We start from the raw sequence: 57399 nt of genomic DNA on the forward strand, positions 1-57399 counted from the left end.
GGTCTATAAGGAAAGGTGCTACCGCTGTGCCGGTCCATGCGCCCTCACCTGGCAAACGAAGGTCGGGTATTTCGAGACCTTGCGCGATGCCGAAAAGAACATCAAGAAAATCGTTCGTCGAAAACGCGATGACGTCTATGGATTTGTCATCAAGGAAATGCCGCGGGAATGCGTTGTTAACGTGTATGCGCCCCTTTCGATTCGGCGCTACCTAAAAGACGGTTCGCTATGGTGCACGGGCAGCGACAAGACTGCTAAATTCAAGGAAGGCGACTTCGTTGAGATAGCCTATGACGACTATGCTGAGCTTGGGATTGTTCAAGATTTTGACGACGCCGACTGCTCCTATACCGTGGTTGCATGCAACATCGACGAAAAAGGTCACGCTGAATTTTGCACTCGTCTTTGCGATGCGACTTGCGTGCTCCCACCCTCGTTTTCTGTCCAGAAAAAGTACGCCGCAGCACTCCGCCGTGGGCTCAAGCAGGCGGAGAAGGAATCTATAGACGATCTCCCGTTCTAGGGAAAAATATATATCGTAACCATAAAAGTACAGTAAAGGAATCTCTATGGAAATAGACAAGAACTTTCCCACAATCTGCCTGCAAGACGTGGATGTCACATGTTCCGAATGCGGTGAAGCCTGCGTAGTTGATGGGCGTTTCAGTGAAGTTGCTGGCGATGAACGCTTGAACTTCTATAAGGTGAAGTCAAGTTTTGCTTGCGAGGGAACTTGCCCGCATTGCGGAAACGAGATGGAACTGGACGTTGCGTATTGGAAGCGTGAGTTCATGGGCGTGCGTCCTGACGGCAGGGAGGTTTGCCGAGTCTTTACCATGTGGGAGCGCGATGAGAGCCCGGGTTGTTCGGCAGAATCTCTTTTTGGGTATTTTGAGACGTGCGGTCCCGAAATCCATTCCGACGACCTCGCGCTCGATGTCTCCAGCGCTCGGGAACTTGTCGACTTGCTCTATAAAACGACCCGCGACGAGGCCTTGATCGCTGTTGGCGAATCGCTGAAGAACGGGAATTCCGTGGAATCCGTGATTCCCGAACTCAAGCGGATTATCGACTCGCACGATGACGTGCTGAAAGATAAATACCTTGGCGATTTTTTGCCGTAAATGGCCATATAAAAGGCGAAAATCCCCTAAAAATTACCTGAAATCGACAAAATCGAGACAGTATTTGTCGCCTGGGGTTTGTATATTACGTTTAGACTTATGCGTATATTTACATTTATGCATAAATAAGCGATAATATAATGCAGAGGGCAAGGCGGCCTTGCTGCGCAAACTCAGTGCCATCGACAGGAGGTCACTTATGGCGACAATACATTCGGACAACAATTGCGAAAGTTTCGTTGATTTTTGCAAGCGAGAGGCGGACGGTCTCAAGCTCACGAGCGACGAGATGCATCAGGAAAACAGGGAACAGGAGGAATTGAACGCCCTCCTGAAAAAACGTTCCGAACGCAAGTGCGCGTTGCTTTACAATAATCTGGATCTTATCCTACGGCACAGGGACGAAATTGTCGCTACCCCGCGGTATGCGAATATCGATGTGCATTACGCAATCAGGGGCGGCGGGCTTTATGTGGGACACCTGTCCGCTGTAAGGCATTTTAACTTCGCTGGCACCCTCGTCAGTATCGGCCTCAAGCTTTCCTCGCTCCTCGAAATCTGGGACAACGAACAATTCAAAGTGGAATGCAAGTGCGGCGACACGGCGGTCATCCGCTCGTTTTCGGGTTCGCCCCTTTCGGGAGGATCGATGGCGACTGCGGTTTGCCCCAAGTGCAAGAAGGAAATTCACGTCAAGAACCGTAGCTTTGGCGGTTACTGTGGCCTGATGAGCATAGGGCACGAGAGAGATATCGAAAAGGTCGTAAAAAGCATTATCGCCAAGTGGACCCTTGCCGAGGTCGCATACGAAAAGAATGCTGCCGAAGGAAAAGATGCGAAATGGAGAAAAGCGGGGCTCAAATTGCGTGACGACGGCGAGCCCTGTAACCTTGAAACTATGATCAACGAACTGAAGCTGAAGGAATTCCAGCTTGCTTCCCGATGATGAAATATAAGGAGGATGAAATGGAACAATGCAAAATCAAACCGTGGAATATCCGCAAGCTGCACTTCGCAATCGACCAGTTGCAGGGTGCCGGGAAACGCAGGGACCGGAGGGAGATGCACCGTGAACTGGATGTCATGACGCGCCTGCTCTGCGAATCGCACAAGATGACCTTGCCCGACTATGGCCAGGCGGGTGGATCGCCTGTTTCAAGCAATGGGTTGAACATGGCGGTGTTTGCCGTCAAGAAGGGAATGTTCCCGCAAGAGATTGAAATGCAGGAGAATTTCTTCCCGTGTAGGCTTGTCGAGGGCGAACATGGCGATTGCCTGGTTTGCGTTGTCGCGTCGGCGGAAATCGCCAAGTCGTTGGCAGCGAGATTGGAGGTGGACAGCTACATCTTCATGGAACGCGCGGGCGCCCGTGTACCTGAATTCTCGCAGTATTCCAAGACGACGGATGACACCGGATATTACTATCTGGTCCAGGTGAATTCGAGCCTTCCACTTCAGGAACCGTCGGCGGTATTCGATGCCATCGCTCAGATTGATGCGCTTGTGGATGGGCTGGACGAAAAAACGCGGAAGATGCTTTCTGAAGAGAACGTGGATGAATTTTTGGAATTCCGGAAGCGTGCGTACTATATGCATAATGGCCTCGGAAAAAACGAAACCTACGAGGCGGCTCTTGAGTGGCTCAGGGTACAGCAGTTCGCGTTGGTGGAGTTGCCTGAATCGGAAAAGAAGCTTACCCCCATGTTCAACCTTACCCGTTTTGAACTCTGCATGAACCACCTGGGGTACGCCGTAAAGAAGATTGCGGGGGATTGCCGTTACGTTGTATTCAATACGCCTAATTCGGCGACCTTCGAGCACAACATGCAAACGGTCGCGGAGCGCATGCACGCCGTAAAATTCCAGATGTCGCCAGTGGAATGCCAAGCTTCGATTGCGGAAAGCCTCCGCGACGAGGTCCTCTGCTACGACAAGGATAAATACTACAGCGTAGAAGCCCTGAACGAGAAGGGATATTTTCCCATAAACGCGAGCGCTCCGAAGCGCCTGGGGAGCTTTATGCGTGCCGTGTACTATTGGGGCGCTGCCCTCAGCCCGGTCCTGGACTTGAAATGATTTTTTGCGGCAGTATTTGTCGCGTTCTCAATCTATATTAAAAATGTTGAAAAAAAGGTCGCGGGTCGCTTTACATTTTTGACTTTCGCGACGATATATAGGTGAGGATTGTATGAAGAAGAATTATTTTAAGGGTGTACTGGGCTCGCTCAAGGCCGGCCGCTATGACAAGAAGATTACACACGACTTCGTGACGCTCAAGAGTTACGAGTACTGGATCCGCATGATGCGCGCCTCCAAGAGCATGCCGGATGCGGATGACTGCATCGCGATTTTCACGAAGGAGGCCGCCTCGCGCGTGCTGAAGGACCTCTCGGAGCATTTCGAGAAGCTCAATGCCGAAGAGGACTGCATTACCGGTGCCGCCAAGAAGCGGTTCGTGAAGGAAGTGAACGGGAGTTACGCCGGAAAGAGGCTCCGCTGCGACGAAAGCAGCGAGGAGACGAGCGTTGCTTACCAGAGGCGCCAAATGGCGGTGGTGCGCTTTAACGATGTAATCGACAGGTCGTGTTCCGTCAAGGAGATTGCCGATTTCGTGCGCAACTACCTGTGCGGCGAGGGCATTTTCGACACCTCCTCGCAGAAGGTGTTTTACGAGAGCGTTGCCCGCGAGCTCGAGAAGGTTCTCGAGGAGAATTGCAGCGTGGACGACGGATATTTCCGCCGCCTGAACATTGTGCAGAACGCGTTCAACCTGAGCGACGCCGAGATGGAAATCGTGCTGTTCTCGTGGATTTTCTTCAACAAGGAGCAGTGCAGTTCGCTCCTGGACATGATTGGTTCCCGCAGGTTCCGCGGGGCGGCGCTCCCGGATGTTTTCCCGCAGCTTTATCCGGATGTGGATTTCGAGAACCTGGTCTCGAACAAGGGCACCCTCAAGCAGATGGGTATCCTGGACGAGGACCTCGATATTTCCAAGCGAATCGGGATGTTCCTGGACGGGCATTCGGGCAATGACCTGGACAGCCTCTACTTCAGGGTTTACGAGGGCGGCTGCGTGCCGTACAAGAAACTCTGCCGCAAGGACCCGAAGGTGGAAATGGCTTTCGACATGATCAAGCACGCGAAGGTGGGCGAGGGTCTGAACATTTTCTTCTACGGGGTCGAGGGTACCGGCAAGACTGAACTCGCGAAGGCGATTGCGAAGGAACTCAAGCGCCCGCTGGTGCTCACCAACATCAGCACCGAGGGCGTGCATCGCGACAGCAAGGAAAACTCGGTGGTGCGTAGCCGCATGGGGAGTATCCTGTATGCCGCCACCAAGTACCAGAAGAAGAAGGCGATTCTCCTGGTGGATGAATCCGACGTGATTCTCAACTGCTGCGAGAAGGGTGCGCTGAACTTCTTCCTGGAACAGATCAAGATTCCGGTCATCTGGATTTCGAACAACATTGGCTATATTGAGAACAGCACGCTGCGCAGGTTCGACTACTCCGTGCGTTTCGAACGCCCCGATGTCGAAAAGCGCGAACAGGTGTGGCAGTCCGTGGTAAGTGAACAGGGCGCAGGCGCTATTATCTCGGAAGAGGAACTGAAGCGCTTTGCTTCGGAGTTCCAGATTACGGCGGGCGGCATTACGCAGGCGATTGCGGGCACCAAGAAGTTGCTGGAGTCGGGCTGCAAGGTGGACCCGCTGGAGAGCATCCGCACCATCGCGGAGGCGCAGGCGAACCTGCTGAACCTGGATATGGAATACGCGAGTCGCGACAAGGAAAGCCGAGCGCCGCGCTACCTGCTCGATGCCATCAACACCGATGCGGACATGCCGAAAATCCTGAAGGTGATGAGCGCGTTCGACGCGAAGTGGAAGGACATGCAGAAGGGCGACCGCGCCGATAGCCTGAACATGCTCTTGTACGGGGCGCCCGGTACCGGCAAGACGGAATTCGCGAAGCATATCGCCCGCATTCTCGACCGCAAGCTAATAATCAAGAAGGCGAGCGACCTGCTGAACTGCTACGTGGGCGAGACCGAGAAGGCAATCCGCAAGATGTTCAAGGAAGCGGAAGAGAAGAAGGCGATTCTCTTCCTGGACGAGGCGGACAGCATGATTCGCGACCGCAGCGGTGCCGCCCGTAACTGGGAGGTGACGCAGGTGAACGAGATGCTCACCCAGATGGAGAACTTCAAGGGGATCTTCATCGCGGCGACGAACTTCGAGGGGGAACTCGATACGGCGTCCCGCAGGCGCTTTGCGCTGAAGGTGAAGTTCGGCTACCTGAAGCCCGAAGGCATTGAGGCTTTGTGGAAGGGATTCTTCCCGAAGGTCGAAATGCCCGAGGCGGCGCGCAGCCTGCGCATGCTCACTCCGGGCGACTTCAACGCTGCATACGCATCGCTCCGTTTTTACGACGAGAGCGAACTCACCGCGGAAGCAGTCCTCAACGCGCTCAAGTCGGAGCTTGCCTACAAGGATAGCCGCGAGGGCCGCACAATGGGCCTGTAAACGCTCATTTTACGACCATATTTGTCGCATAAGGGAACTATTTTGTTATGAAATGGTTCCTTTTGTATATATTTATGGTATATACAACCAGGAGATATTATGGCAGACATGACCCGCGGAGAAAGGACAGTACAGCTCTTTGCGAAGGTGATTTCGAACCCGAGCAAGAAATTCACCGTGAGTGACCTGATGAACGCATTCAACATTCCCGACGAGGAGCGCCGTAACGTTCAGCGTGATATGCGGTTCCTTTCTGAAATGGATGGCGGCCGGTATATCGCCTGCGAGAACGATGGCCGCACGGCGGTCTACCGTTCCGCGCTCCACAACGCGGAACGCCTGCTGTTCCCGAACTTCGAGAACACCATGCTGCATTTCGTGTTTTTGAAGCGCATCGCGAATATATACCCTGCGACAAGCGAAATCATCACGCAGCTCCTGGAACGTATCGAGAAAAGCCTGCCTACCCGCGAGCAGAAATCGCTCCGGCAGCTCGGTGACGACCTGAACACGAAAATCCTGTTTATGGGAACGCCGCCCGATATCGAGGAGGACGCCAGCGAAAAGATCCGCACCATCTTGCAGGCGATTCACGACCACCGCAAAATCGACGTGGTCTACCGCGATGGCGGCGATTCCGAGAAGCTGTCGACGCGCACCCCGCTGATGGTCATTATTTACAAGGACGAACTCTATGTGGGTTGCCAGTCCGAAAGGCATGCGGGCGATACCTACACGCTCAAGTTCAGGCGCATGAAGAGCGTGAAGCTTTCGAAGCAGACGTTTGTCGAAGACCCGAAGGTTGTGGACAAGCTGCGCAGGCAGGTGACATCGGGCGCGGCGTTTTTGAGCGGGCAGGAACCGAAACTCCAGGATATCGAAATCGAGTTCAAGAGCCGTGCGCGCCTGTACCTAGAAGAAAACCCGTTCAACCGCTCCATGAAAATCGGCAAGACGAAGGACGGGAAAATCAACGTGAAGCTCAAGGCCGAGGTAAACCAGCTCCTGTTCAACTGGGTCGTGTCTTTCTCGAACGTGGCGCACGTAAAAAAGCCTGCCGCATTGCGCAGCAGGCTCAAGGAATTTGCGGAATATTTGAGCGAAACCTACGGGTAGGTCGTCGCAGTCCATTTTAGGCCGGGCGCGTGACCTACGCCGGTTGCGTGACCTACGCCACCCGAGTGACGCCGGGGCCGGTTATCGTGCTGTGGCCCTTCTGGCTGGTACTGCGTTCCAGCATGATTTTCTGGCTGATGCTGTTCACCACCGATTCCACGTGGGTGATGATTCCGAGCATCTTTCCTTCGCGCTGCTGGCAGCGGAGGCAGTACATCACGTCTTCCAGGGTGTCGTCGTCCAGCGTGCCGAAGCCCTCGTCCATGAAGAGCGATTCCACGCGCACGTTGCGGCTCGCGAAGTCGGCAATCCCGAGGGCGAGCGAGAGGCTCACCAGGAACTTTTCGCCACCGGAGAGGTTCGAGATACGGCGGTCGTTGCCGAATTCAGAATCGGCCACCTTGAAACCGAGGTTCCCTTCGGCGACAAGCCTGAAGCGGTCCTTGACAATCGCCAGGTGCTTGTTGGCAAGCTTCAGGAGCGACTTGAAGGTAAGTCCCTGCACGAAGGTGGCGAAGTCGCTGCCGTCCATTACGCCGAACCATTCGCCCATCGCCTCCCAGCGGGAAAGTTCCGCCTTCTTCGCGTCGAGATCCTTCTGCAGAATCTGCAACTGGGCGACGTTTTCTGTATAGGCTTTCACGCGGGCGCGTGCGGCACCCGATGAGCCTTGCAGTTCGCCGAGTTCCTTTTCGACGGCAGCTTTCCCCTCGGTAAGGGCCTGCAGGGGCGTCTCGTCGGAGCGTTCCGCCTTCAGTTTTTCGAGGGCCTCGGTTGCCGCCTGCTTCTTGCCGGTTGCGGTAGCGATGGCGCCGTCGATACGCTTCTTTTCGTTCTGCAACTTCGTGAATTCGGTTTCCTGCAGCAATGCGGCCTGGAACGCGCTCTCGTCGGCGAAACCCTTCGCGGCGATTGCGTTCACGAATTTTTCGCTTGCGGTCTTGATATCGCCCGCGGTCTTTTCGAGGGAACCCTTGAGCGCCGCGATTTGCGTATTGAGTTCGTTGTGCCTGATTTCGATATTGCGGAACGCCTTGTCGGCAGCGTCGTACTTGTTGGCGGCTGCGGTCTTGCTGGCAGTCGCTTCCTTCGCAACGGCTTCCACGTCCTTGTCGCCGAACTTCTCGCTGCGGGAACTGCGGAGTTCATCCAGCTTGCGGGAGACATCATCGAGGTTTGCGGTTTCCTTTTCGAGATGGTCCTGTTCATGCTGGACCTTCTTGCCGTACAGTTCCACGTTGTTGCGGGCGATGGCAAGATCATTCGAAAGTTTATCAAACTTGGTCTTGTTTGCGGTGAACTGCTGCAGGCGCAATTTCAGGTCGGCAAGGGTGCTGTCTGCGTTTGTAAGGTCAAATTCAGCCCAGGGCTTCCAGAGTTCCGCCACCTTTTCGCTCGCCTCGTTTTTCTGGCTGTTCAGCGATTCGATGTTTTCGCTTGCCGCATTCCCGGCGGTCAACGCGCGGCTCTTGGCATTTTCGTACTGCCCGAGTTTCGCATCTGCGTCCTGCAACTTCGTGTTCAGTTCGCGAATTTTTTCGGCGGTGCTTGTCACGCTGGATTCATCGGCGACCGTTTCGTTCGAGTGTCCGCAGGCGGGGTGTTCCGTAGAGCCGCAGACCGGGCACGCCTTGCCCTCTTCCAGGTGGTTCTGGATGACGTTGGCGAGCGCGAGCACGTCGTTCCGGAAAAGTTCGTTCTGCTGCTCGAGAAGTTCCTGCCTGAGCGCGTTTGCGTCATTGAGACCTTCTTCTGCCTTTTTCAAGTCATCTGCGAACGCCTTTTTCGCCTTCTCTTCGTCGGCGATTTTCTTGTCGAACCCGCGGATGCTTGCGACAAGCGTTTCGCTCTGCGGGATAATTCCTGCAAGTTCCGCGTCCTTCGCGTTCGCTTCCTGGGTCTGTGCGAGGGATTCGACCTGCGGTTCGAGCGACTTGATGGCATCCTGCGCCTTTTTCAGTTCCGCTTCTGCTTCGGAGAGAGACTGTGCGGCGGTGGCCTTGCGGTTTTCGGCTTCGGCCTTCACGCTTGTCGCGTTTTTCACGTTCTGGTCGAGCTTGCGGATTTCGTTCCAGAGCGCTTCGTTTTCGGCGATAAACTGCTCGGTGGCCGTCTTCTCCTTTTCGGCGATGGCCTTGTTATCGCCCGCGGTTTTCAGGTCGCTTGCCACCTGCGGGAGCTGCTTCTGGAAATTTTCGAGTTTCGCCTTGTCGTCTGCCTCGTGCTTGCGGAATCCCCGCAGTTCCGTATGCAGCGTTGCGCATTCGCGGGCCTTCTCGGCATCTGCAAGCCGCTTCTCGTTGCCGGCGAATTCGCTCTTGTCCTTGTTCGCTTTTGCAAGTTCGGTTTCTGCGCTTTCCAGGCTGCGGGTGCTTTCGTTCATCGAGTTGCGCCAGGCGATACGGGCTTCGAGATCCTTCTTCTTGTCCGTGAGGGCCTTTTCCTTGTCCGCGACTTCTGTGAGCAGGGCTTTGTCCTTCTCGATGTCCTCGGCCTTGGGCATGGTGTTGTTCAACGCATCGAATGCCGCCTGCGAAGTGTCCTTTGCCGCTTTCGTCTCGCGCCTGTGGTCACCCACCTTCTTTCCGATGCGGCGGTACTTTTCGGTGCCGTTCAGTTTTTCGAGGATGTCGGCGCGTTCCTTCTCTTCGCTGGTGAGAAACTTGCTGAATTCGCCCTGCGCGAGCATGATGGAACGGCAAAACTGCGAGTAGTCCAGCTGGATGATTTCGGCATTCGCCCTGGCCAGTTCGCTGTTCCTGCCGGTATTGCCCGCAAAGATCGGGTCTTGCGGATTCTCGATGCGCCAGATTTTGCCCTGCGCGTTTTGCAGGTTGCCATCGGCCCTGTCGCGGGCGCGGCGCTGGTTCCATTCCGATACGTAGGTGCCCTTGCGGCAGCGGTACGTGACGCGGGCGAAACAGGTGCCCTTGTCCGATGTCATGACGGCGTTACCGTCGTTGCCGTTGTAGATTACACCCTGGCGCGGGGTGGCGCCGTAGAGGGCGAGCGTGATGGCGTCGAGAATGCTCGTCTTGCCCATGCCCGTCTTTCCGCTGATGACGAAAAGGCTGTGGTCCAGTTCGCTGTAGGAGGGGTCGGTAAAGTCGATGCACCACTTGCCGGCGAGACTGTTGATATTTTCGAATTCGACTTTCAGAATCTTCATGTATTAGGCCTCCTCGCTGCCGGTTTCGTTGTTGACTTCTTCGACTACCTGCTTGAAAAGCGGGAGGTAATCATCGAGGGTCTTCTGGATGCATTCGTCCATTTCGGGCGCACCCATCCTGCTCATCACGAGACGCTTGAAAACTTCCTCGTCGGTAAGGACGTCGACCGATTCGAGCGTATCGTCCGAGAAGGCGTCCGCCGCAAGGGTGTCGGCGCGTTTCACCTTCTTGCTCACGACCTCGAACGGGGCGCCTTCCAGCACGGATTCGAGCGCCTCGTTGATGCTCACGCCCGGAGCGTAGTCGTACACGACTTCCACCTTCAGGGGCTTTTCTGCGGGCGCATTTTTCAGCTGGTTCAGCTGCATGACGATATCCGCGACAGAGCCCGATACGCGCAGGAACTTGAAGTACTGCGGGGTCTCGATTTTCTGCACGGCGGGTTCTGCGCCCTTCTGCAGGTCGATTGCCAGGATATGGTGCGGGATGCTTGCCTCGTCAAACCCGAGCACGAACGGCGAGCCCGAGTACCGCACCTTCGGGTTGCGCGCCACCATGGTGGTGTAGTGAATATGCCCGAGGGCCACGTAGTCGAGGCCTTCCGGGAAAACGGAGACGGGGATAGTCCCGAGGTTCCCGACGATGTCGCGCATGCCGTGTTCCTTCGCGTCCCTGCCCTCGTCGTTTTCGGGGCGGCCTTCCAGCCTGGAGGCGTACAGGTGGCCCGTTGCCACGATGGGGATGTCGCGGCCGGCGCGCAATTTTTCGGCGGCCTCGTAAACGGCGCTGTAGAGCCCGCTATATGTACTCTGGGCGAAATCCACCGCGTCTTCGGGCTTGAAACGGCGCAGTTCCGTTTCGCGTACATACGGGACTGCGGCGCTGATGCCCACGACGTTCCCGCTGGCATCCGTCAGTTCCTTCACGAGTTCTTCTACGGGGCGCTCCCCGAGGGAGCCCACCATCTGGATATTGAGGGCTTCGAGCAGGTCGCGCGGGGCGTCGAGCAGTGCGCCCGAGTCGTGGTTCCCGCCGATGAGGACGATGTTCTTGCAGTTTGTTTCGAGCAGGGAGGCGAGGAACCGGAAATACTGCTTGCGCGCCTCGATGGGCGGGTTGGTGGTATCGAAGATGTCGCCTGCGATTACGAGGCACTGCGCCCCGAGTTCCACGATGCGTTCCCTGAGCCAGGCGAGGAACTGCTCGGTTTCTTTTTGGCGGTTGATGTCGTGCATCGAGTTGCCCAAATGCCAGTCGGCGGTGTGTATGAACTTCATGTTCTTCCTTTCCGGCACGGAGCCGGAGTTCTTTATCGCTTCAAATATAGTATCGCCAGAATGGCATAAAATGTCAAATAGGACTTGAAAAAAATTTTCCCCCGAAAAAGTCCACATTTGACAATCCCCAGTTGTTAGGGTATATTTATAATCAGGCCATGTAAAATAACATGGCGCAAGAAAGGGATTGGTTTATGAAAAAAAGGAATTTTGGAGTATCCGGTGCGGCTCTGGCGATGGCGGCGTTTGTCGCGGGCCTCGCGGGTATCGTTTCTCCCGCACATGCACAAACTAAGGTCGTTGTCGACCCCGGGAAAAAATACCAGGTTTTCGAGGGCTGGGGCACGAGCCTCTGCTGGTGGGCCGTAAAGGCGGGCGCCTGGAGCGAGGCGAACCGCAGCAAGCTTCTGGGTGCGATTGCCGACCCCGATACGGGTCTCGGTTATACGATTTTCCGCTACAATATTGGCGGCGGCGACCAGCCGGGCCATAATCACCTCACGAAGGGCGACGGCGGCGCGAACGTTCCCGGCTATAAGCCCACGGAAAAGGGCGATTTCGACTGGACGGCCGACCCGTACCAGCGCACGATTGCGATTGAACTTTCCAAGCGCGTGAAGAGCCCGATTTTCGAGGCGTTCAGCAATTCGCCCCCGTGGTGGATGACCAAGAGTGGCTGCGTTTCGGGCAGTAGCGACGGTAGCGACAACCTCAAGGAAGACTATTTCGACGACTTCGCGGACTACCTCTCCGAAGTGGCGCTGCACTTCAAGAAGGAATGGGGAATCACGTTCCGCACGGTGGAACCGTTCAACGAGCCGAGTGCTGGCTGGTGGAAGTCCAACGGCGGGCAGGAAGGTTGCGGCTTCAAGAACAACCAGACGAAGATGATTGTGGAACTCGGCAAGGCGCTTCAGAAGAAGGGCCTGTTCCCCGAGACTTCGGTGAGTGCTGCCGACGAGACGAACATCGGCGATGCCTTGAACCAGTTCAACAAGTACAGCGGCGAAGCGCTTTCTTACATGTTCCAGGTGAACACGCACAGCTATTCCGGCGGCGACAACCGCGCAAAGCTTTTCAATGCGGCGTTCGCGAAAGACAAGAAGGTTTGGCAGTCCGAGACGGGCCCGCTTCACAAGAGCGGCGACGAGAACATTGCGCTCTGGATGGCGGGCGTGATTTTGGCAGACCTGCGCGACATGAAGGCGAGCGCCTGGGTGGATTGGCAGATTGGCGACCCGGCCGAGAACTGGAGGAGCCTCGCGCTGAACCACAGCAAGCAGACTTTCAGCCCGAACGCGCGCTACTACATGCATGCCGCATTCAGCCGCTACATCCGTCCGGGTTCGCGCATTATCGATAGCGACAACGGCAACACGCTCGCGGCACTCACGCCCGAGGGAGCGCTGGTGCTTATCGTGCGCAACAGCGGCTCAAGCGACGTGAAGTATGAATTTGATTTGGGTGAATTCGTGAAGATTGGCACGAGCGCGAAGGTGGTGCGGTTCGAACTGCCGGGCAGCCTCACCAAGCAATCCGGTATCGTGATTTCGGGCAAGGCGCTTTCGATGACCGCGAAGTCCAACACGATTACCACGATGGTAATCGAAGGCGCCGAAGGTGGCGCATGCAAGCCGGATTCCATCATCCCGTATTCGAAAATCAACAATAACGAGGGCTGGTCCACCGCAACCGAAATCTCGCTTTCCAAGGGCGATTCGCTTTCGATTGGCCCGCACCCGTGGGAAGGCGGTCGCTGGGTATGGAGCGGCCCGAAGGGCTTTACCTCCACGAACCGCGAAATCCACATCGGCAAGATGGACGGCACCATGAGCGGCTACTACAAGGCGGTCCACACGAACGCCTCGGGCTGCGAGGGCTCCGTGACGTTCAAGGTGGTGGTGGACGACCCGGCGCACCCCTTCGTGGAACCGGATACGAGCGTGAACGACACCAGCGTTACGGACACGTCGTCGCACGATTCCACGACTGCAATCGGATTGCGCGGCCTTGCGGGCGGGGCGCCTGCATGCCCGTTGCTCGGTGCCGGCGCCACGGTGCAGGTCTTTGACGTGCAGGGGCATTTCATTGGCAATATGCGCGAGGAGAGGGTACGCGCGCTGAATGCGGGCGTTTACCTGCTGCGTGCCGGCAAGTCCGTGCGCAAAGTCCGCGTGGAATAGCGGTATATGCAGGCAACGGCAACCCCGTTGCCCGCGACAAACACTTGCCTTCCCGCATCTTCTAGTAACTAATAACTAACAACCAATGACTAATGACTAATGACTAATTACTATACTTTAGCGCATGTTTTTGGAGAACACTGCGCAAAGGGTTGTATTCGGGCTGATTGCGATTCTACTTGCCGTCACTACGGGCAAGGACTGGCTTGATTTTTACAGGTGTGGCGCAGTGAACCAGTGCCTTGTCGATGCGGGCTCGCTCCAGCTGCTCACCAAGTTCTCGATGTCATGCCTCCTTACGGTGATGGCGTTCCTCGTTTCGCGCGACTCGTTTTCCAAGCTCGATGCAAAGACGCTCCGCATGGCCTTTGTCTTCTCGTTCCTCGCCGATTTCAGTTTCAGCATGGTCAAGTTCTTTGCGCCGGACGAGCGTGCGCTCAGCAACATCCTCGGGATTGCGTTCTTCATCATGTTCCAGGTGGTACTCATCCACAGACATACGCGCAAGTCGGAAACTGACGACAAGCCCGGGAAGGTGCACAAGTTCCTGCTGATACCGGTGGCGGGTTTTTCGGCTGCACTTTTCGGCGGCAATGTCATCGAGCCTACGCTTGACAACATTACGGCGGTAATCGTCGTCGTTTATGGCATCTTTGTCATCACGTCGCTAATCGTGGGTATCCTTGCCCCGCGCAACAGCTACTTCCCGGCGGCAAACGCGCAGCTCATCCGCTGGGGCATGGTCACGTTCTTCTTCGGGGATGTCCTCGTGGGCCTCGCACTCCTTACGGGCGAAGACCACAGCGCCCTCTCGGCAGTTGCGGAAATTGCGAACAACTTTGTATGGTGGGTGTACGTCCCGGCCCAGTTCATGCTGATTCTGGGTACAAAAAAAGGCATCCGCCACGGTGGAACACTCGAAACTACTATTTCTGAAAGATAGCAGTGCCTTGGTGCTTCGTTTTTCACGTCGATGCGCGCCTAAACTAGACCACAAGAGCCACGAGCTGTTTATATCTTGTTAGATCGGGCGTTAATCCGTGCGATGCCTATGTTTTTAATATACCTTAATTTAGGGGCAGATGCAATAGGCTAATAGCCATATTTTGCATTTTGTTTGTCATGAAATTGTAAAAAGACTAATAACTGCTGACTTCCTGCCCTTCTTCGAGGAGTGCGGACATTTCCTTCATGGCGTTGTTCAGTTCGTCGCGTTCGACCTTTATCTCGTGGAGCATCTTGCGGTGCGCGAACAGCTGCTCGCACATTTCGAGAGCGAGCAGTGCCATGCGCTTGCCGGTTTCGAGGTTGTAACGCTCGTAACTGCTATACCGTTCGTCGATATAGTCAACGATTTCCTTGATATCCCCGTCGGGAAGGTCGGTCTTTATCGTCAGCCGTTCGCTTCCGACGTTTACGGTTACGGACCTGTGTGTATTGACTTCTACCATTATTTCATTCCTACGCCGAATGGATCGTCATCCATCAGCCATTTTAGCCGAAAAAACCGGGTTGCGAGCCTCCTGCGCTCGCGAAAAGGTCCGGTTCCTTCTCATTTGCGGGGTGTACTTCTATAATATCTTCTTCATCTTCTGCGGGAACGATATGCGATTCGGGCTCCGCAACCTGTTCGGGTTCTGCGACCGGTTCAGGTTCGGGCTGAGCAACTTCTTCTGCCGCGGGTTCCGCGACCTGCTCGGGGGCGGCCGGTTCTGGCTGTGCTGCCTCTTCCGGTTCGGGCTGCGCGGCGGGCTGCTCGTTGAATGCCACGTCCACGGGAATCTCGGTCCCGAGTTCGTTCTCGATGGTCGATACCATCTGCTTGAAGCGTTCCTGCGCCTCGCGGATTTCTTCGCCCTGCGCCTGGATGGTCTCGTTCAGGCTCGCCTTCTCGGTGTTGAGCACGTCAATCGCGTTGTCCTTCTCGGCGATGGTGTTGTCCCGTTCGGCAATCAGGTTGTCCTTCTCCGCGATGATGCGGTTCAGTTCCTCGATTTTCTGGTTCAGGATGCTCTCGTTCGCCTTGGATGCCATGCAGTCGTTCTGGAGGGCGTTCAGCTTCTCGTCCCTCTCGTTGATGCCGGCGTCGAGCCATGAAATCTTCTCGTTCGCGTTCTGCAGGTTGCCGTTCGTCTGGTCGAGCATGTTCTGCAGGTCGGTAATCTTGGCGTTCGCGCTGTCGAGTTCGCCACGGAGCCCGTCAATCTCGCCCTGTTTCTGGTTTATCGCCTCGTCCTGTGCGGCGGCCTGGTTGGCGCGGGCCTGGAGTGCCGCCTTGCAGTCGTTTATTTCGTTGTTGAGGCTCTCGAGGACCAGGTTCCTGTCCTGCATTTCGGCCTCTTTGGTTGCCAGGGTCTGCTTCAGGGTGGCGTTTTCTTGCCGCAGGTTGCGTACGGTTGTGAGGACGCCATCGACCTTTTGCGAGAGGAGATTGATGTTCTCTAGGTTCATTTATTGCTCCGTGATCAGGGGGTGTGAATCACCTATCAAAAGATATATAAAATTTTTTTGTAAAGATACGAAAAAATCATAAAAAAAGATGTCTTGGAAAGACGTGTTTTTTTGGTATAAAAGTTATGCGGGAGGGGCCCCAGCTCGGAGTTGCGAAGGCCGCACGGGCCCCTCCCTGCACCCTCCCCATCCTTGGCCGACGCCTTCCAAACGTTAAACTACATCGTTTATTTCGGGGTGGGAGCGTTTATTGCTATGAATATTAGGGGAATAAAATGAAAATTTTATGAAAAGCGAGAAATGTCGGGGCGGAATAAATTTTACCTTGTAGGTCAGTGATTCCCGTTAGCGAACATATCGAGCGCAGGCTTGCCGAACTCCCCGCGTTGCCGGGCGTCTACATCATGCGTAACGCCCAGGGGAAGATTATCTACATCGGCAAGGCGAAGGTGCTCAAGAACCGCGTGCGGAGCTACTTTGACGGGAGCGAGCATAACGGCCACCGGGCCGCGACGCTCATGCTGCCCTATATACGCGACATCGAGTGGATTATTACCGAGAGCGAGTCCGAGGCGCTAATCCTGGAGGCGAACCTCATCCGCAAGCACACGCCCAAGTACAACGTGCTGCTGAAGGACGACAAGCATTTCCCCTACCTCGCGTTCTCGGTGAACGAGCCGTTCCCGAGGCTCTTCCTTTCGCGTGCGGTGCGTAAGGACGGCTGCCAGTACTACGGGCCCTACATGAATTCCCGCATGATAGGCCAGCTGCAGGACATTGCCGCCCGCCTGTTCAAGATTCGCGAGTGCAAGCTGAAGCTCCCGCTGGCAAAGCCCGCGAGGCCCTGCCTCAACTACCACATAGGGCGGTGTGGCGCCCCGTGCGCGGGGCTCGTGACGCGGGAGGAGTACCACCAGGCGGTGCTCCAGACGCAGATGCTCTTGAACGGGAAGCGCGACGACCTGATTGCCCAGTGGGAACGGGAAATGCAGGAGGCGAGCGACCGGCTGGATTTCGAGGCCGCGATGAAGAAGCGCGATGCCATCCAGGCCCTGAAGGCTACGGGCGTGCACCAGAAGACGGACGTGACGGATGCGCGCCTGTGCATGGACGTGCTGAGCCTGCGCCGGAACGGCACGATGGCGGCCGCGGTGATATTCGAGTACAGGAACGGCGTGCTCTGCGGGCGCCGCCACTACCGCCTGGAATGCAAGCTGGAAGAGGACGAGACCGAGATTTTCCGGCAGATGCTTTTGCAGTGGTACATGGACGTGGAGTTTATCCCGGGCGAAATCGCGACCGACGTTCCCCTCGGGGTGGGCGACGAGGGCGGCATTGCCGGAGACTCGCCGGATACGGAACCGCTCGCGCAGGCCCTTGCCGAGAAGGCGGGCCACAAGGTGGCAATCACGAACCCGCAACGTGGCGAGAAACTCGGGTTCCTGAAGCTTGCGGGCGCGAATGCCGACATGATTCTGGTGGAGATGCGCGCGGAGGTGCAGAAGTATAGCGAAATCGACCAGAGCGTCTTTGAACTGCAGAAGGTTCTAGGCCTCAAGAAGACCCCCTTCCGTATCGAGTGCGTGGACATTTCGCACCTCTCGGGCACGAACACGGTGGCAAGTCTCGTCGCCTTCAAGAACGGCAAGCCCGACAAGGCGAACTACCGCAAGTTCATCATCAAGACGGTCACGGGCGTGGATGACTTCGCGAGCATGCGCGAGGTGATGACGCGACGCATCCGCCGGCTGGAAGAAGAAGGCACGCCCATGCCCGACCTGTGGGTATGCGACGGCGGTAAGGGCCAGGTGGATGCTACCATGCAGATTCTGAAGGAGCTCGGGCACGACAAGGACCTGCCGCTCATCGGACTTGCGAAGCGCCTCGAAGAAATCGTGTTCCCCGACGACCGGAAGAGCATCGTGCTGCACCGCACGAGCCCCGCGTTGAAACTCCTGCAGAACGCCCGCGACGAGGCGCACCGCTTCGCCATCACGTACCAGCGGAGCAAGCGCAAGAAGGATTTGGAAGTGGAATGGCTCAAGATGCCCGGCGTGGGTCACGAAACCCGCGTGAAAATCCTTTCCCGCTACAAGAGTGCGGAGGCGTTCATGGCCGCGCCGCTCGAGGATATCGTGGACCTGCTGGGGAAGGTGCGCGGGAACAGCGTCCGCGAGCAGGTTGCAGAGTATTGTGCCAAGTTTATAGAACCGCCTTCTAGTTCAGGCGAATAACCGCCCGCAGGCAAAAAAATCCCGCGAGAGTCTCGCGGGACATTAAAAACAGATCTGAATCCTTCGCGGACCCTTGCATTCGTCATCCTCGCCCAGGCGAGGATCTTTTAGTTCTGCACGCAACGCACGTTGTAGGCGCGTTCGTTACCGTCGCTTTTTTGTAGCTCGTGAAGGTCGCTATCGTTGTAGTTCTTGACGCGGAAGGAGTTGTTCTCACCCTCGGCCTGGATCCAGATGTAGCCCTGTTCGTTTTCCAGGCCGTACTCCGTAACCTTGCCGTCGGCAACCTTGAATCTTCCGCCCACGCTCCACCACTCGTGCGGAACTTCGCTATCGAGTGCGGTTACTTCGGCGGCTGTCGGGAGGCGCCAGCCTTCGGGACAGGCTCGCTGGGCTGCGGCGTAGGTGTAGTAGCGCCCGTACTTGGCGCAGTAGTCTTCGCCACCCTCGGTAGAGCAGAAACTGTTGGCTGTTTCGAAGTTCAGGTTTTCCGCCATCCAGAGCTTGCCCGCGGCGTTCTGCAGCTTGTAGCTCTTGCCGTTGCGGTTATCCTTCAGCGTGTTCCCTTCCACGACCGGAGGGGGTGCCGCGGACGAGGAGGATTCGGTAATCACAATCTTGCCTTCGCTGGACTGGGGAGCAGCCGAGGAGGAGGACGCGTACTTGGCCTCGCAGCCTTCGGTCCAGCAGAACACTCCGCTACTGATATAGGTGCTGCCCTCGACGGTGCCGGAATCGGTAATCACCACCTGCTGGTGGACTACGGACGTATCCTGGGAATCGCCTTCCTTGCTTGCGCTCGAGTTCGTCGAGGAAGCGCTGCTCGGTGCAGTGCCGGAGGAACTGTTGTCGACTGCCTTGTCGGAGGAGGACTCCGTTTCGTTATCGGCGACTGGCTGTAACGGACTGGTGCTCCCGTCGTCGGAACAGCCAGCAACTAAACAAAACACACCCAAAACGCCCATTTTTAAAATGATTCGTTTCATGCTCCAAATATACTTTACAATTCGGGGAGTTAACAGAAAAAAGTTTTTTACTATATTTTTCGTCACTATGAGCAATGTTGAAATTTTCGACACCACGTTCGCCATGACCATCCTGGTCATCATGGCGGTTTGCATCCCGTCCATACTGCTCCTTGCCAACTGGTTCCTGCACCCGGGCAAGGTGAAGAACGTCCTCATCAAGGGTTCCGCCTACGAGTGCGGCCTTGCCCACGTTTCGGGCACGGCGAACGAGCGCTACCCCGTCAAATACTACATGGTAGCCATGCTTTTCCTCGTTTTTGACCTGGAAGTGGCGTTCCTCTACCCGTGGACGGTGCAGTTCCTCGCGGGCGGCTGGGAACTCCTGTTCGTGCTCCTCGGGTTCCTGTTCATCCTCGAAGCGGGCTACATCTACCTGTACAAGAAGGGCGTGCTCGACTGGACGAGCATCAAGGACTAAGGCCTTTCAAGCTATTCTATCTCAAAATAAAAAGCGCGGATTCCACCGGGAGTCCGCGTTTTTCTGTATACAGAAAGGCTCAAAATGCCCTTTTTACACCGTGATTTAAATCACCGGAAAGTGCCGCGAGCGGTCTTAAAAAGCCTCTCTAAAGTAGAACGTCATGCCGAGGCTTTAGTATGTGAAAAATTTACAATCTGTTTCTGCAAGCTTCCATTACTAAGAGTATATTTACTGATAGAAGAGAGTCAAATATTGTCTATTTGAATAAGGGGGAATAATGAAGCTTTTTTTTCTTTTCATCCTTTTGTTTTTTTTATCCATCTGTTATGCAGATCGCGTAGTTGCACCCGCATTCCTGTGGGATGCGTCTAAGGATACTCTTGGACGTGTGATAACGGGTTCGCCGGACGAAACATCCGGATATTGGTGGGATTATAATGATGAAAATAGTGGTGGGTTGTCACAATTTATTTGGCCATCTGATGTAAAAGAAAATGAGATGGCGAACTTCTATGGTCCATTGATTCAATCATATGGAGGAATACAAGGGTCCTTTGTCCTTCGAAAGAAAGATAACACCAGTAATCCGTATGTAGGACTTGGGTTTAATATTTGGAGTATAGAACAAGAAGGAGTTGATATTTCTCAATGGAATGGCTTGTGTGTTGAATATAGTTCGTCCACTGACTTTAGGATAAAGATTGGTTATGAGAACGAACGTTATGAATCAATTAATGATGCGGATTTTTGGTTTAAAGTGGATGCTTCTGAATCTATAGTTGCAGTTGATTTTCCTTGGGCAAAGGCAAATAGACTTTGGGGCCCGGTAATGGAATCATCGGAATACATAAAAAAGATATCGTCGCTAAAATTTGTTTTTACGGGCCCTGACAGTACCACGGGTGACTTCAAGATTACGAAAATAGGTTCGCTCGGAATTTGCGATGGGACAGTTCCTGTTGAATCTGTTTCCCTGCCCCGCTTGGTGGCGTCTGCACCTATGGCGCGGTTCCGCAAGGTTCCCGAAGGCTTTCAAGTCCTGGACAAGTCCCTTGTTGGTAAGCCCTATGTGCTATTCGACCTGAACGGAGTCCAGATACGGTCCGGCAACCTGCCCGCACTCCTGAAAACGCCTGCCGCCCCTGCAATCCTCCGCATAAAGGAACGGATTCATTATTTGCGTTAATGCATGGCTGAGCACAAGTGCTTTAAAACGCTTCTCTAAAGTAGAACGTCATGCCGAGGCTCTTGAAGTCCACCCACGAGAACTCGGCGCGGGCGAGTGTTATTTTGAATGGAACCGCCCCTGCTAGAGCGATTTTTTCTTGACAGTGATGGTGGGGGAGGGTATATTTAAAATAAAGTTGAATATGAAAAAGTATTTTTTTATCCTTATTCTTTTGTTTTCTTTTACTCGTGTAAGTGCTTCAGGTCTTATGGTTGATTTTGTAATAAAAGGAGGAAATGAATGAAACGTATAATTTTATTTTGTCTAATTGCAGTTGCTTTTTCTTTTGCTGAATACTGCAGAATTGAAGATGAAGCAAAAATTGAATTTTTGGATGATTCCATATGGTATATGGGTGACCGAAATTATTTTTTTCCAAGTGTTGTTCCGCTTGATCTTGTATATACGCTTGAAGATGGTTATGCTTGTCACAAATATTACGAGACTAGTAATCGGGAGCATACGGAGCGCAGTTTCCTGGACTCTAATGTTTATATTTATAGATCAAATTTTGATGAATTGTACATATTTACCTCTACCAAGGCGACCCATACCATAGGCGAAGTATTCCGCGACGAGTTCCTGCACTGGCAGCAGTGCGAAAAATTGAGCCTAACATACGAAGAGGCGGATTCATTGATAGCGCCTCTTGTAGAAGAGATGGACCGCGAAGATGATGAACTTTGTGACCGTAAATGCGATTCGATTTATGACATTTCCAAGTTCTATTATGAACGTGGTCCTTGGACTCCCTTTACCTACCCCAAAACGATACTGACTTGGATTGAAGAATCCTGTGAAACAGAACCCATACGGGGTCTCGCGGAAAACAGGGCTGGTGGGTTATTGTTCGTTGGCAGAGATGTCGTTGTGCCTAAGGACCTTCAGGGAGAGAAATACATCATATTCGATATGAATGGGAAGGTTCTTGAAAGCGGCCTTGCTGGTGTGCGGATTAAACGGCATGCTTATCCAGTAATTCTCAAGATTAAGGAACGGATTCATTATTTGCGTTAATGCATGGTTGAGCACAAGTGCTTTAAAACGCCTCTCTAAAGTAGAACGTCATGCCGAGGCTCTTGAAATCCACCCACGAGAACTCGGCGCGGGCGTAAAGGCGTTCGCTCTTGTTGAGCGCGAACTTGCCGCCGAACCCGACGGAACGGTGCCATTCATTGCGCAGCAGCTGGCTGAAGTACGGCCCGACCTTGCCCCCTTCGAAGAAGATGTCGCCGGCGAGTCGCCAGAACAATGTCTTGCGGAGTTCCACCTGCATCATGAGCGCCTGGTTGTCGCGGAAGTACTTTGTCTCCACGCCGCGGAAACGCTTGATGCCGTCGGGGCCCGCCATGTACTCGAAGGGCACGTCGCCGTCGGAGCGCTGCCACATGAGGCCAACCGCCATGGAGGTGTTCCAGATGGTCTCGCCGTAGGTGCGCAGGTCGAGTTCCTGGTACGTGAAGCTGAAATCGCCGAGCGCGTCGTTGTAGAACCGGTGTTCCCACTGCAGGTACATGCCGTGGCGCGCCCAGTTGGGGTTGTCGCGCGTGTCTACCGTGAGGTGGTACCCGAGGGCGGTGCGCCAGCCGTCCGGGTTTGCGGGGAGCGCGATTTCGCCGTCGTATTCCCTGAACTCCATCGTGCTGTGGTTGATGTCGAGCACCATGCCGTAGCGGAAGAACTGGAGCGCAGGCGGAAGCCCTAGGTTCGATTCCACGAGCGCCATGAAGAAGAAGGTCTCGCGGTCAAAACTGATGTAGTCGTCGATGTCGACGTCGTTGCCTATCCCGAAAAAGTGCCCCACCCAGTTCTGGTACCGGAAGTCGAGCCAGCCCGAGATGCGGTCGTGCGCGAGGTAAAAATAGGGCGTGGCCGCGAACTGGAACTGTTTGCGGGTGGAACCGTAGGCGGCGATGTCTATCTCCTGCGAGTTGCCGCCCTTGAACGACGAGGGAATGAAGAAGTTCACCATCGCGCCGTACTGCAGTTCCGTCTCCTCGGTGTACCCGAGCACGGGCACGGCACTCCACCACTGGAAATGCGAAGTGTCGGCAGAGGCGGTGTCGGCCTGGATGGTCGCGGAACTTGCGGGAGCTGCCGCACTATCCGTAGCGGAGAATGCTGGCATGGCGAGCAGGATGCTCGCGGCGGCTATGGTCTTGGCAAGTCGTCTCACATATTATAATGTAGTAATTAAGACCTTGTTTTCAAGGTTACTGCATAGTTATTTTGATTGTGTTGATGCTGGTCCAAGAACACTAGCATATAAAGCGGGAACATTAGAACATTTCCCGTGTTACCGATATTATAGTTCCCGAACTTGATGGTCATATGCTTTATTAATTACTAAAGTATGTTTTTAATTGTCGGCTTAACCGCCGGCGGCTTTTTTGCATTTTAATATGGGAACGTCAGAATCGTTAAAGTACCTGATTTTTATATCATTCCATCTAGGGATATTAAGCCTTATCCCATAAAATTTGTTGTAACTACTAACTAATTTTTCTGACCAGGTTTCTGCTAGATAATTTGTTTCGTGGTATTTGTATATTGTTTGTTCTAGAGCGGATAAAAAGTCTTCTAGACATTCGAAGACAGGATATTCTGCTTTTTCAGAATACCATGTTGCGGGACGAATGTTGACAATGGTCTTATTTTTATATTGAACCTTAAGAGGAAATTTACTACTTGTACAACTGATTTCCCAAACCTTTTTAAGCCAAAAATCTTCAATGGTGACGACGCCGTTTTCCATTTTATATTTGATAAGAAGATATTGTGATTGTAACTTGTATGGCTTTTCAATGATGAGGTTTATAAAACTTCTAAAGGCAGCAATATCAAAATTAGGTGATCCCGTAAAAGATTTAATTTCGAGCCAATCTTCGGAAAGATTATTTGGATTAAGCCAAAAGTCAGGGGATTCCTGCTTTAGATTATGAATGTTGGGAATGCCTTTGCTGTCTAGCCATTTGGCTATCCATTCCTCCAAGATATTGCCAATAATATTATTTTGATCAACAGTTATGTTGAAATCTTTTAATGAGAACTGGACTGAACCGGATGCGCCATTGAATCCGAAGTCATTTTTCAATTGGTCAAATATTTCGTTTGCTTTGCTCATTGTATTACCTAATGCTTGAAATAAGGCGCTTGCAAACTGCTTTGATAACGGGAACAACAACAGTGTTGCCTAGTAGATCGAAACCGTTTTTTTCATTAATATCAAACTTGAAATTTTCTGGATAACCGAACAATCGTAGACCTTCGCGTAATGTAAATTTACGAAGTCCCCCGCCATCTACAACGTAAAGTTTTTGCATGTCCATGGCTACTAAGGTTGGGGCTATATCATTTGGATCTAGTATTTTGTTGATTTCAAAACTTAATTTGCCGGCAACAATATTGTAACCTTTAGGTAGACTGGTATCATACTCTCTATAGGATACTCCGTTCTCTACAATTTTCTTTTTAGGATGCTCGTAAACAATATACCCTTTTTTTACAAGGCCGTTTAAAAGAGATGTTAGTTTTTTGCTAGGGTAAAAACTAGCAATCATTTCCTCTGTTAAAGGCATTCCGTCCATCCAGTCAATGTTGTATATTTCTGCCCATTTCTTTTTCCTTCGTTCGGTTAGGATTTTGTCAAGAAGTTTTCTTTCCTCTTTGGTTGTTTTTCCCTTTATTTCTAAATCCCAACTATGGATGTTTGATTTTCCTCCTCTTTTGTCTTTTATAGATTTTCCATACAGTTCGTCTATACGGAATTTTGATAAAAGCAGGCGAATAAACTTACTATCTTCAGTGGGTTTCCCTTTTTCTAGAATATCTGATAATTTTTTTCTTTCTAAAGGAAAATCATCTAAAGAAATTTTCTTTGAGAATGTGCCAGTAATATAAATTCGCTTGCGTTCCTGTGGAACTCCGAAATTTTTAGAGTTTATTACTTTATATGAAACCTTGTATCCAATGTCCTCTAAATGCGATAAAATTACTTGAAGAGTGCGGCCTTTATCGTGATTGACTAAGCCCTCAACATTTTCAAGAATGAAGCCTTTTGGTTTTTTTGTTTTCAAAATCCGTTCTACGTCAAAAAAGAGCGTACCTCGTGTGTCAGCAAAGCCTTCTCTTTTTCCGGCGGCCGAGAAAGCTTGGCAAGGAAAACCAGCACATAAAATGTCAAAATCGGGGATGTCTTTGGCGTCAACTTTGGTAATGTCACCAATGATTTTTTCATTAGGATGATTTTGTTTTAGTATTGAAATTGCGTGTGGCTTGATTTCTGAGGTAAAAACGCATTCTGACGCAAAGCCACATTCATGGATGGCTGATTCTAATCCAGCTCGAATGCCACCGATGCCGGCAAATAAATCAATGAATTTGATTACATTGGTGTTTTTGCTGCTCTTTTTTTTAGTCATTTCTGCTCCGCATCAAGAGTGAACGAGCCACTCTCGTTGGAGCTTTAACCGCGACTTTTCAAAAGAACAACATACATGCACAATATCTAGCGCATATGGAATGTGCTAGACATACTACGCCCACATGATAAAGTGGGTGTTGCGAGTTGTTGTCTTATTCTATGTACCTGAAATTGTCGAGATTTCTAGCTAAGAACAAGAGTAAAACTCTAATTTGAGTTAACTCTTGTTCAGCATCATTCCAGTCTGTTTGAAAACAAAAAGGCGTGGAGTTGAATGCGCTTATCAGCTAGAGGCTCTCGACTGCCCGATACAAATAAACACAAACAACTCACGCCCCATAAAGGCCGTAAAGTTAAAAGACAAATAAAATTCGCCTTCAACAAAAACGATACGGCAAAGAGATTTGCCGCAGACGTGAGCGTTCGTCCTATCCTCTATATCTGGAAACTGTCGAGATTTCTAGCTGAGAATAAGAGAAAACCCTATTTTGGAGAAAAATATACATAAATATTGGGGAGAATTGAAGACAATTTCTTTTTTCCTGTTCCCCCGTTTACATTTTGTAAATGGAACGCGCCCCGCGCTAAGCGAGGTTTCGTTTTTTTGAATATATATTATGATGGGTTTGGTTCAGGATGGTTGGTAAAGGAGCAAGAATGAAAGGTATCATTTATGCGGCCCTTACCTTTGGGCTGTGCACTGCGGTTGCTGCACAGGCGCCGCTCAATTACGATGTCGAGAACCGGGGCAAGGACCTGGGAGCTACGGCAGGCCAGTTAAAATCCAACAAGAAACTTCCCAACCCGTTCGAATTCCACGACGGCACGAAGGTCACCAAGTTCGATGACTGGAGCAAGCGCCGTAACGAGATCAAGGCGGATATCGAGAAGTACGAGATTGGCGACAAGCCGATTCCATCCGACGTGAGCGCTACCTACAGCGGCGGCACCCTCACGGTCACTGTCAAGGAAGGCGGCAAGACGATGACGATTACGTCGAAGTTCAGCATTCCTTCTGGCAACGGCCCGCACCCGATTATCATCGGCATGAACAGCGGCACGGGTTCGCTTTCCTCTAGCCTGTTCAGCGGCTTTGTGCAGGTGCCCTTCAATCATGACCAGGTGGCGAAATATTCCATGAACGGCCAGAAGGACACGAACGTGGGCTTCTACAAGTTCTACGGCAACAAGAACCAGAACGGTGACTATTCCGCATGGTCTTGGGGCGTGAGCCGCCTGATTGACGGTCTTGCGCAAATTGCCGATGAATACCACCTCGATATGAGCAAGATTGCGGTCACGGGCTGCTCCTATGCGGGCAAGATGGCGCTCTTCGCTGGCGCCTTCGACGAACGCGTGACGCTCACCATTGCCCAGGAATCGGGTGGCGGCGGCATCAACTCGTGGCGCACTTCCGCAGACTTCGCAAGCCGCGGCACGAACATCGAAAAAATTGACAACACGAACTACAGCTGGTTCATGCAGAGCCTCAAGAGCCAGGACCCGTACAAGCTCCCGCACGACCATCACGAACTCATCGCCATGATCGCCCCGCGCGCAGTGATTGCACTTGGCAACCCGCCCTACGAATGGCTGGGCGACGAATCGGGCTACAAGTCCATCATGGCAGCGACCGAGGTGTGGAAGGCCATGGGCATCGAAGACCGTATCGGTTTCGACTTTACCGGCGGCCACGAGCATTGCCAGGCAGCGCCGAACCAGAACAATTCCGTGACAGCATTTGTCGACAAGTTCCTGCGCGGCAAGAACGCCAATACCGATATCCACGTCAAGCCCACGAACGGCAAGGGTTTCAAGATTGATAACTATGCCGACTGGATTGACTGGGAGACGCCGGAAATCCCGTATGTGGCTTCGAACCCGGATACCTCCAAGATTGATACTTCTAAGGTGGATACCTCCGTGACCGATACGTCGATTACGTCCTGTGGTGACGGGCGCATCGCTCTGCCGAAAATCGGCATGCACGTGACGGCGGGCCGCATCGAGGTGAATGGCGCTCCGGCCGGAGCAATCGTGAAACTCTACGACGTGCGCGGTAACGTGGTGGCGACGCTGGGTGCGGCCGGCGGCGACCTCCCGAAGGCAAAGGGGAGGCTCCTCGCCATTGTCGAAAGTGCTGCAGGCGTGCGTCTCATGACAAAGGCTATCGTTAATACCGGATTCTAGGAATATGAATAAAGTAACATTAACCGTGCGGGCAATGTTTTTCGTGGTGTGGCTCCTTGCCACGGCATGCCTTGCGCAAGACCCGAACCTCCATATTTACCTGGCCTACGGGCAATCCAACATGTCGGGGCAGGCGACCATTACCGACAAGGACCGCGTTCAGGACCCGCGATTCCTCGTGTTGCGCGCGGCGAACCATTCGAACCAGAAGGTGGGCGAGTTCTACCCGGCGGCACCCCCGATGGGTCACAGCCAGTCCAAGGTGGGCATCGCCGATATATTCGGGCGCACCATGGTCGCTAACCTCCCGGACAGCATCAAGGTCGCGGTGGCGAACGTCGCGATTGGCGGGCAGAGCATAGACCTGTTCGACAAGGACCGCAACAAGGCCTACGTGCAGAACGCGAAGAACAAGGGCGATACCTGGTGGATCCAGTACCTGGACGAATACGGCGGCGACGTGTACAAGCGCATCGTCGAGATGGGCAAGATTGCCAAGCAGAAGGGCGTCATCAAGGGGTTCCTTTTCCACCAGGGAGAGGCGGACTACCAGATGAGCGACTGGCCGAGCCGCGTGAAGAAGGTCTACGACGACCTGATTGCCGAACTGGAGCTCGACCCGGAAAAGACGCCGATACTCATTGGCGAACTTGCGCCCACGGGCGATTTGGGCTGGCGTAACGATGCCGTGAAGCAGGCGGCGGACCTTATCCCGAACGGCCACCTGATTTCGGCGCAGGGCTGCCCCGCGTTGAAGGAGGCGAGCTACACGCTGCACTTCACTCGCGAAGGCTACGAGACGTTCGGCAAGCGCTACGCCGAGACGATGCTCGAGATTCTCAAGTCGCAGGAGCCGCCTCCGGACACGAGTTCTGCCGACACCACGGTTGCCGATACTTCTGCGCAGGATACGACGACGAACGATTCCATACCGGATTTTATGCGCGGCGTAAAAACTCCTTCGGGCATCGCGATGCATGTTACGGGCAAATTCCTCGCGGTTGCCGGCGCGCCTGCCGGTGCGCGGGTCAGGCTGTTCGACATGCAGGGCAACCTGCTCGGCGTGCTCGGTGCGCAGGGTGGCGCCATGCCGCAAATTCGTGCGGGCCGCGTCCACGCTGTCGTCGAAAGTGCTTCGGGTATGCGCCTTATGACCAGGGCGTTCAACGTCACTGGATTCTAGGCGGGGCGCTAGATTACGGCTAGACTTATTCCTTGATAGGTGCCGTGCAGGAATGCGCGGCATCTTTTGTAATGACAGTGTGGTAATTTTTTTATTTTGTGTCGATGGCCATCATATGCAATGAGGAGGTAAGGCTATGATAAGGATGCTTCTTTTGTTGTTAATGTTGACTTCCCTGGCAATCGCGGAGCAAGTGACATTTTTTGTTCAAGTTCCGCCATCACGGAACTGGCTGAATGAAACTCCGGTTCTTGTGGAAAATGGTGATGGTATTGCCCACCAGATGGAAAACGTCGGCGAAAACGGCTGGTTTGGTTACTCATGGGAAAAGAATAGTCTGCCGGATGCCATTTTTGTTTACTCCTCGAAGGACAGTGCGCGTTCTTACCCCATAGGGAGCAATTTTACCGATAAGGGACATGAGCAGGATGCTATAAACATAAAGTTGATTGTCGAAATATTTGGGTCAGATTCGATTTACTATATAGCGGATGATTATTGTTGGCCGGAGAAGGAATACTCGGGGGATTTTACTTTACCGATGTTCGTAACGAGTCCTCGTGTGGCAAGGAAGACTACGAGCTAGCTTCCCCCAAAAGCGATTTGACAATAATCGTTATTCCTCCTGCCTATGGTAACCTGAACAATGAAACTCCGATACTGGTAGATTCTCCTAATCGTAGCTATAAGAGAAAAATGTCGCTATCGGCGGAAGATGACTTAAGAAGGTTTTATTACCGCTGGAAAGTAGATGAATGGGTTCCAGAAAGTTTTTTAATTTATATGGAATCTGATAGTTCCCTGATTCGCCCAATTGGTAGTACTGGTCTTGCAAGGCACTTGAATTCGGGTTTGGCAGGGGGGTATTTTAGCGAAAATAAAAATGCAACCGCCATATCGATTGAAGAGTGTGTACGGAACGACCTTGCTGCAAATTGGCCGGAACTGAATCCTGACTATAGTCCGACATGTTATTTCTATATAGACCCGGTAGCTTTATTCTATTCTGTCTATTCTGAGGACAGTTCCCTTGTTGTAGCGGAACGTCGGTCACTAGATACAACCGAAATTGCCTATTATGATGTTGACCGGCAGAGTGTTAATTTAAGAGGGGATTCCCTGGATGATGGCAAATACTTTGTAAAAATGCGATTGTACGATTATGAGTTATATCAGGAACTTAAAGGTAGTTTTACTGTGGAGCATGGTAAGATTACCAGCGCGGTGCCGGTTTCTAGAAAGGGAGATAGGTCTCGTCTGGAAATTCGGGCTTTAGGGAGAGACTTGCTCATGACAAGTGAACGGGAGGCTCCTTACCTTGTTTTCAATTCCATCGGCCAGGTTGTATCTAGAGGCGTTGTTCGGGGCTCCGTTAAAGTGAAATTGCCAGTTCGGGGACTATATATTTTGAAAATAGGTAATGAGACCCGTCGCATATATGTTCGGTAGAACGATATTTTTCTAGATTGCGGGCGGTATGCCCATCCTTTCCGCACAGAATATTACCCTCCGCTTTGGCGGCCCGCCGCTTTTAGATAACGTCTCGTTCGATATCGAGGCGGGCGACCGCATTTGCCTGGTGGGCCGTAACGGCGAGGGCAAGAGCACGCTGCTCAAGATATTGACGGGCGAGATGGAGTACAACTTCGGCGATATCGTGAAGAAGTCGGGCCTGCGGGTTTCGCGCATGGTGCAGGAAATCCCCGCCCACATGGAAGGCACGGTGCGCGACGTGGTGATGGGCGGCGCATCTTTAGCCGGCGCATCTCTAGCCCGCGCGTTAAATGGCGCTTCATTAAACGGTGCGGCTGCAAACGAGGTTGAATTAAACGGCGTCGACTCCGAGATTCGCAACGCGCATGCGGAAGCGATTCTCGGAAAGACGGGCATCGCGCCCGAAGCTCTGTTCGATAGCTTGTCCGGAGGGCAGAAGCGCCGCGTGCTATTCGCCCGCGCAGTCGCGAGCGACCCGGACCTGTTGCTGCTCGACGAACCCACGAACCACCTGGACATTCCCGCCATCCAGTGGCTGGAAGGCATCGTGACCCGCCTCGAGTGCGCGGTACTCTTCGTGAGTCACGACCGCGCGTTTGTACGGCGCACGGCTACCCGCATTTTTGAACTCGACCGTGGCCGTGTGCGCGGCTGGGACTTCCCGTACGACAAGTTCGTGCAGTTCAGGGACCAGGCGCTCGCCGAAGAGGAGAAGGCGAACGCGCTCTTTGACAAGCGCCTTGCCGAAGAGGAAGTCTGGATACGCAAGGGAATCCAGGCACGCCGCACCCGCAACGAGGGCCGCGTGCGCGCACTCATCCGCATGCGCGAGGAACGCGCCGCCCGCCGCACCCGCACGGGCAACGTGAACATGCAGATTACCGAGGCCGAACGCTCGGGCCGCATGGTGGCGCGCCTCACCGACGTGAGTTTCGCCTACGAGGGCGCCCCCCTCATATCGCACTTTACGACCGAGGTTTCTCGCGGCGACCGCATAGGCATCGTGGGCCCGAACGGTTCCGGCAAGACGACCCTCCTCAAGCTCATTTTGGGCGAAATCGCTCCCGATTCGGGCGAGGTGCGGCTCGGGTCCAACCTGCAGGTGGCGTACTTCGACCAGATGCGGGCCCGCCTCCGCGAAGACAAGAGCCTCGTGGAAAACATCGGGGACGGCCAGGCGTATATCACGATGAACGGCGTGCGCCGCCACGTGCTGAGTTACCTGCAGGATTTCCTCTTTTCGGCCGAACGCGCCCGCGGCCCCATCAGTGCCCTGAGTGGCGGCGAGCGCGCCCGCCTGATGCTCGCCTGCCTGTTCAGCCACCCGAGCAACGTGCTGGTTCTCGACGAGCCCACCAACGACCTCGACATGGAAACGCTCGACCTGCTGGCCGACCTCCTCGCCGAATACAACGGCACCGTCATCGCCGTGAGCCATGACCGTGCCTTCCTGGACTCGTTCGCTACGGGCATCTTTGCCATAGAAGAGGGCGGAAACGTGTTCGAGGCGACCGGCGGGTACACGGATTACGAGAATAACCGCAAGATTCGCGAAAAAGAAGCGGCAAATGCGGCAAGAATTGCTGAAGAAAGGGCGAATTCTCAAAGGTCTGGCGCCTCCGCGAACCTGCAATCCGCTCAAAATGCTCAAATTTCACAAAATCTGGCAAAAAAGAAGAAGCGTTCCTACAACGAGGAACGCGAATATGCCGCACTTCCCGATAAAATCGAGAAACTGGAAGCCGAAATTGCCGGTTTTCAGGCAGAACTTGCCAAGCCGGAAGTCTATACCGACGCAAAACGCATCGTGGAACTACAAAAAGAGATTGCGGACCGCGAATCCGAGCTTGAAAAGGCCTACGAACGCTACGAAGAGCTGGACCTGCTCGGCGGGTAGCACATTATTGACGATATGTCTATAAAAATCGCTGCAAAAGCGGGGTTTCGCTGTTGCAAAAACGGAGGGGATTGTTTATTTTTATATTACATATATTACTCATGGCCTTTTAAGAGAGGAGGAGTTATGAATATGAAACTTTCTATGCTTGCTTTGGCTGCGTTGACCGGGATGTCGATGGCTGGCGTCACGACCGTGATGAGCTTTGTCGACGGCAAGTACACGAAGGGCGAAATCCCGCCGTACGGGAACTGGTACACCTATGCGGATAGCGCTCATGGGGCGACGGCTGAAATCGCTACGACTACGGAGGCGATGGAATTTACTGCTGTAATCAAGAAGAATGTCCAGACTTATGCTGGTACCGGTTTCGGCTGGGCAGCAAAAGACGCGGCAAAAGATTTGAGTGCGTTTAAGGATATGGGCGTGTGCCTTACCTATACCGCCGCTGCCAATTTCCGTATGGACCTCAAGCAGTCATCCATTAAGGATGGCAATTTCAATGGCGTTGTCGTTGAGGCGCAGGATGTTATGGGGACGGTGTTTTTCCCGTTTAGCGAATTTGCTCAGGAAGATTGGGGTACAAAAACTGTCGTGAAGGCTCTCGACCTTTCGTTGCAGACAGGTATGCAGTTCAGTTACAAGACCGAATATGCTGGCCCTAACGTGAATGTCATCAATATTGCCGCAATCTCCTTCGGCAAATCCTGCGTGAACACGGCCCCGACCCTCAAGACGGGCGTCGAGGCGGACGATGTGGCTGAACTCTTGGAAGGCGATACGCTCAAGGTCGCCTTCAAGGATATTTTCGAGGATGCAGATGAAGACAATCTGAACATCGTGTTGACTGCTGGCGAGGGCCTCGTTGACCTCACGGGTAAAAAGAGTTACTCCCTGAGTGATGTCGCCATGCTCGGTAGCGTGCCGAACCCGGCAGAAGGTACCACGGCAAAGGTTACTTTCGTCGCGAGCGATGCTGCCGCTTCCGTTACGTACAGCATTACCGCTACCCTGGTTGACCGCGCTAACGCTCCCGTTGCCGTTAACGATACCTACGAAGCGGTCGAGGATTCAGAACTGAAGACTTCGGTGGGACTTCTGGATAACGATTATGATGCCGATGATGATGGATTCAAGTTGTATAAATATACCCAACCGGAAAATGGTACAGTGACGGTATCTTCGCTTATAACGGGCGTGTTCACTTACACTCCCAATGCTGATTTCCACGGAATAGATACGTTTACCTACACCATTACCGATGACGGCGGTGCAGAAAGTGAACCTGCTACGGTCACCATCAAGGTGAAGAATGTCGATGACCCGGCAACTGTCACCATAGTCGACTCGACCATCTACATTGGCGATATCGTGGATGAGGCGGCAGCCAACTTTGCAAAGGGCATTGCCGTGGTTGAGGATTTCCCCACTTTCGATTTGATTATTCCGGGGGCAAATATTGTGTTCTCCGATCCGGATGTGCAAGGTTCGGATTTCCCCGTCAATGCAAGGAGCTTGAAGGGTGTTGTTGACCTTCGATACAAGAAGTATGGTGCCAACCACGTGATAACGGTTACTGCGGTGCCCGATGCCAACGGCGACGACGTAATCCAGCTGTTTGCGGTTGACGGCAAGGATACCGTGAGCTTTAATATCCCCGTGACGGTCACGGAAGTGCCTGACCTTCCGAAGGCGTTTGCCGATACCTTCGAAGTGGTGCAGGATTCCCTGAACTTTATCCCGGCGGCAAAGGGCCTGCTCGTTAACGACGTGAACCCCGACGGCAAGTCTGCACTGAAGGCGATTCTTGCGACCCAGGCGGAACACGGTACGGTTACCGTCGATACTACGGGCGCGTTCACCTACGAGGCGGGCGACTATGAGGGCGAGGATTCCTTTACCTACGTTATCAGGAATGCCGAGGGCCAGGAATCCGAGGCGGCGACTGTCGTGCTGAATGTCACGTACAAGAACAAGGCCCCGGTCATTGTCGCTGCGGATACGGTAGGCTCTGCGCTCCTCGCCCTGAAGGAAGATTTCGCGACGGGCATCACGTTCAAGGCGACCGAAGTCAAGACCTGGTTCGAGGACCCGGATGGCCCGACCGCCAAGATGACCTACGCGGTGAGCAGCCCCGACAGCATCGTTTCCGTGACCATGAATGCCTCGTTTGCCATGACGGTCCATGCCGTGAAGGATGCCTGCGGAGAATCGTTTATCGACGTGATTGCGACGGATTCCCTCAAGGCTTCGACTACGTTCAAGCTCCCGGTCAAGGTGTCCTGCATCAACGACAAGCCGATGCGCATCGGCGGTGCGACCGATACCGTTCCCGTGCCTGCAGCAGGCTGGCGCAAGGCGTTCGGCGTGTTCGAACTGTTCGAGGATCCGGACGATTCCGTGCTCGTGATGTCCGTTACCTCTGTTGACAGGTTCCTGAATGCGACGGTCGAGGGCGACAGCCTGATCATTACGCTCAAGGACGAGACGCAGTACCTGCAGAACCACGTGCAGTACATCGTGAAGGTGATGGCGACCGACGAAGGCGGCGCTGCATCTATCGCGAAGTCGCTCGTGTTCATGTTCGACCCCAACGCGGGTATCGCGCAGGTGGCCGCTCCGGCGAAGATGGGCTGGCAGAACGCTATCCTTGCGAACCGCGGTTCGGCCATGATGTTCGACATGCAGGGCCGCGTGATGTGGAAGGCCAAGCTCCCGGTGAGCGAAGCGCAGGTGCGTAACGCCGCCGCTCAGGTGCAGGGCCGCAAGATCCTGATGGTCAACAAGCAGACCTGGACTATCAAGTAACCTGCATTTGTCATCCCCGCGCAGGCGGGGATCTTTTATAAATGTGAAAAGCCCCGCGAATGTGCGGGGCCTTTTCAGACCGTTCGCGCCAGAATCAGCAAAACAAGTGCAGGGTTGGCGCTCACTCTCGCAACCGCCCCAGCTTAACGCATGGGGCTTGTTGCTCACGGTTACTGCTATTTAACGAGCGCTTCAGTATCCAGCGCGATGAGGAGTTCCTCGTTCGTCGCAACGACCATCGCGGTCGGGGTGCCGTCCTTGCTAATGATGTGGCCGGATTCCTTGCCGTTCTTTTCGTTGCGGGCTTCGTCGATCTGGTAGCCGAGAATTTTGAGGTTGTCCATCGCCATCTTGCGGACAAGCTTGCTGTTCTCGCCGATACCGCCGGTAAACACGAGCGCGTCGATGCGCGGGAGTGCCATGGCGATGCCGCCGATTTCGCGGGTGAGCCTGTAGGCGAAGGTTTCGAGGGCAATCTGTGCGCCCACATGGCCTTCGCTTGCGGCCTGCGTCAGAGTGCGCATGTCGTTAGAAAGTCCGGAGAGGCCGAGCAGGCCCGATTCCTTGTTCACGAGCTTGTCAAGACGGTCGATATCGTAGCCGTATTTTTTGCTGATGAAGAAGAGGATGGCCGGGTCAAGGGAGCCGGAGCGGGTGCCCATGATGAGGCCCTCGAGCGGGGTGAAGCCCATGGTGGTGTCAACGCACTGGCCGTTCAAAATGGCGGAGCAGCTGGAACCGTTACCGAGGTGAGCGGTAATGAAGCAGCAGTCTTCCGGTTTTTTGCCCAAGATCTTGGCGGCTTCGCCGGTCACGAAGCGATGGCTTGTACCGTGTGCACCGTAGCGGCGAATCTTGTCTTCTTCGTAGAACTTGTAGGGGATGCCGTAGAGGTAGGCCTTGCGCGGCATGGTCTGGTGGAAGGCGGTGTCGAACACGGCGACCTGCGGGAGGCCCGGGAAGAACTTGGTGGCGCATTCCATGCCGGTGGCGTGTGCGGGTTCGTGCAGCGGGGCGAACAGCGTGATGCTGCGGATGTAGTCGATGACTTCTTGCGTCACCTTTTCGCTCTTGACGTACTTGCCGCCGTGCACCACGCGGTGGCCGATGGCTTCGATGGTGTCGGTGAGCTTCTGTTCGGCGAGGAACTTCTGCACTTCGGCAACGGCTTCGGCGTGCGTGGGGCAGTCGAAATTGAAATCGATGTTGCCTTCGGGGCCCTTTGCCTTCACGTGGCCGTTCACGCCGATATTTTCGACGAGGCCGCTGGAGATGGACTGTTTGGTCTGGGTGTCGATAACGGCGAACTTGACCGAGGAGCTGCCGCAATTAAGAACGAGTACGCGCATTGTAGTTTCCTTTTTAGACGATAGACGATAGACGATAGACGATAGATTGAGCGCCAAATTTAATCTTTCGTCTTTCGTCTGTAGCCGTGAAACGGCGTTCTTTCGTCTAAATAATAGGAATTTTGCCGGCGGTTTGCGAGAGGAATAATGTACATTTACCTCGATGCTCAAGAAAATCGCAGATTTTGATAACCGCGTTTCGGTGTACTGGACCAACAGGCATTTTTCGCCGAAGGTCGACCGTTGGCTCAAGTTTTACGTGCGCCTGGGTGACGGCTATATATGGGCGCTGTTCGTGCTGTTCATTATCTGGCGTGTCGGGTTCGACAACTTTTTGCCTATCCTGTGGCAGGCCCTGATGGCACTCGCCATGAGCCTCGTGATTTACGAGGTGGTGAAACTCAATACCAAGCGTCCGCGCCCGTTTGCCGCGAACCCGCAAATCAAGGCGGAGGTCCCGCCGCTCGACAAGTACAGCTTCCCTTCGGGCCATACGATGAACAACCTCGCCGTTGCGAGCGCCGTGACCTTCATTGTGCCGCAGTACGGCTGGGTGATGCTCCTGTTGCCGCTCACTTGGGGGCTTTTGCGCGTGTACTTTGGCGTGCACTGGTTGACGGATATCGTTTGTGGTTTCTTGCTCGGCATATTGAGCTTTGTGCTGGGGCACCTGCTGTGGATTGCGATATTCTAGGAGACGGCGATGCGGGATTTTGTACAAGCTAACGATTTCTTTGCGGGTCTCAAGTCAACGGAGCGCGTGTACCTGCTGGTAAGGCATGCCGAAAGGCCGCACATCACAGCTGCCGATGCCGACTACGGGGCGCACGTGGGCCTGACCGCTGCGGGGCGCGAGCGTGCCGTTGCACTCGGCAAGATGTTCCCGCCGGAGGGCGATGCGGTGTACTACTCCAGTCCGGTAGGCAGGTGCATGGATACCGCGAAGTGCATCGCGGAAGGTCGCGCGCTTGCGGGTTGCTGCGGTGGTTCGCAGGTTGCGGGCTCGCCGGATACAGGATGCGCGACGGTCACTCCGCTGGCGGTTCTCGGGCACCTCTACGTGAAGGATTATCCCTCGTACCTTGACGTGCTCAACGAACGCTTTTACCAGAACATCTGCAGCTGGATTGATAGCGACGACCACCCTGCATTCTACCCGCTGCACGAGCGCGCCGAGGAAGTGCGCAAGTTCATGCTCGAGAAGGGGACTGCGCGTTTCAATATCTTCGCGACGCACGATGCCTGGGTGGTGCCGACGCTCGTGCATTTCTGCAAGATGCACTTTACGCCGCAGCGCTGGATGAACTACCTCACCGGAATCGCTTTTGTTGTGAACAGCGACGGGTTCGAGCGCGTAGTGCCCGTGACCGGCATGGAGAGTGGCTGGCTGGAATTCTAGAAGGCTAGCCTTTGCGAAAATACGGACTACTGGGAAAAAAGACAGTAAAAAACGAAAAAATTCTAAATTTGCGGTGACACTTTTGACCTCCCCGGGTGTTACAAAGGCATGGAAAGGAAAAGTCCCGCAGACCGCATGGCATTTTCGAAACTGTACGAGGCGTACGCCCCGATGGTTTACCGCCGTGCCATGATGCTCCTGCGCGATGTAACCGAGGCCGAGGACATGGTGCAGAATGTGTTTCTGCGCGTGTTCGAACGCTGGGACAGCCTGGATGTTTCGCAGCCGTCGAGCCTCTTGTGGAATACGGCGACGAGGCTCTGCCTGAACCGTATCCGCGACAAGAAGCGCCGCGGGCTCGATTGCGACACGAGCGAACTTTTGCTCTCGATTGCCTGCGCCGATGACGACGAAGGCGAAAAGGAAGCGAGGGGCATTCTCGCGAAACTGTTCTCGCGCGAGCCGGAATCCAGCCGCACGATTGCCGTGTTGCATTTTGTGGACGGCATGACGCTCGAAGAGACTGCCCGCGAGGTGGGGCTCTCGGTAAGCGGGGTGCGCAAGCGCTTGCGTGGCCTGCAGGCCAAGGTAAAGAATCTGGAGGTAAAGTGATGATCCCCGATTGGAAACTGGAACGATACCTTACGGGCGACTTGCCCGAGGGCGAGATGCGCGAGATTCGCGAACTCGAGAAGACGGACGAGATTTTCGCCGGTCGCGTGAAGATGATGCGCGAGGATAACGCGGCGATTCTGAAGAAGCTGCCCTTCGAGAGGCTTTCCGAGAAGATGGATGCCCGCGAGCTTGGCTCGGGTTTAAACGGCGCGGGTCGCGGAGCCGGCATGAACGGCGCAGGCAATGGCGTGAATTTCAGGCTCGTGAAGTTCGCTGCCGCTGCGGCCCTCGTGCTTGCGGTGGTATCGGTGGCGCTCTTTAGCCAGCGCGAAATCGGCCCGGATGCCGGCACGCAGGTTGCTGGCGGTGCGCAGGTGATGGACGTCGCGATGGTCGACGCCTCGGAAATTCCGGGTGGTGCCGGCGACACTCGCATCAAGGGCCTGGACGCGCGCATGGAAGTGTGGAAGAAGACGGGCGACAGCGCGGTGCAGATGCCGAACCTGGGCGAGGCCCGCGAGGGCGACGAGATTCAGTTGCGCTATGCCGTGCCGGAAAAGTGCTTCGGTATGCTTTTTAGCATGGATGGCAACGGCACGCTCACGATGCACATGGCCGACGGTTCCAGTGCGGTTGCGCTCGAGCCGGGCAAGATGACGACGCTCCCGTTTGCATACAAGCTGGACAACGCGCCGAAATTCGAGAAGTTCTTCTTGCTCACGTCGCGTGCGGCGTTTGAGCTGGACGCGAACAACATTGATGCGCTGCTCAAGGACAAGGACGTGCACAACGTGAGCATCACACTGCGCAAGGTAGGGGGAGTGAACTAATGAGGAATATTATCGAGAAGTTGGACGCGTCGATTACGCTCCAGGTGATTTCACTGATTGCATTGCTTGTTTTTGCGGCGGTTACCAATGCGAATGCGGCTATGACTGGCGCGGGTTTAAGCGGCGCGGAAGTTGCGAGCATAAACGGCGCAGTTGTAAATACTGCTATAAACGGTGCCACTGCTATTGCGGCTATAAACGGTGCCGCGCCGCAGGGCGATAACGCGCGCATCAACCGCTATGTGGTGGCGGTAAGCGCGAACTATGGCGGGCAGGGCCGGCCGGTGCTGCGCTATGCGGAAAGTGACGCGAAGTCGTTCGCGAAGGTGCTCGGTGAGATGGGCGGCGTGCAGGCGGGTAACGTGATTCTGGTAAAGGAGCCGGGCGTGGCCGCCCTCCAGAAACAGCTCGACGGTCTTGATGCGAAAATCGCGCAGGGCAAGAACGCCGCGGGCCGCAACGAGGTGCTGTTTTACTACAGCGGGCACGCCGACGAGAAGGGACTCCGCCTCGGGAATGAAGTTTATGCCTGGAAGGAACTGCGCAAGCGCATAGACGCGATGAAGGCCGACGTGAAGATTGCGGTTATCGATGCCTGCGGCTCGGGTGCTATCACACGCCTGAAGGGCGGTGTGGCGGTGCCCGCGTTCATGGTGGACCAGAGCAGCGACATGAAGGGTTACGCGTTCATTACCAGCAGCACGCAGGATGAATCTAGCCAGGAAAGCGACAAGCTCAGGGGCTCGTTCTTCACGCATTCGCTGGTGAGCGGGCTCCGCGGCGCCGGTGACCTGAGCGGTGACGGAAAGGTTACTTTGTCCGAAGCGTACCAGTTTGCCTTTAACGAAACTCTCCAGCGCACCGAGAAGACGATGGGCGGCGCCCAGCACCCGAGCCGCGACATGAACCTCGCGGGTACGGGCGATGTGGTGATGACCGACCTGCGTAGCACAAGTGCAGGCCTCGAACTCGATGAGGACGTGGATGGCCGCCTGTTCATCCGCGATGCAAACGGAGAACTCGTCGCGGAACTCTACAAGAAGGCGGGCCGTGCGATGAGCCTCGGGTTCCCTGCCGGCAAGTACACTGTGCGCCTGGAACGCCCTGCGGAATTCAGCGAGGCGGTGGTGACGCTCCAGAACAACCGCCGCGAAAAGCTTTCGCACAGGCAGTTTGCCGCCGTGAGTGCTGAACAGACGACGCTGCGTGGCGAAATCGGCGGATTGCGTGACTGCACTGCGGGCGATTCTATCGCATGCTCGCTCGACTCTCTCGATCACAATGGCAAATACCGTGTGACCTTCAACGCGGTGGACAGCGACAAGGACCCGCGCAAGGGAATCCAGATTGGTTTCTTTGTTGCAGAGGCCGATGACTACATGCTCGGAACGCAGCTGAGCCTTATCGCGAACGTCGCGAGAAAAGAGATGCACGGTCTGCAGGTGACCGACATCTACAACGGCGCGAATGCTCATTTCGAGGGTGCGCAGATTAGCGGCATGATTAACTACGCGCAGTCCTTTGACGGTGCGCAGATTGCGTCGACGCTCAATATTGCGGGCAAGAATTCCTCGGGCGCGCAGATTTCGAGTACGGCGAACTTTATCGCAGACTCCCTCAATGGCGCCCAGGTTTCTCCGGCATTAAACTATGCCGGCCAGGCCGACGTGCAGGTGACGGCCGCCATGAACATTGCGGGCGAAGCCGGTGTGCAGGTTTCTGCAGCCATGAACATCGCCGGGGAATCCGACGTGCAGGTGACCGCAGCCATGAACATCGCAGGCACAGTCGAAGGCGCGCAGGTGAGTACCATGAACATCGCGGGCCGTGCGAACGGCAGGCAGGTCGGTATCATCAACATCTGCGGTACTTGCGAAACCACCCCGATAGGGCTCATCAACATCGTGGGTAACGGCGTGTGGAGCGTGACCTCTTCCGTAAACGAGATGGGTGCGCTCGGGCTTTCGCTCCACTTGGGCACGGCCTACCTGTTTACCGCCTTCGAAGGCACCCGCGAATTCGAGAAGGGTTCGAACTTCAAGCATTTCAGCGACATGTACGAAACGGGTCTCGGTTTCGGTACGCAATTCGGCAAGTACGGCAACCACTTCGAACTGGAATACATGTTCCTCAACGCACGTGAAGGATTCGGGACGGATATGGACGAGGACGACATCAACTTCCATCACCGCCTGCGCCTGGGCTTCGTGCACAAGCTGTTCCCGGGCTTCGGCATGACTGTCGGCGGCACGCTCAATATAGTGAGCGAAGGGAATGCAGATAAAGTAATTGTCAAGCCCCGCAGTGAATACCACGACGATTTCAGCGCCAATGGGCACAATGCGCGCTGGTGGCCCGGCTTCTACGCTGGCCTCACCGTGGGAAGGTTCTAAAAATAAAGTCTAATCCGCGCAAAGCCTGCCGAGTTCGTCCTTCTTTTCGAGGATGGTATCGAGCAGGCTTTTGTAATCCATATCGGTATTGTTGCGGAGCAATTCGGTAATTTCTACAACCGGCGTGTAGAGCGGCGTGAGCGAGAGATTCCCGAGAACACCCTTCAGTGCATGGGCCGCCTCGAAGGCGGCTTTCAGGTCTTTCGCGGCAATGGAATCCTTGAGCTTGTCGAAGTTGCCCTCGCCGGGAATGGTCGCCACGAGTTTCAGGTACAGCGCCTCGTTCCCGAAGCAGCGTGCAAGCCCTTCGGCGGTATTTGCCCCAAAAGCGTTCAGTTTTTCGATGGTAATCATGCGCCCCTCCGGCGTTCAAGTTCCTTTTCTATGAAGGGCGCAAAGTCCTTCGGCGGGACCGGCTTCGAGAAGAAGTATCCCTGGATAATCTGGCAGCCCATTCCCTTGAGGGTATCGAGCTGCGACTGCGTTTCTACGCCTTCCGCTACGGCAGGAATCTTGAGGAATTTCGCGATGCCCGCCACAAGTTCCACGAGCTTCAGGTTGCGTTCGTCCTTTTCCATGTTGCGCACGAACGACATGTCGATTTTCAGGATGTCGATGGGCAGCGTGGTAATCATGTTCAACGAGGAGTATCCGGAACCGAAATCGTCCATCTCGATGCGGAATCCCTTCTTGCGCAGGTTCTCGATGACCTCGATAAGGCGCTCCATGTTCTCGCAGTAGGCGCTCTCGGTCACTTCGAGCATGTATTCTTCTGGAGAAAGGCCGTTTTCTTCGAGAAGGCGCATAAGTTTCGTTTCCAGTTCCGGGTCCATGATGTCGATGCGGGACACGTTCACGGAAACGGGCACCGTCACGCCGAATTCGTCCTTCCATTTGCGGATCTGTTTTGCGACTTCGTTCCAGACAAAGTTGTCTACTTTTTGTATAAGGCCGTTCCCTTCGAACAGCGGAATAAAGTCGCCCGGGCTTATGAATCCGAGTGTCGGGTGTATCCAGCGGATAAGGGCTTCGGCGCTGGTGAGCCGCGGGGTGTCGCCTTCGATGTTGTACTTGGGCTGGTAATAGACAATCAGGTTCTTGTTGTCTATGGCGCTCTGCAAGTCGCGGATGAGCGTTTCCTTGAACATGTAGCGGGAATGCATCTCGTTGTTGTAGCGGGTAAACGCATGGGTCAAGTCGCCGCGGTTCTTGTCGCAGGCGGCCTTCGCGCGGTCGAACCATGCCTCGATTTCTACGTTGCGGTCCACGTTTTCCCACAGGCCAAAGCGCACGCGGATGTGGTTCACCTCGAAAAATTCTGTAATGATTCCCTGGACGATGTTGCGGATGTTGTCGTAGTTTTCCTGGTGGGTCGCGAAGATGTAGAAGGTATCCGCATCCGCACGGCAGGCGATGGCGTTCATGGGGGCGAGTTCATTCTTGAGCGCGCTACCGATTTCTGCAAGCAGGCGGTCGCCAAAGTCCCTTCCGCAGAACTCGTTCACCAGGTGGAACTGCTCGATGTCGAAGACGATTGCGTCGCGGGGAATGTCCCTGCTCCACAGTTCTATCTGGCGGATGTATTCAAAGAAGTAGTCCTTGGTGTAGAGACCCGAAACATGGTCGCGCTCCGTCTGGCGGATAATGTCCTGGTCTTCGAAGAGTTCGATGATTCTTTCGCAGCGGGCGAGCACCACTTCGGGCATGTCGAAGGGTTTCGCGATAAAGTCGGCGGCGCCCAGTTTGAGACTGCGGACTTCGGATTCCTTTTCGGAGGTCATCACGATGACCGGAATGCGCTTGAGTGTTTCGGTGGTTTCTCTTTTTTTCAGGAATTCAAACCCGTCCATCACGGGCATGAGCAGGTCGAGCAGGATAAGCGAGAACCGCTTGTCTTGTCTGGAGAGGGCTTCGAGGGCTTCCTTGGCGTTGTCGGCGTATTCGACGTCGTAGTTCACGGAAAGGATATTACCCAGGATTTCTCGGTTTACCACTTCGTCGTCTACGATTAGGACGTGTCTCTTGACGGTAGTGATCTGGCGTAGTTTTTTCATTGGAGAAAACTCCTTTTATCCGTGAATAAATATATGTAAAAAGAAATAAAAAGGTATCGGATTGTGCGACAAAGCAATTTTTTTAGATATCTTTAAAACAGAATTACCAGAATACGAGGTCCCCATGTTCGGTCGACACCTTCCCCTGAGCGAGCAGGCATTGCAAGTTATTGAGCAGATCGGCGAAGACATGCCGGGCGGCTTTTTCATTTACAAGGCAACTGGCAACGAGGAACTGCTGTACGCAAACAAGGCCGTGTTCAAGATTTTCGGCTGCGAGACGCTCGAAGAGTTCAAGCAGCTTACGGGCTATACCTTCAAGGGGATGCTCTACCCGGACGACTACGAGAAGGTCTCCGGCTCCATTGTGGACCAGATCGAAAAGAGCCAAGGCAACCTGGACTACGTGGAATACCGAATTGTCCGCAAGGACGGCAAGATACGCTGGCTCGACGACTACGGCCATTACGTGAACTCCGATGTGTACGGCGGGCTTTTCTACGTGTTCATTTCGGACATTACCGAAAAGCGCGTGCAGATGGAGGCGGACAAGGCTGTATTTACTGCGGTCATCGATGCGTTGAGCCGCGCGTACTACGCCGTATGGCTCATCAACGACATTGCGACCGGGAGTTTCTCGCTGTTCCGTGCCGATACATCCGAAGGCAGCATCCACGCGAGGCCCACCAACGAGGCTCTGGAACTGCTCACCTACGAAGACGCCAAGGCGAACTACATCAACAACTATGTTGCCCCGTCGGACAGGGAGCGCCTGGAAAAGGAACTGACGCTTGAAAACATTGTGGCGAACACCACGAGCAAGAAGGTTTTCGGCGTAGGGTTCAAGCGCATCGTCGGGAGCGAAGAACGGTACTACCGCATCGAGTTTGCGCAGGTGCAGCTCCCCAATGGCAAGACCGGTATTGTGGCGGGTTTCAAGGACGTGGACGAGGATGTGCGCAAGGACCAGGAAATACAGCAGGTGCTGCGCGACGCCATTGAAACGGCAAACGCCACCAGCAAGGCCAAAAGCGACTTCCTTTCGAGCATGAGCCACGACATCCGTACGCCCATGAACGGGATTATCGGCATGACGGCAATCGCGACCGCCCACCTGGACGACCGGGAACGCGTGGAAGACTGCCTCAAGAAAATTTCGGAAGCTTCGAGCCACCTGCTTTCGCTCATCAACGAGGTGCTCGACATGAACAAGATCGAGTCGGGCAAGGTGGAACTGAACGAGGAAAATTTCAATCTCTCGGAACTCGTGGATACGCTGCTTGCGATGACCAAGGCGCAGCTCGAGAGCCACCACCACACCCTGAAGCTTGACGTTGCGGACGTGGTTCACGAAAACGTCATCGGCGACAGCCACCGCATCCAGCAGGTGTTCGTGAACTTGATGAGCAATGCCATCAAGTACACTCCCGATGGCGGGACCATCTCGCTCACGGTGGCGGAAAGGCCCACCAACGCCCATGGTGTCGCCTGCTACGAATTTGTCTTTGAAGACAACGGCATCGGCATGACGGAGGATTTCCAGAAGCACCTGTTCGAACCGTTCACGCGTGCAAACGACAAGAAGACGGCCGCAATTCAGGGAACGGGTCTGGGCATGACCATCACGCAGAGCCTTGTGCGCATGATGGGTGGCGACATCCAAGTGAAAAGCAAGCCCGGGGAGGGATCGCGGTTTGCCGTCACCATCTACCTCAAGTTTTTGGACGTGCAGAATGCGGAAGCCCACAAGGAAGACCCGCTCAAGAATCTGGAAGACCTCAAGTTCGAGGGCAAGCGCATCTTGCTGGTGGAAGACCACCCGGTCAATGCGGAAATTGCGAAGAACGTGCTGCAGATGACTGGGCTCGAAATAGAATGGGTCATGGATGGCGCAGCGGCCGTGGAACGGATGGCGGACAGTAGCGAGGGTGAATTCGACCTGGTATTCATGGACATCCAGATGCCCAACATGGATGGCTACCAGGCGACTGCGGCCATCAGGGCCATGACGACCTATGCAAGGAGAATCCCCATCGTGGCGATGACCGCGAACGCCTTTGCCGACGATATCCGCAAGGCGAAGGAAGTCGGCATGAACGACCATATCTCCAAGCCGATAGATTTCAAGGAACTTGCGAAAATTTTGCAGAAGTGGATAAGGGTGTAGCGTTATGTTGTCTGAAAAATACAAAAAATTGTCCGTTTTGAGCGCGTGGGCGCTCTCCTTCGGTTGTGCCGTAGGCTGGGGCGCATTCGTGATGCCCGCGACAACGCTCCTGCCGATTGCGGGCCCCCTGGGAACAGTTATCGCCCTTGTGCTTGGCGCCGTGCTGATGGGTGTTGTCGCCTACAATTTCCACATCATGATGAAGCGCATTCCCGGCACGGGGAGCGTATTCTCCTTTACCAAGCAGCTTTTCGGCTACGACCATTCCTTCCTTTGCACCTGGGCCACGGCCCTTGCGTACCTGGCGGTATTGTGGGCCAATATGTCGGCCTTTGTGCTGTTTATCCGTTTCTTGTTCGGACCCGTATTGCAAAGGGGCTTCAGTTATACCATCATAGGCTACGAGGTCTGGGCAGGCGAGCTGTTTACCACGCTTGCAATTATACTTCTGTTCGGGTTCATCAGTTGCAGGAACACCAACGTGCTGCGCCTGGTGAATACGGTGCTTGCCCTCATATTCTTTGGCGGTGTGGTCGGCCTGTTTGCAATTATTGCCTGCAAGGGCGGGATTGATTTCTCGGATATGGGCCCGGCCTTTGCGACGGCGGGAGTCGCGAAGGACCATTCCCCCCTGATGCAGATCGTGAACGTGCTGGTGCTTGCCCCCTGGGCATTTGTAGGCTTTGGCGTGGTGAGCTTTGCCTCTTCCACCTATGACTTCAAGCCGAAATACGGTTTCGCCATCATGGTGGCGGCTCTTGCAACCGGAGCGATTGTCTACGCCCTCATAGCTCTTCTTTCGGTTTCGGTGACCCCCGCGAATTTTGGCGACTGGGAAACCTATTTTGCCAACCTGCAAAACTTCAAGGGAATCGATGCCGTCCCGGTATTCCACGCCGTTTTCAAGACCCTCGGCAACGGCGGCCTTATTGTGCTCGCCATAACCATCACGGCGGCCATTTCCACGAGCCTTCTTGGGCTTTACCGAACAATCGGGCGCATGTTCCTGAGCCTCGCCGAAGATTCCGTGATGCCGTCCTGGTTCGGGCATATCAACCGTCACGGCGCCACCAACTACGGCATTATCTACGTGATGCTCCTTTCCTGCATTATTCCGTTCTTCGGGAGAACGGCCATCGGCTGGATTGTGGACATCACCTCCATCAGTGCATCTATCATTTATCTGTATGTTTCTGCGGGGATAGTGAAAATTGCCCGCAGTGAAACCGGCAGACAAAAGACAGTGCTGAACTTTACAGGAATCCTGGGTGTCGTAATATCCGCCTTCTTCTTTTTCTTCCCGCTTACGCCGACGCTTTGGAACATGAATACCATCGCTACGGAATCCTTCATGATTCTGATGGCGTGGAGCATTGTGGGGTTCGTCGTTTACAGGGCCGTGTTCATGCGCGACCAGGAGAACCGTTTCGGCAAGTCGGCCATCATGTGGGTGACCATGCTGTTCATATTGCTGTTCTCGGCGGTGATGTGGGAACGCCAGGTCACCAACGACGAGGCCGAGAAAGTCATTGTGCATATCAGCGAGTTCCATACGGATCTGCATAAAAAGATGCATATTCCCATGACCGAAGCCCAGGTGGTACAGGAAAAGGACTTCATGGAAGAGCAGATGGACCTTGTCCGTGATTCCCAGCTGAAGAACAACCTGGTAGAAACTCTCTTCATCGTCCTGTGCATTTTCATCGTGGTGAACATCTACCGCACGCAGCAGCAACGTGAACAGAAACTGGACCACGAAAAGCATATTGCCGAGGAGTCCAACAAGGCAAAGACCATATTCCTTTCGAACATGAGTCACGACCTGCGCACGCCCATGAATGCCATTATCGGCTACACCAACCTGGCGCGCAAACCGGAGGCGACCCCCGAGCAAATCCAGAAATACCTGACCAAGATTGATTCTTCGAACATGTACCTGATGGCCCTCATCAACGATATGCTCGAAATGAGCCGCATCGAAATCGGGAAGATGGAACTGGAAGAGCGGCCCACCGACCTGCGGAAAATGATGGATGAAATCCGCGACATGTTCGAGGCGCAGATGGTGGGCAAGAACATTGCCTTTGCCGTGAAATACGACGGCCTCAGGAACCCGGTGGTGCTCTGCGACAGGAACCGCATGAACCGCGTGATTCTGAACCTGGTCAGCAACGCATTCAAGTTTACTTCGGAAGGCGGGCACGTTTCCGTGACTCTCGCCGAAAAGGAATGCATCGAAGAGGGCAAGGCCGCGTTCGAAATCCGCGTCAAGGACGACGGTATCGGCATTTCGCCCGAGTTTGCAGACCGCGTGTTCGATGCCTTCGAGCGGGAGCGCGTCTCTACCATCAGCGGAGTGCAGGGTACGGGCCTCGGGCTTGCAATCGCAAAGAATGTCGTGACACTGATGGGCGGGACCATTAGGTTCGAATCGAAGGTCGGTGAAGGGACGGAATTCTTCATGAATGTGGTACTGAAGACAGCCGCTGGCACGGAGGTTCCCGAAAGCGGCGAGCGCAATACCTCCATCGCAGCCAAGGCGGATTTCACGAACATGCGGCTGTTGCTGGTAGAAGACATGGAAGTGAACCGCGAACTTGCAAAAATCATTCTCGAAAGTCTCGGGTTCAAGGTCGAGATGGCGGTAAACGGCAAGCAGGCGGTCGATATGGTGGAGAAGAACCCCGCCGGTTACTACAACGGGATTGTCATGGATATCCAGATGCCCGTGATGGACGGCTGCGAAGCGAGTCGCCAGATTCGAGCGCTCTCCGACAAGAAGAAGGCGGAAGTTCCCATTATCGCCATGACCGCGAATGCCTTTGGCGATGACCTCAAGAAGTCGAAAGAAGCCGGCATGAACGCTCACCTGGCAAAGCCCATCGATGTCGGCATGCTCACGGAAACACTTGCGCAGTGGGTACGGTAAAGTTTTAACAGGACAATGTTATGGAAACGAAAAAAAGAATCGGGATTGTAAGTATCGCCACTATCGTGGCCCCCATCATCGTTATCATCCTTGTGCTGGGGACAATCTTCACGGGGCGCCATGCGAGCGGAGATACGGAAAAGGCCGTGCGCAACGTAACGCTCCTCTTTATGAACGAACTCGCGAACCGCCGCGAACAGGTGGTGGCGTCGAAATTGAACGGCTATATCAACGACCTAGATGTGGCCGTGGGCCTGCTTTCAAAAGAAGACCTCGCAAGTACTGCAAGCTTGCAGAGCTACCAGCTCCGCATGAAGCAACTGTACGGTCTAGAAAAGTTCGCCTTCGTGGACACTACGGGTCTCATCTACACATCCCGCGGTACGCGCACCGACATTGATCTCTATAATTTCGATTACAGGACCCTGGCAAAATCCGAAATTTCATTAAAGAAAAACAGTGAAGAAAAGAAGACTGTTGTCATTGCCGTGCCTGTGGACCGTCTTGCCTTTAATGGTCGGGTTTTGGTCGTGTGCTTCATGGAAATCGACATGAACCGCATGCTGGAAGGTATTTCGCTGGAATCCGACCGGCAGGGAATTACATTTTGCAACATCTACTCGAAGGCAGGCAATTCGCTTACGAACCTGGTGCTAGGTGGGCTTGCGAGCGGCGACAATCTGCTTGCCGCCATGGAAAAAGCCGGATTCGAAAAAGGCTTCTCCATGGAAAAGATGCGCTCCGACTTCGCGAACCACGAGGCGGGCGTCGTTTCCTTCGAGTATAACGGCATCCGTGAAACCATGTACTATGTTCCCATCCATTCTACGGACTGGATGCTGACCTACCTTATCCGCGAAAGCGTCATCTCCGAGCAAATCGGTTCCATTTCGGAAGACATTTTGGAACGCAGCCTTCTGCTATCCGGGATTATCGCACTAGTGCTCTTGACCGTGTTCTTGTTCCTCTTCATGCAAATCAGGCGTACCTCTCAACTCAAGTTAGAAAAAGAGGTAGCCGATGCCGAAAGCCGCATCAAGCAGGAAAAACTGGAAGAACAGCTTGCGCTCCAGCAGAAGTTAGTTGAAGAAGAACGCAAGAGGAACGAACAGCGTAACATGATTACCGCGCTTGCGTCAGATTACCGTAGCGTCTACTACCTGAACCTGGATACCGGAATGGCGATATGCTACCGCAAGGACGGCTCCGTTCCGGTACCTTTCAAGGAAGGGGACAAAATCGGCTACCTGGAAAGTTTCAAAACCTATGCCGAAAAGTTTGTCGCACCGGAATCTCGCGAAAAGTTCCTCGCCTTTATACAGCCCGAAAACGTGCGCGCGGGTGTCGCGAAGAACAAGATCTATACCTTGCGCTACCTAGCAAACCATGGCGGCAAGGAGAGTTACGAAATGCTGCGCATGGCGGGCGTGCACAATGCCGGCGACGCCCCGGATGCACCGCTCCGCATTGTAGGTTTCGGATTTTCCGATATCGACGAGGAAATGCGCGATTCCCTTGCCAAGAACCAGGCGCTTTCCGATGCGCTCAAGACGGCAGAAGAGGCGAGCAAGGCGAAGACCATATTCCTCTCCAACATGAGCCACGAAATCCGCACGCCCATGAACGCGATTATCGGCCTCGACAGCCTTGCGCTGCACGAACCCGAGATTTCGTCGAAGACGCGCGGCTACCTGGAAAAGATCGGCTCCTCCGCAGAACACCTGCTGAGCCTCATCAACGAGATTCTGGACATGAGCCGTATCGAGAGCGGCCGCACGAAGATCAATAGCGAAGAATTCTCGTTCCCCAAGCTTTTGGAGCAGGTGAACACTATCATCGACGACCAGAGCCGCACCAAGGGCCTAAACTATTCGTGCCATGTGGCGGGCAGCCTGGACGACTACTACGTCGGCGACGTCACCAAGATTCGCCAGATTCTCATCAACATCCTGGGCAATGCGGTCAAGTTCACCCCGAAGGGCGGAAACATCGACCTCAACGTGGAAAAGATTGCTGCGTTCGACAACAAGTCCACGCTCGTCTTCAAGATTAGCGATACCGGTATCGGCATCAGCAAGGAATTCCTGCCCAAGATTTTCGACACGTTCACCCAGGAAAACGCCACCACGGCTTTCGAGTACGGCAGCAGTGGCCTCGGCATGGCGATTACCAAGGGTATCGTCGACATGATGAACGGCAAGATCGATGTGGAAAGCGAAAAGGGCAAGGGGACCACGTTCTGCGTGACGCTCACCCTCAACGACAGCATGCGCAAGCAGGCGACCGACGACGAAATCGAAATCCACCCGAGCGAAATGAGCGTGCTTGTGGTGGACGACGACGAGATTGCCCTGGGGCACGCGAAACTCGTGCTCGGCAAGGCGGGAATCCTCACCGACACGGTGCTTACGGGCAAGGAAGCGGTGGAGATGGCGAAACTCCGCCACGCGAGACGCGAGCCCTACAACCTGATTGTGGTTGACTGGCAGATGCCCGAGATGAACGGCATCGAGACGGCGCGCGAAATCCGCAAGGTGACCGGCGACGAGTCCGCCATTATCATATTGACGGCCTACAACTGGGACGACATCCTGGACGAGGCCCTGGCAGCCGGCGTGGACTGCTTCATTTCTAAGCCCTTGTTCTCGGGAATCCTGCTGGACGAATTCAAGAACGCCCTCCGGCGCAAGAAGGAACACACCTCGCTTGCGAAGAACAAGGTGGAACTTGCCGGAAAGCGGGTTCTCCTTGCCGAAGACATGGAAGTCAACGCGCAGATCATGATGGAAGTGCTGAAGATGCGGGACTTGCAGGTGGAACTGGCCGTAAACGGTCGCAAGGCCCTGGAAATGTTCCGCGACCATCCCGAAAGTTATTACGATGCCATCCTTATGGATGTGCGCATGCCCGAAATGGACGGCCTGGAAGCGACAGCCGCCATCCGCAAGCTGGATCGCGATGACGCCAAGAAGGTTCCCATTATTGCGCTCACGGCAAACGCCTTCGACGAAGACGTGCAGCGGAGCCTGCAGGTGGGCATGAATGCGCACCTTTCCAAACCCATCAATCCGGACCACCTTTACCAAACTCTTGAAGAAATGATCTGGACGGCAGAAAATAGGAAGTGTTTATTCCCGGAATATAATAAGAAACGCCTGTAATTAGGCTCACAGGCCATGCTATGCCTAATGAGAACATTAAAGTGACACTTTTCGTGCCTTCGGGTGTTTAAATGGCAAATGGGCTTTTCCATTTGCTATTTTTGGATGAAACGCGGGAACTTTTTTGAAATTTTGTATTAGTATCATCGCCTTGTTGCTCACGACCGCCGCCTTCGCGCAGTCTGTTCCCGGCTCTACAGCCGCAGATTCCGCGCAGGTCGCGGGAATCGTCTTCAACGGCGTGGTGCGCGACGCTTCCTTCGCCGCGGGCGAAAAGCTGAACGTGGAAATTCTCGAATCGGGCGAGGCTATCCAGACTGTCGTGGGCGAGCCCTTCCGCGCAATCCTCCCGGAAGATACGCTCTGGAACGTTTGTGTCACCAATTCCGATACTGCAGGCGCCGAGAAGGAAAAGTGCTACGAACTTGTCTACACCGGGAGCGAGCGCAGTTTCTCGCAGGCACTCGGCGACGGGTTTGCGGAGGATTCAGTCAAGGTTGGTGAGCCTGCCGAACCAACCATAGATTCGGTACCGTCCCTTCGACAGGCTCAGGGACCTGAAACGGCGTCGCCCCCGGATTCCGCACAGTCTAAGGACGTCGATGTCGATGCGCTCCTTGCCGCAGGCGATAAGGAAAAGAAGACCGAACTCAAGAAGGTCGTGGTGCAGTTGCGCAAGCGCCCCAAGCGCAAGCCGGGCGAATCGGTGGTTTCCGCGAAGTCCATCAAGCGCATGCCGGGCCTCGCTGAGGCCGACGTCATCAAGAGTATCCAGGCGCTCCCGGGCGTAGTCGCGAGTTCCGATTTCAGTTCCAAGATTTACGTGCGCGGCGGCGCTGCCGACCAGAACCTGTTCCTGTTCGACAACGCGGTCGTGTATTCACCGGTGCATTTCTTCGGGCTGTTCAGCACGTTCCTTGTGGAAGGCATCGATGACGTACAGTTCTACAAGAGCGGGTTCCCGGCGCAGTACGGCAACCGCCTAAGTTCTGTGCTCAAGATGGACGGGCGCGCGGGCGGCCAGGATACTGTGGAGGAATGGTTCAGCAAGTCGAGCGTCAAGATAAGCACGTTCGCGGCGCAGCTCCATACCGAAGGCCACAAGGGCCCTGCACGCTGGGTGCTCGCGGGCCGCACGACCTACATCGGGTACATGCTCGACCTGTTCAATGCCATCGGGCTTCTGGACCTCGCGCTGGATTACGAGTTTACGGACTTGCAGGGTACGCTTATGTACAACATAACAGACGATACCCGCCTCAAGTTCAGTTTTTACGTGGGCAAGGACGAACTGAGTTTCGACCCGCTGTATATGGACTGGGGGAATGTCGCCATCCCGATTAACGTAATGCACCGCATCAACGGCGACTGGGACTACAACGCCACCCTCGCATATAGCCAGTTCTATCAGACCATGAAAATCAGCGACCTCATGTCTATCGAGATGTTCCTCTACACCTTCACGGGCAAGCAGTGGGTGAACTACCGCGGTATCGAGAACCACGTGCTTACCGCGGGCTACGAACTGGAATACGATTACGAGCATTACCGCGAGCAGATGTCGAATGCGAGCATTGTCGACATTCAGGAACCCTTCCACCACGTGGCCTACGTGCAGGATGCCTGGAAGATTTCTCCGGATTACCTGCTGCAATTCGGTATGCGTTTCAACTACCAGACCGGCGCGGAACATTTTGGCGTGGAACCGCGCGCATCGCTCACGGTAAACCTCGACGATACCAAGACGCTCGAGCTGTATGGCGGTTACTACCTGCAGTACCTGAACTCCATTATCTATACCGACCAGGAAACCCTCAACGAATTTTACTACCCGGCGACTACGACTACGAAGGGCAAGCATATTGACCCCGCCTCGTCGTGGCTGTTCGCGGTGGAATACAGCCAGCGCGAGATTCTCGAGGACTACGACGCGACCGTAGGTGTTTACTACAAGACGCAGAACAACCTGAATACCTTCATGGTGGAGGTTGACAGCAGCGACGAATCGCAATCGAAAGAGATGGTGATGGCGGATTACTTCGGGACGGCGGACGGTTACTCGTTCGGGTACGAACTTTCGCTGCGCAAGAATAAGGGCTGGTGGTTCGGAGGCATAAACTGGAGCCAGAGCATGAGCGTAATGCGCGCAAACGACGGAACCAAGGCGTATTTCCCGAGTTGGCACCAGCCGTACGCACTCAAGCTGGATTTGGGAATCAACTGGAAGGGTGACGAGGATGCGCTCTGGAAGCACGAGAAAAAGGGCAGGTACTTCCGTTCTTCGCTTGCGCTCAAGTATTCCTCGGGTATGCCCATCAGCGAGTACAAGGGCTATTACTACCGCAAGGAAATCGGGAGCCAGGAGTATTCAGACAAGATAACGGTGCTGCCCGGGAGCCGCAATGCGGGCCGCCAGACGGACTACTTCCGCATTGACGTGAAGGCCATCGACATCGGTCGCGAAGGCAAGTGGAACTTCAGCTGGACCATCATCAACCTGACCGATCACGACAACATGTTCTTCAGTTTCTACGATACGAGCAAGAACCCGCCCGAAAAGACTTCCATTTCGCAGTTCCCCTTCTTGCCCATCATGCTGAACTACGAATATTACTTCTAGTCCTAAACACACACATCATCAGTTCTCCTTTCCCCAATACATCCAAACCTAAAATCCATCAACTCAAGTGAAGTGTCAGGGTTTTGCACAAGGGAAAAACATATCGAAATCGCGCTGTATTTGCTCCCCGGTGGATCTGTAGAAATTATCCCCAAGGTAGTAGTCACAGACGGTTTCTCTCATCCGCGTAAATTCTTTGAGACTATGCTTACCACGCTGAGCCTCAATCGTAAGGTCGATTAGTTCCAGTGCCCTAAAAATAGCCCTTTCAACTTGGTTCTGGTTTCCTTTAGCCTTCCAACGGTTCGCACGCGAAATCTCGCTGCCGATATTCAGCATCTGCATCGACAATGGCATTTCTGCCCATCGTCCCGCTGCAAGTTCCTTATGTTGAGCATTCTCTACTTGCATAAGGAATAGATTATATTCTTGATTTTTTCTTGGGTGGCAGGGTTTTCGACGCCACGGCTACGATTACCCTGATTAGGACGAATATTAATCAACGAATCAAATTCAAGGAAGTCTTCCCCTTCCATTTCTGGATAAAGGTTGAAGCCCCAAAGATCTCCTTGTTTGGACCCTTCTTGCAAAAGAAGGGTTTCCAAGTCGGCATGCATTTCCGCGTCCAAAGCAATTTTTCTTTTGGAAATATCAACAACGCCCTTGACCATATCGCCAAAGTAATGTGTCTGCAGTTCCAACAGAATTTTCTTGTCAAACGGTTCAGAATAGATTACCATACAACACAATTATAACAATAAAAGATTTGGTTCGTCGGTAAAAGACTTTAGAACATCACCCTGTAGCGGATAAGTTTCTCGTGACGGCGACCCTTCAAGTCGCGGTAGCCCTTGCCCAGCGCACGCACGTTACCCGCGCGGAGGGCTCGTCCGTTGCGACCATCGATCCGGCGGATTGCAGTCGTCGTATCCTTCACGCCTTCGTCGAACTTGATGTTTCCGAGAAGCGTTTCGCCGCCTAGGCCTTCCGCCGTCAGGTAGAAGTCCTGCACGCCCTTGAGTTCCGGCAGGTTGGAGCAGCGCACGTCAATCCACTTGCTCGCGTCACCCGCCGAGGGTAACTCGCACTTGGAAATCACGTCGCCCTTCTTGCTATCCTTGCGGATGTTCAGCGTGCCGCCGGCGCCATTCTTCACCTGCACAAGCACGCCCGGGCCCACGATGGAATCAGTAATCACGTTCTCGAAAATCGCATAGCCGCCATCCTTGATGGCGAACTCATCATCAGCCGTCAAACGCACGCGGATGCCGTTGTCAAAGCCGTTCGCGGGAATCGTGTCGCGGATAATGCGCAAGAAGTCGAGGCGGTCGAGTTCCGCATAGTGCTTGCCCTTCGTAATTTCGATGAAGTTCGAGCCGCGCTTGAGTTTTGCAGGGATGTACACCACCGACTTCTCGGGGAATGCGCTCCACGCGCCCGTCAGCGGCAGCGCCACTTCCTGGTTCTTGCCATTGATGCTCACGAAGTGCGAACTTCCGTTCGCGCCGTCTTCGGTCCAGTTGTTGTCGTAGCGGTAGCGAATCAGGTAATCGCCTGCCTGCGGGATAATCATCGGCAGGCGAATCTTGCTGTCTTCGTAGTTGATGTAGGCGCAGAACTCGCCGTTCGATGCATCGGAACTGCTCGAAATATCCACGTGCGTCAAGGCGCCATGTTCCGCCTCGGCACTCAGGTAACGCCCGAGGAAGGGCTGCCCCAGTTCCGGCCAGCCGTCGTCGGTGTAGACGATGTCGCGAACTTGTATGTAAGAATTTCCGCCGTCGTTCTTGTCGTAGTAATGGTTCACGAAACGCTGGCGGTTCACGTCCTGGAACGCCTCGCCGCCCGCAGGCCCGTAGTAGCGCCCATAACGGCTCAGCAGAATCGTGCCGCCGCCATCCAGCAACGCCTTGCCATTGCGGTCCACGTACCCGCCGTCGATGCGGTTGGAGCGCCCCACCGTCGTCTTGTAGGAATTATTCTCGAGGTCGGCACCCTTCTTGCAGCAGTTATCCCACGCCGTAAACAGGTAGTAGTAACCATCGTGCTCGATGAGGCTTGCGCCCTCGATTCCCGAGCCGCCACGGTTCGCGATGTTGGTCATCTTCGCGCCGTCTTTCACCTTGCCTGTCGATTCGTCAAGTTCCAGAATGTGGATGCCCGTGCCCCACGAACCGAACGCCATCCAGACCTTGCCATCGTTGTCCTTCAGTACCGCCGCGTCAATCGCGTTGTAGGCGTCGCTCTTGACCGTGTGAATCACCTCGCCCTGGTCTGTCCAGCCGTAGCCGGGCTTGGTCGGGTCGATTTCCTTGCTCGACATGAATCCCATGCCCGATGAACGGATGCCCATCTCGGAGCCGCAATAGTACATGCGGTATTCCCCGCCGATGTAATGAATGTCCGGCGCCCAAATGTCAATCATGTTCGGCGCGTACTTGTAAAGCCACTTCGAAAATTCCGGCATGGCGGGCTCGCCGTTCTTCCAGTTCAGTGCGTCTTCGGAGAACTGCATGAGCATGTGGTTGTCCGTCGTGGCAAGCGCATAGCCGTCTTCGTAACGGATGATGTCCGGGTCATGCCCCGCCCAGCGCGTCTCCTTCGCGTACCAGTCGGCCGCAAAAGCCGAACAAGCCAAAGTAAGTATCGCCGCAGTCGTTACGACATACGCCTTGCCAATCCCGAATTTCATTTTTCCTCGCTTTACCCATACACCACTCTCTAAATTTATACTCCCCTAAGCCTTTCGTCAACCACCCAACAATCCAATACCATTGATTTTTTCACAACAAAAAATGGCCCAAAAGTCAAGAATCTATCCAATTTTTCTGTTTTTTTCAGCGTCAAACCGCTTGCGAACCCGCATAAAATAAGGTATATTCAGAAAGTAGGTCTTATAGGGGCTCTTTATGAGCCGAGGTAAAACAAAAAACTATTGACTTTCTCAAATTTTTTTACTAGATTTCTTAAAAGAAACAAGGAAAGGACAATGGCTGAACGAATTCAAGTATCGCTACCGCCGGAACTGACGCCGCTTATCGACGAAATCAGGGAAGTGCGGGCGGCAAACATCGAGCCCACAACCAACACGGCAATCGTCATCGACGCGGTCAAGGAATACCACAGGAAGAGA

41 protein-coding genes (1 of these 41 only partly in view) are annotated in these 57399 nt (G+C 54.2%); 27 read left to right on the top strand and 14 right to left on the bottom strand.

All coding sequences use genetic code 11. The annotated features are described in order from the left end of the window. From BUB22_RS08935 to BUB22_RS08960, 6 genes are all read left to right on the top strand, one after another. Nucleotides 1-523 carry the 3' portion of a hypothetical protein gene (locus BUB22_RS08935; RefSeq protein ID WP_073114835.1) on the top strand. It extends 83 nt beyond the left edge of the window, so 523 of the gene's 606 nt are visible here — the last part of the coding sequence; its start codon lies off the left edge, out of view; it ends in the stop codon at nt 521-523. 46 nt (nt 524-569) lie between these two features. Further along, nucleotides 570-1124 (top strand): hypothetical protein, encoded by a 555-nt coding sequence (locus BUB22_RS08940; protein ID WP_073114836.1) that lies wholly within the window; start codon nt 570-572, stop codon nt 1122-1124. 199 nt (nt 1125-1323) lie between these two features. After that, nucleotides 1324-2070 carry a hypothetical protein gene (locus BUB22_RS08945; RefSeq protein WP_073114837.1) on the top strand — a complete coding sequence of 249 codons (747 nt, stop codon included), beginning with the start codon at nt 1324-1326 and terminating at the stop codon, nt 2068-2070. Nucleotides 2071-2090: 20 nt separating this feature from the next. Beyond that, nucleotides 2091-3200 (top strand): hypothetical protein, encoded by a 1110-nt coding sequence (locus BUB22_RS08950; protein WP_139258901.1) that lies wholly within the window; start codon nt 2091-2093, stop codon nt 3198-3200. Nucleotides 3201-3312: 112 nt separating this feature from the next. Then, nucleotides 3313-5646, top strand: coding sequence for an AAA family ATPase (locus BUB22_RS08955; protein WP_073114839.1), 2334 nt, complete (start codon nt 3313-3315; stop codon nt 5644-5646). A 99-nt stretch (nt 5647-5745) separates the two neighbouring features. Continuing rightward, nucleotides 5746-6762, top strand: coding sequence for a helix-turn-helix transcriptional regulator (locus tag BUB22_RS08960; protein ID WP_073114840.1), 1017 nt, complete (start codon nt 5746-5748; stop codon nt 6760-6762). A 52-nt stretch (nt 6763-6814) separates the two neighbouring features. Here BUB22_RS08960 and BUB22_RS08965 read toward each other — a convergent pair whose 3' ends face one another. Further along, nucleotides 6815-9931 carry an SbcC/MukB-like Walker B domain-containing protein gene (locus BUB22_RS08965; protein WP_073114841.1) on the bottom strand — a complete coding sequence of 1039 codons (3117 nt, stop codon included), beginning with the start codon at nt 9929-9931 and terminating at the stop codon, nt 6815-6817. A gap of 3 nt (nt 9932-9934) precedes the next feature. Further along, nucleotides 9935-11209, bottom strand: a complete 1275-nt coding sequence (sbcD, locus tag BUB22_RS08970; protein WP_073114872.1) for an exonuclease subunit SbcD — start codon at nt 11207-11209, stop codon at nt 9935-9937. Between the two features lie 194 nt (nt 11210-11403). Here sbcD and BUB22_RS08975 point away from each other — a divergent pair, with 194 nt between their 5' ends. Both BUB22_RS08975 and BUB22_RS08980 read left to right on the top strand, forming a co-directional pair. After that, on the top strand, nt 11404-13392 hold the full coding sequence (locus BUB22_RS08975; RefSeq protein ID WP_254794696.1) for a glycoside hydrolase family 30 protein: 1989 nt from the start codon (nt 11404-11406) through the stop codon (nt 13390-13392). Nucleotides 13393-13516: 124 nt separating this feature from the next. Beyond that, nucleotides 13517-14335: a hypothetical protein gene (locus BUB22_RS08980; protein ID WP_073114843.1), complete on the top strand. Its 819-nt coding sequence runs from the start codon at nt 13517-13519 to the stop codon at nt 14333-14335. Between the two features lie 196 nt (nt 14336-14531). On the opposite strand, the gene zapA is transcribed toward BUB22_RS08980, so the two are convergent. Beyond that, nucleotides 14532-14843: a cell division protein ZapA gene (gene zapA / locus BUB22_RS08985; RefSeq protein WP_072811689.1), complete on the bottom strand. Its 312-nt coding sequence runs from the start codon at nt 14841-14843 to the stop codon at nt 14532-14534. A 43-nt stretch (nt 14844-14886) separates the two neighbouring features. After that, complete coding sequence (locus BUB22_RS08990) at nt 14887-15843, bottom strand: hypothetical protein (RefSeq protein ID WP_073114844.1); 957 nt, start codon at nt 15841-15843, stop codon at nt 14887-14889. Nucleotides 15844-16178: 335 nt separating this feature from the next. Here BUB22_RS08990 and uvrC point away from each other — a divergent pair, with 335 nt between their 5' ends. After that, the gene (gene uvrC / locus BUB22_RS08995) at nt 16179-18077 is read left to right on the top strand and encodes an excinuclease ABC subunit UvrC (protein ID WP_073114845.1); all 1899 of its coding nucleotides are present in this window, start codon (nt 16179-16181) and stop codon (nt 18075-18077) included. 107 nt (nt 18078-18184) lie between these two features. On the opposite strand, the gene BUB22_RS09000 is transcribed toward uvrC, so the two are convergent. After that, nucleotides 18185-19063 (bottom strand): FISUMP domain-containing protein, encoded by an 879-nt coding sequence (locus tag BUB22_RS09000; protein ID WP_175547273.1) that lies wholly within the window; start codon nt 19061-19063, stop codon nt 18185-18187. Between the two features lie 67 nt (nt 19064-19130). Here BUB22_RS09000 and BUB22_RS09005 point away from each other — a divergent pair, with 67 nt between their 5' ends. From BUB22_RS09005 to BUB22_RS09015, 3 genes are all read left to right on the top strand, one after another. Further along, on the top strand, nt 19131-19523 hold the full coding sequence (locus tag BUB22_RS09005; RefSeq protein WP_072811696.1) for an NADH-quinone oxidoreductase subunit A: 393 nt from the start codon (nt 19131-19133) through the stop codon (nt 19521-19523). Between the two features lie 280 nt (nt 19524-19803). Beyond that, a complete protein-coding gene (locus BUB22_RS09010; protein WP_073114847.1) occupies nt 19804-20712 on the top strand; it encodes a hypothetical protein in 909 nt (302 codons plus the stop codon). 282 nt (nt 20713-20994) lie between these two features. Then, nucleotides 20995-21771: a hypothetical protein gene (locus tag BUB22_RS09015; RefSeq protein ID WP_073114848.1), complete on the top strand. Its 777-nt coding sequence runs from the start codon at nt 20995-20997 to the stop codon at nt 21769-21771. A 22-nt stretch (nt 21772-21793) separates the two neighbouring features. Here the strand turns inward: BUB22_RS09015 and BUB22_RS09020 are convergent, their stop codons facing one another. The 3 genes from BUB22_RS09020 to dcm form a co-directional block, all read right to left on the bottom strand. Continuing rightward, a complete protein-coding gene (locus BUB22_RS09020; protein WP_254794697.1) occupies nt 21794-22930 on the bottom strand; it encodes a BamA/TamA family outer membrane protein in 1137 nt (378 codons plus the stop codon). Nucleotides 22931-23125: 195 nt separating this feature from the next. Further along, nucleotides 23126-23878 (bottom strand): NgoBV family restriction endonuclease, encoded by a 753-nt coding sequence (locus BUB22_RS09025; RefSeq protein ID WP_072811698.1) that lies wholly within the window; start codon nt 23876-23878, stop codon nt 23126-23128. 4 nt (nt 23879-23882) lie between these two features. Continuing rightward, entirely contained in the window at nt 23883-25175 is a 1293-nt protein-coding gene (gene dcm / locus BUB22_RS09030; RefSeq protein WP_073114850.1) for a DNA (cytosine-5-)-methyltransferase, read from the bottom strand. Between the two features lie 659 nt (nt 25176-25834). Here dcm and BUB22_RS09040 point away from each other — a divergent pair. From BUB22_RS09040 to BUB22_RS09065, 6 genes are all read left to right on the top strand, one after another. Next, nucleotides 25835-27367, top strand: coding sequence for a glucuronyl esterase domain-containing protein (locus tag BUB22_RS09040; protein WP_073114852.1), 1533 nt, complete (start codon nt 25835-25837; stop codon nt 27365-27367). A 4-nt stretch (nt 27368-27371) separates the two neighbouring features. Continuing rightward, complete coding sequence (locus tag BUB22_RS09045) at nt 27372-28550, top strand: sialate O-acetylesterase (RefSeq protein ID WP_254794698.1); 1179 nt, start codon at nt 27372-27374, stop codon at nt 28548-28550. A gap of 136 nt (nt 28551-28686) precedes the next feature. Next, nucleotides 28687-29136: a hypothetical protein gene (locus tag BUB22_RS09050; protein ID WP_073114853.1), complete on the top strand. Its 450-nt coding sequence runs from the start codon at nt 28687-28689 to the stop codon at nt 29134-29136. 17 nt (nt 29137-29153) lie between these two features. Further along, nucleotides 29154-29999: a hypothetical protein gene (locus BUB22_RS09055; RefSeq protein ID WP_139258903.1), complete on the top strand. Its 846-nt coding sequence runs from the start codon at nt 29154-29156 to the stop codon at nt 29997-29999. A 28-nt stretch (nt 30000-30027) separates the two neighbouring features. Beyond that, nucleotides 30028-31941 carry an ATP-binding cassette domain-containing protein gene (locus tag BUB22_RS09060; protein WP_073114855.1) on the top strand — a complete coding sequence of 638 codons (1914 nt, stop codon included), beginning with the start codon at nt 30028-30030 and terminating at the stop codon, nt 31939-31941. A 126-nt stretch (nt 31942-32067) separates the two neighbouring features. Next, nucleotides 32068-34749, top strand: a complete 2682-nt coding sequence (locus tag BUB22_RS09065; protein ID WP_073114856.1) for a tandem-95 repeat protein — start codon at nt 32068-32070, stop codon at nt 34747-34749. A gap of 176 nt (nt 34750-34925) precedes the next feature. Here BUB22_RS09065 and BUB22_RS09070 read toward each other — a convergent pair whose 3' ends face one another. Continuing rightward, nucleotides 34926-36098, bottom strand: a complete 1173-nt coding sequence (locus BUB22_RS09070) for an acetate/propionate family kinase (RefSeq protein WP_073114857.1) — start codon at nt 36096-36098, stop codon at nt 34926-34928. Between the two features lie 163 nt (nt 36099-36261). Between BUB22_RS09070 and BUB22_RS09075 the strand changes: the two genes are divergently transcribed. The 5 genes from BUB22_RS09075 (at nt 36262) to BUB22_RS09095 (ending at nt 41335) form a co-directional block, all read left to right on the top strand. Continuing rightward, nucleotides 36262-36792 (top strand): phosphatase PAP2 family protein, encoded by a 531-nt coding sequence (locus tag BUB22_RS09075; protein WP_073114858.1) that lies wholly within the window; start codon nt 36262-36264, stop codon nt 36790-36792. Between the two features lie 9 nt (nt 36793-36801). Further along, complete coding sequence (locus BUB22_RS09080; RefSeq protein ID WP_073114859.1) at nt 36802-37497, top strand: histidine phosphatase family protein; 696 nt, start codon at nt 36802-36804, stop codon at nt 37495-37497. 108 nt (nt 37498-37605) lie between these two features. Next, nucleotides 37606-38109, top strand: a complete 504-nt coding sequence (locus tag BUB22_RS09085) for an RNA polymerase sigma factor (protein ID WP_072811715.1) — start codon at nt 37606-37608, stop codon at nt 38107-38109. After that, nucleotides 38106-38942 (top strand): hypothetical protein, encoded by an 837-nt coding sequence (locus BUB22_RS09090; protein ID WP_139258905.1) that lies wholly within the window; start codon nt 38106-38108, stop codon nt 38940-38942. The genes BUB22_RS09085 and BUB22_RS09090 overlap by 4 nt, the downstream gene beginning before the upstream one ends. Next, nucleotides 38942-41335, top strand: coding sequence for a caspase family protein (locus tag BUB22_RS09095; protein WP_073114861.1), 2394 nt, complete (start codon nt 38942-38944; stop codon nt 41333-41335). Before BUB22_RS09090 ends, BUB22_RS09095 begins: the two co-directional genes overlap by 1 nt. Before the next feature lie 9 nt (nt 41336-41344). Here BUB22_RS09095 and BUB22_RS09100 read toward each other — a convergent pair whose 3' ends face one another. Both BUB22_RS09100 and BUB22_RS09105 read right to left on the bottom strand, forming a co-directional pair. Beyond that, nucleotides 41345-41689, bottom strand: coding sequence for an Hpt domain-containing protein (locus BUB22_RS09100; protein ID WP_073114862.1), 345 nt, complete (start codon nt 41687-41689; stop codon nt 41345-41347). Then, nucleotides 41686-43389 (bottom strand): putative bifunctional diguanylate cyclase/phosphodiesterase, encoded by a 1704-nt coding sequence (locus BUB22_RS09105; RefSeq protein WP_073114863.1) that lies wholly within the window; start codon nt 43387-43389, stop codon nt 41686-41688. The genes BUB22_RS09100 and BUB22_RS09105 overlap by 4 nt, the downstream gene beginning before the upstream one ends. Nucleotides 43390-43513: 124 nt before the next feature. Between BUB22_RS09105 and BUB22_RS09110 the strand changes: the two genes are divergently transcribed. The 4 genes from BUB22_RS09110 (at nt 43514) to BUB22_RS09125 (ending at nt 54266) form a co-directional block, all read left to right on the top strand. Further along, complete coding sequence (locus tag BUB22_RS09110; protein WP_073114864.1) at nt 43514-45556, top strand: hybrid sensor histidine kinase/response regulator; 2043 nt, start codon at nt 43514-43516, stop codon at nt 45554-45556. Between the two features lie 28 nt (nt 45557-45584). Continuing rightward, nucleotides 45585-48485, top strand: coding sequence for an ATP-binding response regulator (locus BUB22_RS09115; RefSeq protein WP_073114865.1), 2901 nt, complete (start codon nt 45585-45587; stop codon nt 48483-48485). Nucleotides 48486-48505: 20 nt separating this feature from the next. Then, a complete protein-coding gene (locus tag BUB22_RS09120) occupies nt 48506-51646 on the top strand; it encodes a response regulator (protein WP_073114866.1) in 3141 nt (1046 codons plus the stop codon). Between the two features lie 124 nt (nt 51647-51770). Continuing rightward, nucleotides 51771-54266 (top strand): TonB-dependent receptor plug domain-containing protein, encoded by a 2496-nt coding sequence (locus BUB22_RS09125; protein WP_254794699.1) that lies wholly within the window; start codon nt 51771-51773, stop codon nt 54264-54266. 75 nt (nt 54267-54341) lie between these two features. On the opposite strand, the gene BUB22_RS09130 is transcribed toward BUB22_RS09125, so the two are convergent. From BUB22_RS09130 to BUB22_RS09140, 3 genes are read right to left on the bottom strand one after another with little or no spacing between them, the layout of a single operon-like run. Then, nucleotides 54342-54677, bottom strand: a complete 336-nt coding sequence (locus BUB22_RS09130; protein ID WP_073114867.1) for a hypothetical protein — start codon at nt 54675-54677, stop codon at nt 54342-54344. Further along, nucleotides 54668-55006, bottom strand: coding sequence for a DUF5674 family protein (locus BUB22_RS09135; RefSeq protein WP_072811734.1), 339 nt, complete (start codon nt 55004-55006; stop codon nt 54668-54670). The genes BUB22_RS09130 and BUB22_RS09135 overlap by 10 nt, the downstream gene beginning before the upstream one ends. Nucleotides 55007-55053: 47 nt before the next feature. Continuing rightward, nucleotides 55054-56958 carry a family 43 glycosylhydrolase gene (locus BUB22_RS09140; protein ID WP_254794700.1) on the bottom strand — a complete coding sequence of 635 codons (1905 nt, stop codon included), beginning with the start codon at nt 56956-56958 and terminating at the stop codon, nt 55054-55056. Nucleotides 56959-57399: the final 441 nt, after the last annotated feature.

This window comes from Fibrobacter sp. UWCM (genome assembly GCF_900129735.1).
GTDB lineage: Bacteria > Fibrobacterota > Fibrobacteria > Fibrobacterales > Fibrobacteraceae > Fibrobacter.

Bases quoted from the DNA above. Each gene is read 5' to 3' on its own strand.
- BUB22_RS09000 (WP_175547273.1), bottom strand. From the start codon at position 19,063: ATGAAACGAATCATTTTAAAAATGGGCGTTTTGGGTGTGTTTTGTTTA.
- BUB22_RS09110 (WP_073114864.1), top strand. From the start codon at position 43,514: ATGTTCGGTCGACACCTTCCCCTGAGCGAGCAGGCATTGCAAGTTATT.
- BUB22_RS09045 (WP_254794698.1), top strand. From the start codon at position 27,372: ATGAATAAAGTAACATTAACCGTGCGGGCAATGTTTTTCGTGGTGTGG.
- BUB22_RS09120 (WP_073114866.1), top strand. From the start codon at position 48,506: ATGGAAACGAAAAAAAGAATCGGGATTGTAAGTATCGCCACTATCGTG.
- BUB22_RS09100 (WP_073114862.1), bottom strand. From the start codon at position 41,689: ATGATTACCATCGAAAAACTGAACGCTTTTGGGGCAAATACCGCCGAA.
- BUB22_RS09105 (WP_073114863.1), bottom strand. From the start codon at position 43,389: ATGAAAAAACTACGCCAGATCACTACCGTCAAGAGACACGTCCTAATC.
- BUB22_RS09140 (WP_254794700.1), bottom strand. From the start codon at position 56,958: ATGAAATTCGGGATTGGCAAGGCGTATGTCGTAACGACTGCGGCGATA.
- BUB22_RS09130 (WP_073114867.1), bottom strand. From the start codon at position 54,677: ATGCAAGTAGAGAATGCTCAACATAAGGAACTTGCAGCGGGACGATGG.
- BUB22_RS09060 (WP_073114855.1), top strand. From the start codon at position 30,028: ATGCCCATCCTTTCCGCACAGAATATTACCCTCCGCTTTGGCGGCCCG.
- BUB22_RS09025 (WP_072811698.1), bottom strand. From the start codon at position 23,878: ATGAGCAAAGCAAACGAAATATTTGACCAATTGAAAAATGACTTCGGA.
- BUB22_RS09135 (WP_072811734.1), bottom strand. From the start codon at position 55,006: ATGGTAATCTATTCTGAACCGTTTGACAAGAAAATTCTGTTGGAACTG.
- BUB22_RS09040 (WP_073114852.1), top strand. From the start codon at position 25,835: ATGAAAGGTATCATTTATGCGGCCCTTACCTTTGGGCTGTGCACTGCG.
- BUB22_RS08965 (WP_073114841.1), bottom strand. From the start codon at position 9,931: ATGAAGATTCTGAAAGTCGAATTCGAAAATATCAACAGTCTCGCCGGC.
- BUB22_RS09070 (WP_073114857.1), bottom strand. From the start codon at position 36,098: ATGCGCGTACTCGTTCTTAATTGCGGCAGCTCCTCGGTCAAGTTCGCC.
- BUB22_RS08945 (WP_073114837.1), top strand. From the start codon at position 1,324: ATGGCGACAATACATTCGGACAACAATTGCGAAAGTTTCGTTGATTTT.
- zapA (WP_072811689.1), bottom strand. From the start codon at position 14,843: ATGGTAGAAGTCAATACACACAGGTCCGTAACCGTAAACGTCGGAAGC.
- sbcD (WP_073114872.1), bottom strand. From the start codon at position 11,209: ATGAAGTTCATACACACCGCCGACTGGCATTTGGGCAACTCGATGCAC.
- BUB22_RS09050 (WP_073114853.1), top strand. From the start codon at position 28,687: ATGATAAGGATGCTTCTTTTGTTGTTAATGTTGACTTCCCTGGCAATC.
- BUB22_RS08950 (WP_139258901.1), top strand. From the start codon at position 2,091: ATGGAACAATGCAAAATCAAACCGTGGAATATCCGCAAGCTGCACTTC.
- BUB22_RS08975 (WP_254794696.1), top strand. From the start codon at position 11,404: ATGAAAAAAAGGAATTTTGGAGTATCCGGTGCGGCTCTGGCGATGGCG.
- BUB22_RS08955 (WP_073114839.1), top strand. From the start codon at position 3,313: ATGAAGAAGAATTATTTTAAGGGTGTACTGGGCTCGCTCAAGGCCGGC.
- BUB22_RS08990 (WP_073114844.1), bottom strand. From the start codon at position 15,843: ATGAACCTAGAGAACATCAATCTCCTCTCGCAAAAGGTCGATGGCGTC.
- BUB22_RS09065 (WP_073114856.1), top strand. From the start codon at position 32,068: ATGAATATGAAACTTTCTATGCTTGCTTTGGCTGCGTTGACCGGGATG.
- BUB22_RS09005 (WP_072811696.1), top strand. From the start codon at position 19,131: ATGAGCAATGTTGAAATTTTCGACACCACGTTCGCCATGACCATCCTG.
- BUB22_RS09095 (WP_073114861.1), top strand. From the start codon at position 38,942: ATGAGGAATATTATCGAGAAGTTGGACGCGTCGATTACGCTCCAGGTG.
- BUB22_RS09085 (WP_072811715.1), top strand. From the start codon at position 37,606: ATGGAAAGGAAAAGTCCCGCAGACCGCATGGCATTTTCGAAACTGTAC.
- BUB22_RS09015 (WP_073114848.1), top strand. From the start codon at position 20,995: ATGAAACGTATAATTTTATTTTGTCTAATTGCAGTTGCTTTTTCTTTT.
- dcm (WP_073114850.1), bottom strand. From the start codon at position 25,175: ATGACTAAAAAAAAGAGCAGCAAAAACACCAATGTAATCAAATTCATT.
- BUB22_RS08960 (WP_073114840.1), top strand. From the start codon at position 5,746: ATGGCAGACATGACCCGCGGAGAAAGGACAGTACAGCTCTTTGCGAAG.
- BUB22_RS08940 (WP_073114836.1), top strand. From the start codon at position 570: ATGGAAATAGACAAGAACTTTCCCACAATCTGCCTGCAAGACGTGGAT.
- BUB22_RS09075 (WP_073114858.1), top strand. From the start codon at position 36,262: ATGCTCAAGAAAATCGCAGATTTTGATAACCGCGTTTCGGTGTACTGG.
- BUB22_RS09080 (WP_073114859.1), top strand. From the start codon at position 36,802: ATGCGGGATTTTGTACAAGCTAACGATTTCTTTGCGGGTCTCAAGTCA.
- BUB22_RS09010 (WP_073114847.1), top strand. From the start codon at position 19,804: ATGAAGCTTTTTTTTCTTTTCATCCTTTTGTTTTTTTTATCCATCTGT.
- BUB22_RS08980 (WP_073114843.1), top strand. From the start codon at position 13,517: ATGTTTTTGGAGAACACTGCGCAAAGGGTTGTATTCGGGCTGATTGCG.